Annotated in this window: 49 protein-coding genes (1 of these 49 only partly in view); 29 read left to right on the plus strand and 20 right to left on the minus strand. The window is 70.3% G+C overall.

Translation table 11 applies throughout. The annotated features are described in order from the left end of the window. The 4 genes in view from AUL35_RS07570 to AUL35_RS07585 are tightly spaced (at most 7 nt apart) and all read left to right on the plus strand, a layout consistent with a single transcriptional unit that may run on beyond the window. A protein-coding gene (locus tag AUL35_RS07570) for an ABC transporter ATP-binding protein (RefSeq protein ID WP_062013633.1) crosses the window boundary here: on the plus strand, positions 1–34 show its end. It extends 1,067 nt beyond the left edge of the window; the window shows 34 of its 1,101 coding nt (coding positions 1,068–1,101); its start codon lies beyond the left edge, outside the window; its stop codon occupies positions 32–34. Further along, entirely contained in the window at positions 31–945 is a 915-nt protein-coding gene (locus AUL35_RS07575; protein WP_062013635.1) for an ABC transporter permease, read from the plus strand. Before AUL35_RS07570 ends, AUL35_RS07575 begins: the two co-directional genes overlap by 4 nt. 4 nt (positions 946–949) lie before the next feature. Further along, positions 950–1,795 carry an ABC transporter permease gene (locus tag AUL35_RS07580; protein WP_062013637.1) on the plus strand — a complete coding sequence of 282 codons (846 nt, stop codon included), beginning with the start codon at positions 950–952 and terminating at the stop codon, positions 1,793–1,795. Between the two features lie 7 nt (positions 1,796–1,802). Beyond that, positions 1,803–3,269 (plus strand): mannitol dehydrogenase family protein, encoded by a 1,467-nt coding sequence (locus AUL35_RS07585; RefSeq protein ID WP_062013639.1) that lies wholly within the window; start codon positions 1,803–1,805, stop codon positions 3,267–3,269. Between the two features lie 39 nt (positions 3,270–3,308). Here AUL35_RS07585 and AUL35_RS07590 read toward each other — a convergent pair whose 3' ends face one another. The 5 genes from AUL35_RS07590 to AUL35_RS07610 are packed head-to-tail and all read right to left on the minus strand — an operon-like array spanning position 3,309 to position 10,292. After that, a complete protein-coding gene (locus tag AUL35_RS07590) occupies positions 3,309–5,315 on the minus strand; it encodes a CocE/NonD family hydrolase (protein ID WP_062013736.1) in 2,007 nt (668 codons plus the stop codon). A 44-nt stretch (positions 5,316–5,359) separates the two neighbouring features. Continuing rightward, the gene (locus tag AUL35_RS07595) at positions 5,360–6,964 is read right to left on the minus strand and encodes an ABC transporter ATP-binding protein (RefSeq protein WP_062013641.1); all 1,605 of its coding nucleotides are present in this window, start codon (positions 6,962–6,964) and stop codon (positions 5,360–5,362) included. Continuing rightward, the gene (locus AUL35_RS07600) at positions 6,961–7,776 is read right to left on the minus strand and encodes an ABC transporter permease (protein ID WP_062013643.1); all 816 of its coding nucleotides are present in this window, start codon (positions 7,774–7,776) and stop codon (positions 6,961–6,963) included. Before AUL35_RS07600 ends, AUL35_RS07595 begins: the two co-directional genes overlap by 4 nt. Positions 7,777–7,779: 3 nt before the next feature. Further along, positions 7,780–8,727, minus strand: a complete 948-nt coding sequence (locus AUL35_RS07605) for an ABC transporter permease (RefSeq protein ID WP_062013644.1) — start codon at positions 8,725–8,727, stop codon at positions 7,780–7,782. Then, a complete protein-coding gene (locus tag AUL35_RS07610) occupies positions 8,727–10,292 on the minus strand; it encodes an ABC transporter substrate-binding protein (RefSeq protein WP_062013645.1) in 1,566 nt (521 codons plus the stop codon). The genes AUL35_RS07605 and AUL35_RS07610 overlap by 1 nt, the downstream gene beginning before the upstream one ends. Before the next feature lie 172 nt (positions 10,293–10,464). Here AUL35_RS07610 and AUL35_RS07615 point away from each other — a divergent pair, with 172 nt between their 5' ends. After that, entirely contained in the window at positions 10,465–10,713 is a 249-nt protein-coding gene (locus AUL35_RS07615; protein WP_062013646.1) for a hypothetical protein, read from the plus strand. Positions 10,714–10,738: 25 nt separating this feature from the next. Here the strand turns inward: AUL35_RS07615 and AUL35_RS07620 are convergent, their stop codons facing one another. Beyond that, on the minus strand, positions 10,739–11,617 hold the full coding sequence (locus AUL35_RS07620) for a LysR substrate-binding domain-containing protein (RefSeq protein WP_062013647.1): 879 nt from the start codon (positions 11,615–11,617) through the stop codon (positions 10,739–10,741). Between the two features lie 306 nt (positions 11,618–11,923). On the opposite strand from AUL35_RS07620, the gene AUL35_RS07625 reads away from it, so the two are divergent. Continuing rightward, a complete protein-coding gene (locus AUL35_RS07625; RefSeq protein ID WP_156417882.1) occupies positions 11,924–12,268 on the plus strand; it encodes a hypothetical protein in 345 nt (114 codons plus the stop codon). Between the two features lie 26 nt (positions 12,269–12,294). Here the strand turns inward: AUL35_RS07625 and AUL35_RS07630 are convergent, their stop codons facing one another. After that, a complete protein-coding gene (locus AUL35_RS07630) occupies positions 12,295–13,311 on the minus strand; it encodes a YeiH family protein (protein ID WP_062013649.1) in 1,017 nt (338 codons plus the stop codon). Between the two features lie 129 nt (positions 13,312–13,440). On the opposite strand from AUL35_RS07630, the gene AUL35_RS07635 reads away from it, so the two are divergent. Further along, on the plus strand, positions 13,441–14,319 hold the full coding sequence (locus tag AUL35_RS07635) for a LysR substrate-binding domain-containing protein (protein ID WP_062013651.1): 879 nt from the start codon (positions 13,441–13,443) through the stop codon (positions 14,317–14,319). Positions 14,320–14,331: 12 nt separating this feature from the next. On the opposite strand, the gene AUL35_RS07640 is transcribed toward AUL35_RS07635, so the two are convergent. Continuing rightward, on the minus strand, positions 14,332–15,246 hold the full coding sequence (locus AUL35_RS07640) for a LysR family transcriptional regulator (protein WP_062013653.1): 915 nt from the start codon (positions 15,244–15,246) through the stop codon (positions 14,332–14,334). Positions 15,247–15,363: 117 nt separating this feature from the next. Here AUL35_RS07640 and AUL35_RS07645 point away from each other — a divergent pair, with 117 nt between their 5' ends. The 11 genes from AUL35_RS07645 (at position 15,364) to AUL35_RS07695 (ending at position 27,724) form a co-directional block, all read left to right on the plus strand. Beyond that, the gene (locus AUL35_RS07645) at positions 15,364–16,386 is read left to right on the plus strand and encodes a D-cysteine desulfhydrase (protein ID WP_062013655.1); all 1,023 of its coding nucleotides are present in this window, start codon (positions 15,364–15,366) and stop codon (positions 16,384–16,386) included. Positions 16,387–16,394: 8 nt separating this feature from the next. Next, positions 16,395–17,126, plus strand: a complete 732-nt coding sequence (locus tag AUL35_RS07650; RefSeq protein ID WP_244493696.1) for an aspartate/glutamate racemase family protein — start codon at positions 16,395–16,397, stop codon at positions 17,124–17,126. Next, complete coding sequence (locus AUL35_RS07655) at positions 17,123–18,040, plus strand: polysaccharide deacetylase (protein WP_062013659.1); 918 nt, start codon at positions 17,123–17,125, stop codon at positions 18,038–18,040. The genes AUL35_RS07650 and AUL35_RS07655 overlap by 4 nt, the downstream gene beginning before the upstream one ends. Positions 18,041–18,122: 82 nt before the next feature. Then, the gene (locus tag AUL35_RS07660) at positions 18,123–19,625 is read left to right on the plus strand and encodes an ABC transporter substrate-binding protein (RefSeq protein ID WP_156417883.1); all 1,503 of its coding nucleotides are present in this window, start codon (positions 18,123–18,125) and stop codon (positions 19,623–19,625) included. Positions 19,626–19,641: 16 nt separating this feature from the next. Beyond that, a complete protein-coding gene (locus tag AUL35_RS07665) occupies positions 19,642–20,562 on the plus strand; it encodes an ABC transporter permease (protein WP_062013663.1) in 921 nt (306 codons plus the stop codon). Positions 20,563–20,570: 8 nt separating this feature from the next. Beyond that, positions 20,571–21,434, plus strand: a complete 864-nt coding sequence (locus tag AUL35_RS07670; RefSeq protein ID WP_062013665.1) for an ABC transporter permease — start codon at positions 20,571–20,573, stop codon at positions 21,432–21,434. Between the two features lie 10 nt (positions 21,435–21,444). After that, entirely contained in the window at positions 21,445–22,224 is a 780-nt protein-coding gene (locus tag AUL35_RS07675) for an SDR family NAD(P)-dependent oxidoreductase (protein ID WP_062013667.1), read from the plus strand. Beyond that, a complete protein-coding gene (locus AUL35_RS07680; RefSeq protein WP_062013669.1) occupies positions 22,224–23,231 on the plus strand; it encodes an ABC transporter ATP-binding protein in 1,008 nt (335 codons plus the stop codon). The genes AUL35_RS07675 and AUL35_RS07680 overlap by 1 nt, the downstream gene beginning before the upstream one ends. Further along, complete coding sequence (locus AUL35_RS07685; RefSeq protein WP_062013671.1) at positions 23,228–24,205, plus strand: ABC transporter ATP-binding protein; 978 nt, start codon at positions 23,228–23,230, stop codon at positions 24,203–24,205. The genes AUL35_RS07680 and AUL35_RS07685 overlap by 4 nt, the downstream gene beginning before the upstream one ends. 13 nt (positions 24,206–24,218) lie before the next feature. After that, complete coding sequence (locus tag AUL35_RS07690; RefSeq protein WP_244493697.1) at positions 24,219–26,576, plus strand: penicillin acylase family protein; 2,358 nt, start codon at positions 24,219–24,221, stop codon at positions 26,574–26,576. Next, positions 26,573–27,724, plus strand: a complete 1,152-nt coding sequence (locus AUL35_RS07695; protein WP_062013675.1) for a M20 family metallopeptidase — start codon at positions 26,573–26,575, stop codon at positions 27,722–27,724. The genes AUL35_RS07690 and AUL35_RS07695 overlap by 4 nt, the downstream gene beginning before the upstream one ends. 20 nt (positions 27,725–27,744) lie before the next feature. Here the strand turns inward: AUL35_RS07695 and AUL35_RS07700 are convergent, their stop codons facing one another. Further along, complete coding sequence (locus AUL35_RS07700; RefSeq protein WP_062013676.1) at positions 27,745–28,287, minus strand: sterol desaturase family protein; 543 nt, start codon at positions 28,285–28,287, stop codon at positions 27,745–27,747. A 320-nt stretch (positions 28,288–28,607) separates the two neighbouring features. Here AUL35_RS07700 and AUL35_RS07705 point away from each other — a divergent pair, with 320 nt between their 5' ends. Continuing rightward, complete coding sequence (locus AUL35_RS07705; protein WP_062013678.1) at positions 28,608–29,930, plus strand: glycosyltransferase; 1,323 nt, start codon at positions 28,608–28,610, stop codon at positions 29,928–29,930. Between the two features lie 23 nt (positions 29,931–29,953). Then, positions 29,954–30,784, plus strand: a complete 831-nt coding sequence (locus AUL35_RS07710; RefSeq protein WP_082666185.1) for a fatty acid desaturase — start codon at positions 29,954–29,956, stop codon at positions 30,782–30,784. A 51-nt stretch (positions 30,785–30,835) separates the two neighbouring features. Here AUL35_RS07710 and AUL35_RS07715 read toward each other — a convergent pair whose 3' ends face one another. The 10 genes from AUL35_RS07715 to AUL35_RS07760 form a co-directional block, all read right to left on the minus strand. After that, positions 30,836–31,636, minus strand: a complete 801-nt coding sequence (locus tag AUL35_RS07715) for a 3-methyl-2-oxobutanoate hydroxymethyltransferase (protein ID WP_062013680.1) — start codon at positions 31,634–31,636, stop codon at positions 30,836–30,838. Positions 31,637–31,647: 11 nt separating this feature from the next. Further along, on the minus strand, positions 31,648–32,883 hold the full coding sequence (locus tag AUL35_RS07720) for an NAD(P)/FAD-dependent oxidoreductase (RefSeq protein ID WP_062013682.1): 1,236 nt from the start codon (positions 32,881–32,883) through the stop codon (positions 31,648–31,650). A 5-nt stretch (positions 32,884–32,888) separates the two neighbouring features. Further along, positions 32,889–33,203: a MocE family 2Fe-2S type ferredoxin gene (locus AUL35_RS07725; RefSeq protein ID WP_062013685.1), complete on the minus strand. Its 315-nt coding sequence runs from the start codon at positions 33,201–33,203 to the stop codon at positions 32,889–32,891. Positions 33,204–33,230: 27 nt separating this feature from the next. Then, the gene (locus tag AUL35_RS07730) at positions 33,231–34,325 is read right to left on the minus strand and encodes a fatty acid desaturase family protein (RefSeq protein WP_062013690.1); all 1,095 of its coding nucleotides are present in this window, start codon (positions 34,323–34,325) and stop codon (positions 33,231–33,233) included. Between the two features lie 9 nt (positions 34,326–34,334). After that, positions 34,335–35,522: an aldose 1-epimerase family protein gene (locus AUL35_RS07735; protein WP_062013692.1), complete on the minus strand. Its 1,188-nt coding sequence runs from the start codon at positions 35,520–35,522 to the stop codon at positions 34,335–34,337. Positions 35,523–35,527: 5 nt separating this feature from the next. Continuing rightward, positions 35,528–36,352, minus strand: coding sequence for an ATP-binding cassette domain-containing protein (locus tag AUL35_RS07740; RefSeq protein WP_062013694.1), 825 nt, complete (start codon positions 36,350–36,352; stop codon positions 35,528–35,530). 3 nt (positions 36,353–36,355) lie between these two features. Continuing rightward, positions 36,356–37,327, minus strand: a complete 972-nt coding sequence (locus AUL35_RS07745) for an ABC transporter permease (protein WP_062013696.1) — start codon at positions 37,325–37,327, stop codon at positions 36,356–36,358. Positions 37,328–37,399: 72 nt separating this feature from the next. Beyond that, the gene (locus AUL35_RS07750) at positions 37,400–38,332 is read right to left on the minus strand and encodes a substrate-binding domain-containing protein (RefSeq protein WP_062013698.1); all 933 of its coding nucleotides are present in this window, start codon (positions 38,330–38,332) and stop codon (positions 37,400–37,402) included. An 81-nt stretch (positions 38,333–38,413) separates the two neighbouring features. After that, positions 38,414–39,328 (minus strand): sugar phosphate isomerase/epimerase, encoded by a 915-nt coding sequence (locus AUL35_RS07755; RefSeq protein WP_062013700.1) that lies wholly within the window; start codon positions 39,326–39,328, stop codon positions 38,414–38,416. Next, entirely contained in the window at positions 39,325–40,455 is a 1,131-nt protein-coding gene (locus tag AUL35_RS07760; RefSeq protein WP_062013702.1) for a Gfo/Idh/MocA family protein, read from the minus strand. Before AUL35_RS07760 ends, AUL35_RS07755 begins: the two co-directional genes overlap by 4 nt. Positions 40,456–40,600: 145 nt before the next feature. Here AUL35_RS07760 and AUL35_RS07765 point away from each other — a divergent pair, with 145 nt between their 5' ends. Continuing rightward, the gene (locus AUL35_RS07765; protein WP_062013704.1) at positions 40,601–41,659 is read left to right on the plus strand and encodes a LacI family DNA-binding transcriptional regulator; all 1,059 of its coding nucleotides are present in this window, start codon (positions 40,601–40,603) and stop codon (positions 41,657–41,659) included. A 21-nt stretch (positions 41,660–41,680) separates the two neighbouring features. Here the strand turns inward: AUL35_RS07765 and AUL35_RS07770 are convergent, their stop codons facing one another. Beyond that, complete coding sequence (locus AUL35_RS07770; RefSeq protein WP_062013706.1) at positions 41,681–42,871, minus strand: Gfo/Idh/MocA family protein; 1,191 nt, start codon at positions 42,869–42,871, stop codon at positions 41,681–41,683. A gap of 111 nt (positions 42,872–42,982) precedes the next feature. Here AUL35_RS07770 and AUL35_RS07775 point away from each other — a divergent pair, with 111 nt between their 5' ends. From AUL35_RS07775 to AUL35_RS07810, 8 genes are all read left to right on the plus strand, one after another. Further along, positions 42,983–44,056: a Gfo/Idh/MocA family protein gene (locus tag AUL35_RS07775; RefSeq protein ID WP_062013708.1), complete on the plus strand. Its 1,074-nt coding sequence runs from the start codon at positions 42,983–42,985 to the stop codon at positions 44,054–44,056. Positions 44,057–44,073: 17 nt separating this feature from the next. Further along, positions 44,074–44,946 (plus strand): MurR/RpiR family transcriptional regulator, encoded by an 873-nt coding sequence (locus tag AUL35_RS07780; RefSeq protein ID WP_062013710.1) that lies wholly within the window; start codon positions 44,074–44,076, stop codon positions 44,944–44,946. 135 nt (positions 44,947–45,081) lie between these two features. Further along, entirely contained in the window at positions 45,082–46,584 is a 1,503-nt protein-coding gene (locus AUL35_RS07785; protein WP_062013712.1) for a mannitol dehydrogenase family protein, read from the plus strand. Positions 46,585–46,597: 13 nt separating this feature from the next. Beyond that, entirely contained in the window at positions 46,598–47,512 is a 915-nt protein-coding gene (locus AUL35_RS07790; RefSeq protein ID WP_062013714.1) for a sugar phosphate isomerase/epimerase, read from the plus strand. Positions 47,513–47,609: 97 nt separating this feature from the next. Then, positions 47,610–48,653 carry an ABC transporter substrate-binding protein gene (locus tag AUL35_RS07795; protein WP_062013716.1) on the plus strand — a complete coding sequence of 348 codons (1,044 nt, stop codon included), beginning with the start codon at positions 47,610–47,612 and terminating at the stop codon, positions 48,651–48,653. 88 nt (positions 48,654–48,741) lie between these two features. Beyond that, positions 48,742–50,265 (plus strand): sugar ABC transporter ATP-binding protein, encoded by a 1,524-nt coding sequence (locus AUL35_RS07800; RefSeq protein WP_062013718.1) that lies wholly within the window; start codon positions 48,742–48,744, stop codon positions 50,263–50,265. Continuing rightward, positions 50,262–51,236 (plus strand): ABC transporter permease, encoded by a 975-nt coding sequence (locus tag AUL35_RS07805; RefSeq protein ID WP_062013720.1) that lies wholly within the window; start codon positions 50,262–50,264, stop codon positions 51,234–51,236. Before AUL35_RS07800 ends, AUL35_RS07805 begins: the two co-directional genes overlap by 4 nt. After that, positions 51,233–52,216 (plus strand): ABC transporter permease, encoded by a 984-nt coding sequence (locus AUL35_RS07810; protein ID WP_062013722.1) that lies wholly within the window; start codon positions 51,233–51,235, stop codon positions 52,214–52,216. Before AUL35_RS07805 ends, AUL35_RS07810 begins: the two co-directional genes overlap by 4 nt. Positions 52,217–52,486: the final 270 nt, after the last annotated feature.

The following is a 52,486-nucleotide window of genomic DNA, read 5'->3' on the forward strand; positions in this document are numbered from 1 at the left end:
GCGCACGCTCGTCTTTCCCGCCGAGGCCGCATGAGCCGCGCAGCCCTCGCCCCCCCTTCCGCGCGCGCCGCGCGTCCCTCGCTGCGGCTGCGCCTGGCGGCCCGGGGCATCGACGGCACGACGCTTCTCGTCCTGCCGGGTCTTGCGGCGGTGCTCGCGCTCTTCGTCTATCCCTTCCTCTACGGCCTCGTGGACTCGCTCACGCCCCTCGAGGGCGCCTGGTACGAGAACTACCGACGCTTCTTCTCCGACCCGTTTCTCTACGACACGATCGGCGCGACGCTCTGGCTGGCCCTGCCGGTCACGATCGTGAACCTCGCGCTCGCCGTGCCGATCGCCTTCCGCGTCCGGCTGATGCGGCGCCAGCGCCTTCTCACCACGCTCCTCGTCCTGCCGATCACGCTCGGCACGGTGCTGGTGGCCGAAGGGCTCCTGAACTTCCTCGGGCCGCGCGGCTGGTTCAACCAGTCCCTGATGCTGATCGGGCTGATCGACGCCCCGCTGCGCCTCACCAACAACTACTGGGGCGTCTTCGCCTCGCTGCTGATCACCGGCTTTCCCTTCGCCTTCCTGCTGACGCTCTCCTACGTCTCGGGCATCGATCCCGCGATCGAGCAGGCCGCCGCCACGCTCGGCGCCAACGCGCGCCGGCGCTTCACGCGCATCTTCCTGCCGCTTCTCGTGCCGGGGCTCGCCGTCACCTTCTGCCTCGCCTTCGTGCAGGCCTTCGCCGTGTTCCCGTCGGCGGTGCTTCTCGGCGCGCCGGCGGGCCCGACGCGCGTCATCTCGATCGCCGCCTATTCGGCGGCCTTCGAGCAGTACGACCATTCGCTGGGCTCGGCGATCGCCATCATCATGGGCCTCGTGCAGCTCGCCGTGGTTCTCCTGGTGCTGGGCGTGCGCGGCCTGTTCTATCGCGGCCCGGCCGGCGGAACGAAGGGGTGACACCATGATCCGCGATCAAGGCATCGGCTCGAAGCTGTGGCGCACCGCCGTCTGGGCGGTCGTCGTCCTCTTCGTCCTCAACCTTCTCGGCGTCATCGCGACCGTGGTGACGAACTCGTTCGCCACGCGGTGGCTCGGCACCTGGCTGCCGGTGGACTGGACGACGCGCTGGTACGTCTCGGCCTGGCGCGAGTTCCAGCTGACGGAGGTCCTGTCGGTCACCTTCCGGATCGTCTTCCTGGTCACGCTCCTGTCGGGCCTCATCGGCATCACCACGGCCTACGCGCTGGCGCGGCGCGACTTTCCCGGCAAGCGCTTCGCGATCCTCCTGTTCCTCCTGCCGCTGCTCGTGCCCCCGCTCACATACGGCATCCCGCTCGCCACACTTCTCTACCAGGTGGGTCTCGGCGGAACGTTCTGGGGCGTCGTGATCATCAACCTCGTGCCCTCGATCCCCTTCGTGGTGCTGGTGATGATCCCCTTCATCGAGCAGATCGACCCGCGCATCGAGGCGGCCGCCCGCGTCTTCGGCGCGGGCACCACCAGCCTCTTCACCCGCATCCTCCTGCCGCTTCTCCTGCCCGGCATGCTGGCGGCGCTGCTTCTCGTGCTGGTGCGCACGATCGCCATGTTCGAGCTGACCTTCCTGGTCGCCGGCCCGACCAGCCAAACGCTGGTGGTCTCGCTCTACTACGCGGTCTTCGCCTCGGGCGTGCGCGCCTCGCAGTCGATCGACGCCATGGCGGTGGTGTACATGATCACGACCCTGTTCTGGCTCGTCCTGGCCCTTCGATTCGTCAACCCGACGCAGATCGTGGCGCGCGCCAAGCAGTCCCAGCCCGCACACTGAGGCCCCGATGACCCGCCTGTCGAATACGACGCTCGACCGTCTCCCCGCCAAGGTGGCGCGGCCCGCCTTCGACCGCGCCGGCGCCCGGACCGGCATCGTGCATCTCGGCCTCGGCGCGTTCCACCGCGCCCATCAGGCGGCCTATACGGACGCGGTGCTGGCGGGTGGCGACTTGGGCTGGGGCATCTGCGGCGTGTCGCTCCGTTCGCCCGAGACGCGCGACGCGCTCCAGCCGCAGGACGGGCTCTACACGCTCGCCGTCCGCGACGGCTCGGGCGACCGGTTCCACGTGATCGGCGCGATCCTCGAGTCGCTGGTCGCGCCCGAGGACCCGGAAGCCGTGCTCGCCCGCCTGTGCGCGGCGGACACGCGCATCGTCTCCCTCACGGTCACCGAGAAGGGCTACTGCCACCTTCCCGCCACCGGCGAGCTCGACGAGGCGCATCCCGACATCCGGCACGACCTCGCCCATCCCGGCCGCCCGAAAAGCGCGGTCGGCTTCCTGGTCGAGGCGATCGCGCGCCGCCGGGCCGCCGGCATTCCGCCCTTCACGGTCCTGTCCTGCGACAACCTTCCCGCCAACGGGCAAACGGCGGGGCGCGTCGTGGCGCGCTTCGCGGCGCTGCGCGATCCCGAGCTCGGCCGCTTCGTCCAATCCGAGGTCTCGTTCCCCTCCTCCATGGTGGACCGCATCGTGCCCGCCACCACGGACGCCGACCGGGCGCTGGTGGCCGGTGCGCTCGAACAGGAGGACCGCTGGCCCGTCATGGCCGAGCCCTTCACGCAATGGGTGATCGAGGACCGCTTTCCGGCGGGCCGTCCGGCCTGGGACGCCACCTTCGTGCGGGAGGTCGAACCCTTCGAGCTGATGAAGCTGCGCCTTCTCAACGGCTCGCACTCGACGCTCAGCTATCTCGGCTACCTCGCCGGCCACGAGACGGTGGCGGAGACGATGGGCGCCCCCGGCTTCGAGGCGCTCCTGCGGGGCCTGATGCGCGAGGAAGCCTCGCCGACGCTCGCTCCCCTGCCCGGCTTCGATCTGGCCGCCTATCGCGACCAGCTCCTCGCCCGCTTCCGGAACCCGGCGCTGCGCCACCGCACCTGGCAGATCGCCATGGACGGCTCGCAGAAGCTGCCGCAACGCCTGCTCGGCACGATCCGCGACCGGCTGGCTGCCGGCGAGGCCTTCGATCGCCTGGCGCTCGGCGTCGCGGCCTGGATGGTCTATGTGCGCGGCACGGACGAGCGCGGCGGGCCGATCGACGTGCGCGACCCCCTTGCCAAGGATCTGGCCGAGGCGACGCACGGGCACACCGATGCGGCCGGTCTCATGGCGGCGTGCCTCGGCTTCGAGACCGTCTTCGGCCGCGACCTGCCGGCCTCGGCCACGTTCCGTGACGCCGTGGAGCGGGCGCTCTCGGAGCTCCTGCGGGAGGGCGCGGCGCGAACCGTCGCCCGCTTCGGAACGGCCTGAACGGTCGGTTCGGGCGGGACCGCGCGACGGCGCCTCGGCTCAAAGGTTGTCGCGCTCGATCGTCTCGTTCCAGCGGCGGCTCCAGACGGGCTTGTCGCCCTCGAAGGCCGCGTGCTCCACGGTGAGATGGAAGCGCTCGCGGTCGCCGGTCAGGACGCAGCGCGTCTGCGTCCGCGTGCGCCAGCCCTCGCGCCCCATCTCGTAGCTTTGCTCAAGGACGTAGCGCGCCGAGAGCGGATCGTCGTCGCGGATCCGCAGCTCTCGCCGCAGCGAGTGCGACAGCTCCGTGCCGGTCTCGTCGAAGCGCAGGACGCCCTCGCCGAACAGGCCGCCGACGCCCTCCGTCACGTAGGTCGTCTCGCCCGTCACGTGGTCCTGCGTCGACCAGCGGCGCACGGAGCCGGGATCGAGCTGCGTCACCGGGGTCGCGGGTCCCCGAGCCGGCGGCGGGAAGACCGGGGAGGCATCGTCGTTGCGCCGGCGCATCGGCAGCTCCAAACGGCTGGCGCCCGTGTCCAGCGTCAGCGTCGCGGCGTGAGGCGCCGGCCAGACCAGCGGCCAGTAGCTGGTGGCGACCGCCAGGCGCACGCGGCTTCCCGCCGCAAAGCGATGGCCGCAGTCGCCGAGCGTGACACGCACGTCCACCCATTCGCCGGGCACCAGCGCCTCGGGGCTCTCGTGTCCGTCGCGGTGGGACAGGTTCAGGACCTGGTAGGAGACGCGCGTGACGGCGCCGTCCGGCAGGACCTCCGACAGCCGCACGGCGATCTGCGCCTGCGGGGCGTCGGACCGCAGCCGGACGTGAAGCACGGGTGCGCCCAGCACCGGCAGCGGCTCGGCCAGGACCGGCGTCTCGAACACGAGCGCGCCGCCGTCGTCGAGCCGCTGGTCCACCGGCATCTCGCCGACGCAGCCCGTTCCCATCCACTCGCCGCCCGCGCGCCCGTGGCTCTGCGGCGAGCGGATCGAGCGCTCGCCGCCCCCGGCGGCTTCATCCAGCCGAAGCGAGCCGTCCGCGCCGAGCCCGAGCGGGCGCATCGCGATGCCGGGCGATGGGATAGCGGGCTCGCCCACCCAGCGCCCGGGCGTTTGGGTCCGCGTGCCGGCCGGCGCGTAGCTGTCCGACAGCCAGGCACGCAGCATGGGCTCGCGCATGATGCCGCGGTCCTCGCCCTTCAGCCAATGGTCCCACCAGCGCACCGCCTCCTGGAGGAAGCCGATGGCCGGGCCGGGCACGCCGTCCTGCGGATAGATGTGGCCCCAGGGGCCGATGATGCCGAGGCGCGGCACCTGGAGGTTGGCGAGAAGGCGGGGCACCGCGTTGGTGTAGCTGTCGGCCCACCCGCCCACCGCGAGCACCGGACATTCGATCGCCGACCAGTCCTCCTGAACCGAGCCGTGCTTCCAGTAGTCGTCGTAGCGCTGGTGACGCATCCACAGGGCGGGAAAGAGCGGCAGATGCTCGAGCCGCTCGATCCAGCGCTCGCGCCAGGTCTCGCCGACGATCGCGGGGTCCAATGGGCGCGACTGGTAGGCGAGCATGATCGCGCCCCACCAGAGATTGTCGTTGAGGAGGCATCCGCCCATGAAGTGGATGTCGTCGCGGAAGCGGTCGTCGGTGGAGTAGGCCGAGATGATCGCCTTGAGGGCGGGCGGGCGGCGGGCGGCGACCTGGAGAGCGTTGAAGCCGCCCCAGCTCTTGCCCATCATGCCGACCGAGCCCGTGCACCAGCCTTGCGCGGCGATCCAGGCGATGACGTCGAGCGCGTCCTCCTGCTCCTGGAGGAGGTACTCGTCGTCCATCAGGCCGTCGGACTCGCCCGTGCCGCGCATGTCGACGCGCAGCGCCGCATAGCCGTTCTCGGCGAAGAAGCCGTGCATGGGCTCGTCGCGCCCGCGCGTTCCGTCGTGCTTACGATAGGGAATGTATTCGAGGATCGCGGGGACCGGTGCCTCGCTCGCCCCTGCCGGCAGCCAGAGCCGCGCGCCGAGGCGCGTGCCGTCGCGCAGGGGGACCCAAAGGTGCTCGGTGATCTCGACGGTCATGGCCATGGTCTCGGGAATGGATGTCGGGGCGCGGTCCCGCGCGGTCAGGCGAGCGCGCGGCGGGCCGTGATCTCGTCGAGCCAGTCGGTGCGCAGCTCGGGGATCGAGGCGACGAGGCGTTCGGTATAGGGCTCGAAGGGCGGCCGGAAGATATCCGCCGTCGGCCCCGTCTCGACCACGGCGCCGCGCTGCATCACCATGGTGCGGTCGGCCAGGCGCCTGACGACGCCGAGATCGTGGGTGATGAAGAGGTAGGCGACGCCGAGCTCGTCCTGCAGCCGGCGCAGAAGGCGCAGGATCTCCTCGGCCACCAGCGGATCGAGCGCCGAGGTCACCTCGTCGCAGATGATGAGGTCGGGCCTGGCGGCCAGCGCGCGGGCAAGGCAGACGCGCTGCTTCTGGCCGCCCGACAAGGCTCCGGGCAGGCGATCCGCGAAGTCGGCGGGCAGCCCGATCTGGTCGAGAAGGCGGTCCGTCTCCGCCCGGAGCGCGGCACCCTTCAGGCCGAAGTAGAAGCGCGCGGGGCGGCCGATGATCTCGCCGACCGTCTGGCGCGGGTTGAGCGCGACGTCGGGCAGCTGGTAGACGAGCTGGATCCGCCGCAGCTGATCCTTCGTGCGGCGGCGGTAGCCGGGCGCCAGCCGCTCGCCGGCAAAGCGCACCTCGCCCGATGCGGGGGTCAGAAGCCCCGTGACGACCCGGGCGAGCGTGGACTTGCCCGACCCCGACTCGCCAACCACCGCCAGCGTCTCGCCGCGCGCGAGGCGGCAGCCGACGCCGCCGAGCACCGTCGTGCGCCCGTAGGCGGCGGTCACGTCCGACACCTCGAGGAGCGGCGCGCCGGCCTGGTGATGGGCGCCGTCGCCGCCGAGCGACGCCTCGCGCTCGGCCACCAGCCGGCGCGTGTAGTCGGCCTTCGGCGCGCCGATGATCCCAGCCGTCTCGCCGGTCTCGACCGCTTGCCCGTGCCGCAGGACGAGGAGCCTGTCGGCCACCTGCGCGACCACCGCGAGGTCGTGGGTGATGTAGAGCGCGGCCGTGCCGTAGCGCGCGATCAGGCGCTTCAGGAGGGCCAGGACCTCGATCTGCACGGTGACGTCGAGCGCGGTGGTCGGCTCGTCCAGAACGATCACCGCCGGTCGGCAGGACATGGCCATGGCGATCATCGCGCGCTGGAGCTGGCCGCCGGAGACCTGATGGGGAAAGCGATCGCCGAACGTGTCGGGCGACGGAAGCTCCAGGGCGGTGAAGAGCTCCACCATCCAGGCTTGCGCCTCGCGGCGCGTCATGACGCCGTGGCGCACGGGCGCCTCGATGACCTGCGCCCCGATCCGGATGGCGGGATTGAAGGCGTCCGCCGCGCTCTGGGCGACATAGGCGACCGTCACGCCCCGGATGCGCTCGCGCGCGGCCCGGCCGCCCGAGACGAGCTCGGTGCCGAGCACGCGGACCTCGCCGCCCGTGATGCGGCAGCCGCCGCGCCCGTAGCCCAGCGCCGCGAGCCCGACCGTCGACTTGCCCGCGCCCGACTCGCCGATGAGGCCGAGCACCTCGCCGCGCCGGAGATCGAGATCGATGCCGTCGACGAGAACCGCGCCGCCGGGCGCCTCGACGCGCAGGCCCCGCATGGAGAGAACGGTGTCGCTCATCGTCCCTCTCCCTGGACCAGCGTGCGGCCGGCGAGCAGCCAGTCCACTACGAGGTTGACGCCCACCGTCAGGAGCGCGATCGCGGCGGCGGGAAAGAGCGGGGCGTAGAGCCCGTAGAGGATGCCCTGCTGGTTGTCGCGCACCATGCCGCCCCAGTCCGCGAAGGGGGGCTGGACGCCGAGGCCGAGGAAGGAGAGGCCCGCGACGAACAGGAAGGTGAAGCAGAAGCGCAGGCCGAACTCGGCGACCAGCGGCGCGAAGGCGTTGGGCAGGATCTCGCGGCGGATCATCCACCAGAAGCCCTCGCCGCGTAGGCGCGCGCTCTCGGCATATTCCATCACGGCGATGCCCTCGGCCAGGACGCGCGACAGGCGGAAGACGCGCGTGGAATCGAGAAGCGCGATCGTGACGATCAGAACGGGCAGCGACGAGCCGAGCGCCTGCAGGACGACCAGCGCCGAGATCAGCACCGGCACGCACATCACCGTGTCCACGAAGCGTGACAGCACCGTGTCGAACCAGCCGCCGACGAGCGCGGCGAGGAAGCCGAGCGGAATGCCGATCGAGAAGGACAGGAGCGAGGCGGCGAGCGAGACGCCGATCGACATCTGGGCGCCCGCGAGCACGCGCGAGAGCATGTCGCGCCCGTTCTGGTCGAGGCCGAGCCAGTGCTCAGCCGAGGGCGGATCGAAGGGCATGCCGACCATCTGCTCCTCGCCGAAGGGGGCGAGCGCGGGTCCGAACAGGAAGGCGACGAGGTTGGCGGCCACGATGAAGAGGCCGATCCAGGCGGTCAGGGGAAGCTTCTTCATGGCTCAGCGAGGATGGCGCAGGCGCGGGTTGAGGGCGATCGCCGCGATGTCGGCCACCATGTTGAGAAGGACGTAGACGGCGGCGAACACCATGGCCGCGGCCTGCACGAGCGGAAAGTCGCGCTTGGCGACGGCGTCCACCAGGAAGCGGCCGAGGCCGTTGTAGTTGAAGACCGCCTCCACCAGGACGACGCCGGTGATGAGGTAGGCGACGTTGAAGGCGACGACGTTGACGATCGGGGCGGCGGCGTTGGGCGTGGCGTGGCGCAGGACGACGCGCGCCGTCGACAGGCCCTTCAGGTAGCCCGTCTCGACATAGGGCCGGTCCATCACCGCCAGAACCGCCGTTCGCGTCATGCGCATCATCTGCGCGACGGTGACGAGGAGCAGCGTCAGCATGGGCAGCGTCGTCGCCTGGAGCCAGGCGGAGAAGCCCATCCCGGGATAGGTGTCGGCCAAGCTCGGCAGCCAGTTGGTCTGAACCGAGAAGACGAGGATCAGGAGAAGGCCGAGGAAGTATTCGGGCAGCGACACGGCGGTCAGCGCCAGGACGTTGGCGGCGCGATCGAACAGCCCTCCCCGCCGCACCGCCGTCAGGATGCCGAGCCCGACCGCCAGCGGCACGCCGATCACGGCGGCATAGGCGGCAAGCGCCATGGTCGCGCCGAAGCGCGGCCAGAGCAGCTCGCTCACCGGCTGGCCGCTGGCGAGACTCTTGCCGAGATCGCCGGTCGCAAAGCCCTGCAGCCACGCGAGGTAGCGGGCGACGGCGGGCTGGTCGAGCCCGAGCTCGGTGCGCAGGCGCGCCAGCGACTGGGGCGTCGCGTTCTGCCCGAGGATGGTCGAGGCGATGTCGCCGGGCAGGATCTGCGTCCCGGCGAAGATCAGCACCGAGACGAGCCAGAGCGTGACGAGGCCGAGGCCCAGCCGCTTGAGGATCAGCGCGGCCATCAGGCGTCCAGCCAGACCTTCTCGGCGAGCCGCGCGCCCATGAAGTTGAACATCGGATGGGGCGTCACGCCCTTCACCTGCGTCGAGACGGCGTCGAGATAGTCGCCGAACATCGGGATCACGGCGCCGCCGTCGTTGGAGACGAGCTCCTGCAGATGGGCGTAGATCTCGGCGCGCTTCCCTTGGTCCAGCATGGCGCGGGCCTCGACCAGGAGCTTGTCGAACTCCGCGTTCTTCCAGTGCGTGTCGTTCTGCGAGGAGGTCGACTGGTAGGCGATCGACAGCATCTGGTCGGCCGTCGGGCGTCCGCCCCAGTAGGACATGCAGAAGGGCGCCTTCATCCAGACGCTGTCCCAGTAGCCGTCGGCGGGCTCGCGCTTGATGGCGATGTCGATGCCCGCTCCTTGCGCCGCCGTGCGATAAACGGCGGCCGCGTCCACGGCGCCGGCGAAGGCGGCGTCGGAGGCCGAGAGCGTGACGGAAAGCTGGTCGAGCCCCGCCTGTTTCAGGTGGTAGCGCGCCTTGTCGGGATCAAAGGTCCGCTGCGCGAGGTCCTTGGCGAAGAACGGGTCCGTCGAGGGGATGGGATGGTCGTTGCCGATCCGGCCGTAGCCGCGCAGCGCCGTCTGGAGAAGCTGCTCGCGGTTCACGCCGTACTTCAGAGCCAGGCGCACGTTGTTGTCGGTGAAGGGGGCCTGCGTGCAGTCCATCAGGAAGGTGAAGTGCTGGCCGCCCGCCGACTGGACGATCTGGAGGCGCGGGCTGCGCTTCAGGAGATCCACCGTCTTGAAGTCGACGCGGTTGATCGCGTGGACCTGGCCCGACATCATCGCGTTGGTGCGCGCGGCGATGTCGTTGATGACGATCACCTCGACGGCGTCGACATTGGCGCAGTTCGCCTTCCAGTAGGACGGGTTGCGCGTGAAGCGCGAGCGTACGCCCGGATCGTAGCTCTCGAAGACGAAGGGGCCGGTTCCCACCGGCTTCGACCAGTCCGTGAAACCGTCGGGCACCACCAGGAAATGGTAGTCCGACAGGACATAGGGCAGGTCCGCGTTGCCCTCGGCGAGCGTGACGGCGATCTGGGTGTCGGACAGCTTGCGGACGTCGGTGAGCTGGGCGGCGACGGCGCGCGCGGCGGACGAGGTGTCGCCGCGATGAAGGTTGATCGAATAGATCACGTCCTCGACGGTCAGCGGCTTGCCGTCGTGGAAGGTCACGCCCCCGCGCAGGTTGAACACCCACTCCGTCGCGCCGGGCTTGGCCTCCCAGCTTTCCAGGAGCTCGGGGACGGCCTTGTTGTCCTTGTCGATCTCGACCAGCCCGTTCATCAGCATGAAGGCCTGGTTGACCGGGACCCAGTCGGTGAGCTTGCGCGGGTCGAGCGTGTCCGAGGTCGAGCCGCCGCCGATGCCGAGCTTCAGGACCCCGCCGCGCTTGGGCGACGCGTCCTCGGCGCGCGCTCCGCGCAGGCCGGGCGGCAGCAGGAGACCCGCGCCGAGGGCCGTGGCGGAAGCCAGGAACGCGCGACGATCGAGGGACAGACCATGGACATGCTGGCTCATGAAAGACTCCTGACGGCCACGCGCGACCCCGGCGCGTTCTGCATCGAGTTAAAGCAATGCGCAAAACGAGGGCAATGCTTTGTGTGCATACCCCCATGCGGAGAATGCGGCTCCCGCGATGCGGGGCGGACGGCCTATGGGGCTGGCCTCGCAGTCGAGGAAGGCTTGTTTCATGACCCTTGCGGATCTTATCGGCCTGACCGGCGTGGTGGCCTACCTCACGGCCTACGCGCTTCTGCAGCTGCGCATGCTGGACGTCGAGGATCGTCGCTACCTCGGCCTCAACGCCTATGGCGGCGTGTCCCTCCTCTACTCGCTCGCCTTCAACTTCAACCTCGCCGCCTTCGTCACGCAGACGCTCTGGCTCGCCTTCACGCTCATCGGCTACGCAAGAAGCCGCCGCGCGCGACGCATGGCCTGAGACGGGCCGCGTCCCGCCGCCCGTCTCAGCGGTTGGAGGCGACGAGCCAGTCCTCGATCTCGCGGACGATGCGGCGCGCATGCCGATGCGTCGAGCGCATGACGTAGAAGCCGCCGCCCGAGCGGAAGCGATAGGGATGGGCGGCGACGAGGCGGCCCTCGTCGAGCTGCTGCCGGATGATCCACGTCCAGCCGAGCGCGATGCCGATGCCTTCGGCGGCGGCCTCGACCGCGAGGCGGTAGTCGCCGAGGCGCCAGTGCCGCGCGGACTCGGGCAGCGTGACCGAGCCGCCGCGGCACCAGTCGTTCCACCCCATCCATTCCCGGCGCGGGTCCTCGATCGAGAGAAGCGTCGGCTGCCGGAGATCGGAGAGCATCGCGCCGCCGGGACAGGTGACGGGCACGATCTCCTCCTCGCCCAGCCGCACCGCATGGACGCCGGTCGGCGCCTCGCGGCGGTAGAAGATGGCGAGGTCGAACTCGTCGAGGCGCAGGTGGTCGAAGTCGTCGGTGACGCGCAGGCGCAGCTCGAGACCGGGAAGCTCGGCGTTCATGGCGCCGAGCCGCGGCATCAGCCAGAGGTCGCCGATCCCGCGCGAGCAGGCGATCGTCACCTGGCGCGGTCCGCTCCAGGCGCGCACGCTGTCGGTCACGCCCGCCACTTCGTTGAGAAGGCGCGCGATCTCGCTCGCATAGGTCTCGCCCGACGAGGTCAACTGCACGCCCGAGGGCAGGCGCAGGAACAGGCTTGTGCCGATAAAGGTCTCGAGCTTGGCGATCTGGCGGCTGACGGCGCTTTGCGTGAGCCCGAGCTCCCGGCCCGCACCGGAAAAGCTGCCGACCCTCACCGCCGTTTCGAAGACGACGAGGGAATCGAACGGCGGTAGGCGGCGCCCCAGACTCATGTTGGAAGAGAATTCCCGCTCCGATCCCAGGCGCCGACCGGAGCCGATACGGATTTTCGCGACCGGCCTCAACCGAAACGACGTCGCGGATGAGGCGAGGACGGGTCCGGTGGACCCTTGCGGCGCTCGCAAGGCCCGCCGGCGCGCAGCCGATCGCCTCGCCGCCTTCCGTTCGGCCGCCGGGGCCTCGAGGGAGCGAACGCAATCCTGGGTTGCGATAGGTCGGCGAGCTGCTGTAACGATCGGACGGACGACCTCGGCGGAACGCGTTCGCGACGGTCTTCAACCGGGTTCTGGAGTTCGCGCATGCCGCGTGACGAGATGTCGAATCGTGCGCCCCGAACCGCTGCGCGATCGTTGGCCCTGGCCACGGCGCTCGTTTCGCTGCCGGCAGAGGCGAGCTGCCTCGCGGTTCTTCCGCCGGCCTGCTCAGCCCGGGAGGCGGAGTTCGCGGAGCAGTTCGAAATCGACAACTGCCGAACGGAGATGGCGGCCTTCCAGACCGCCACCACGGCCCTGGCGGATTGCCTCGAGGCCACGGCCAACGAGGCCATCGCGACCGCGAACCGGGCAACCGACACGTACAACCTGACGGTCCGCGCCTTCAACGAGCGCCTGCAGCGCAGCCGCGCTGTCCGCAAGGCGGACTGAGCAAGCCGCCGTCCGGAGCCGCCGTCTCAGAGCGCCAGGACGCCGACGAGTGCGAAGAGCGTGATAAAGATCCAGCCGACGGCACCGAGCGCGAGCGGCCGAAGGCCCTTGGCGCGCAGCTTGCCGATGTCGGTGGTGAGGCCCATGGCGGCGAGTGCCATGGCGAGCAGGAACGAGGTCGCCGGCACGATCACCTCGCGCGCGCCCCCCGGCAGCGCGAGGACGCTGTTGAGCAGCACCATCGCGATGAAGCCGAAGACGAACCAGGGCATAGGCGCCCGCCCGGCGCTCGTCCCCCGCCCGCGCGCGGCGATGGTCCCGATCAGCAGGATCATCGGGGCGAGAAGCAGGACGCGGCTGAGCTTGGCGACGGTTCCGAACTGGCCGGCCTCCGGGCCGCCCTGGAAGGCGGCGCCCACGACCTGCGCCACCTCGTGCACCGAGGCGCCGACCCAGAGCCCGTAATGGGCCGCGTCCAGCCCCAGCGCCGAGCCGGCGACCGGCAGAAGCAGCATGGACAGCGTTCCGAACACGGTCACGCAGGCGATCGCGTAGGCGACGTCCTCGTCGCGCGCCCGCGTCACGGTGTTGGTGGCGATCACGGCGGATGCCCCGCAGATCGAGGTGCCGGCCGCGATCAGCTCCGTGAGCCCCCGCTCGACGCCGAGCAGCCGCCCCGCGAGCTTGATCGCGAAGAAGGTCGAGACCAGCGAGGCGGCGACCAGCGCCAGCGCACCCCATCCGAGATCGCCGATCTGCCGGACGGTGAGCTGCAGGCCGAGAAGCACGATCGCGAAGCGCAGGATGCGCCGCATCGAGAAGGCGACCCCTTCCGCGCTGCCCGCGATCGGGCCGACGAGGTTGCGCAGCGTGATCCCGATCACCATCGCCACCACCAGCGGGCTGAGCGCCGGCATTTGGAGAAGGCGGGGAACGAGGATCGCGACGGCCGCGATCGTGCCGGTGAGCGCGATGCCGGGAAGCACGCGGGAAGCGGATGCGAAGGCGTCGCCGGTCTGTCCGGCATGGGTCTGGATCGACATGGAACCTGCCACCGATGGGGATGCTTCGGGGTCAGGGCCCGAGCGGATGGCCGACTATCGGCTTGTCCAGCACGTTTGATCCAATTAGTTCTCCTTGTCGGAACGATTTGTTCTCCCGATCGAAGCTTCATGACATTCGAGCAGCTCCGCATCTTCGTGGCCGTGGCCGAGCGCCTCCACGTGACCCAGGCCGCCAGCCATCTCAACCTGACCCAGTCGGCCGTCAGCGCCTCGATCGCCCAGCTCGAAACGCAGCACGGTGTCCGCCTCTTCGACCGGATCGGGCGCCGCATCGAGCTGACGGAGGCGGGCCGGCTGTTTCTCCACGAGGCGCGCGAGCTTCTGGCCCGCGCGGCGCAGACGCGGCACGTCCTCGACGAGCTCGCCGACGAGCTGCGCGGGCAGATCCGCATCCATGCCAGCCAGACGGTCGCGAGCTACTGGCTGCCGCCGCACCTCCTCGCCCTTCGCACCGCCCACCCATCCATCGACATCGCGCTGACGCTCGCCAACACGACGACCGTCGCGGCCGCCGTCTCTGACGGATCGGCCGATATCGGCTTCGTGGAAGGGGCCGTGCGGCAGGACGATCTTCTCCAGCGCGTCGTCGCGCGCGACGAGCTCGTGCTGGTGGTCGGCCGCGAACACCCCTGGTCGAAGGTTTCGGCGGTCGAGCCGTCGCGCTACGCCACGCAGGGCTGGATCCTGCGCGAGCCCGGCTCGGGAACGCGGGCGGAGTTCGAGGCGCATGCGCGCGGCGCGGCGGTCGCGCCGGAAGCCTTGCGCGTCCTGCTCGAGCTTCCCTCCAACGAGGCGGTGCTCAGCGCGGTGGCGACGGGGCTCGGCGTCAGCGTCCTGTCGCGGCGGGCGGTGGCGAGCGCGGTCGCGGCCGGCGAGGTCGCCGCGCTTCCAGTGGACCACCCGCCCCGCCCCTTCACGGTTCTGACCCATCCCGAGCGCCACCGCACCCGGGCCGTCGCGGCGCTTCTGGAACTCGCCTCGGCCTGAGACGACGCACCCTCAGACGACGCCCGGGGCGACGGACCGATCCGCGAGCTGCCGCCAGATCTGCTGCTCCAGACCGCCCGGCGTGCCGAGGAGACGGATCACGGTCACCTCGAGATCGCAGGCGGGCAGATGCGCCGAAAGGTCCGCAAGGCGCCCCTCCTCGATCGCGCGGCGCGCCAGCGACATCGGCACCCAGGCCGGCGCGACGCCGGCCAGCGCCATCTCGCACGAGGCGAAGGTCAGCGCCGTCTCGACACGCGCGTCGAGCTGGAAGTCGCGCCGCAGCCGTGCCAGCACCGTCCGCTCCATGGCCTGCCCGAGGAACACGTCGGCAGGATAGGCGATATAGGGCAGCTCGCCGCTCTTGAGGCGTGCCAGAAGCCAGTCGACGCGGCCGGCGGCGAGCACCGGCACGAGCTGCTCGGTGCCGATCACGGCCGACTCCACGAAGTCCGTGCGCACGGGATGGCGTGTGCCGGGAAGCCGATAGACGACCGCGATGTCCGCCTGGCGCGAGAAGAGCTGCGTCAGGCATTCGTCGAGATTGGCGGAGCGGATGCGGAAGAAGGCGTCGGGCGCGGTGCGCTGCGCGCGCTCGATGATCAGCGAGGTCATGGTAGCGGTCAGCGCGTGCTGGCTGACGATCATGATCCGGTTGGCCGAGACCTTCGCGCCCTGCTTCAGGTCGCCGACGAGCCGGCGCAGCGCCTCGGCCAGCTCCTCGATCCGCGCGCGCTGCGCTTCCGTCGTGGGGCGCAGCTGCACCGGCTTGCGCGTGCGGTCGAAGAGCTCGACGCCCACGTGGTCCTCGATCTGCTGGATGCGCCGCGAGAAGGCCGACTGCGTCACGAAGCGACGGTCCGCCGCCTCGCTGAAGGAGCCGGTCTGGGCGACTGCCAGGATGTCTTCCAGCCACTCCAGTCGCATCGCAGCCCAATCCCTATGCAACATGCAGGATGTGCATCTTTCGATCGGAATTTCGCATTTGTCGAGGCGCGGATGATCTGAAACAGTCCAAGCATTCAAGTTTGGGAAGATCGTCGCATGAACCTTGCTCGTTTTCCTCGCATATTCCTGGCGCACCTCCCGACGCCGCTGGAGCGCCTGGAGCGCCTGGGCCGGGAGCTCGGCGGCCCGGACATCTGGATCAAGCGCGACGACTGCACGGGCCTGTCGACCGGCGGCAACAAGACGCGCAAGCTCGAGTTCCTGATGGCCGAGGCGGTCGACCAGGGCGCGGACCTCGTGATCACGCAGGGCGCCACCCAGTCCAACCACGCCCGCCAGACCGCCGCCTTCGCGGCCAAGCTCGGAATACGCTGCCACATCCTCCTGGAGGACCGCACGGGCTCGAAGGACCCGAACTACAACCGCAACGGCAACGTGCTCCTCGACCACCTGCACGGCGCGACCACCGAGATGCGTCCCGGCGGCGCCGACATGGCAGCCGAGATGGACGCCGTCGCCGCGCGAATGCGCGCCGAGGGCCGCCGCGTCTACGTCATCCCGGGCGGCGGCTCGAACCCGACCGGCGCGCTCGGCTACGTCAACTGCGCCTTCGAGCTCGTCGGCCAGCTCAACGACCGCGCGCTGCCGATCGATCACCTCGTGACGGCGACCGGAAGCGCCGGCACCCATGCCGGCCTCGTCGTCGGGCTCAAGGCCATCAACGCGCAAATCCCGCTCCTCGGCTTCGGCGTTCGCGCCCCCAAGGACCGCCAGGAGGCCAACGTCTTCGACCTCGCCTGCCGCACGGCCGAGAAGCTCGGCTGCCCCGGCGTGGTGGCGCGCGAGGACGTGGTCGCCGACTGCGACTACGTGGGCGCGGGCTACGGCGTGCCGCGCGAGGACACGATCGAGGCGATCGCGATGTTCGCGCAGATGGAAGGCATCCTTCTCGACCCCGTCTATTCCGCCAAGGCGGCCGCCGGGCTCATCGACTACTGCCGCAAAGGGCGCTTCAAGAAGGGCGAGCGCGTGGTCTTCCTCCATACCGGCGGCTCGGCCGCGCTGTTCGGCTACGACGCGGCGCTGGAAGGCGTACGCCCGTCCGCCCCGGCCGCCTGAGGGCGCCGGTGACCGCATCCGTCCGTCGACCCGTCGGCATCCTGGGGGGCATGGGCCCCGAGGCGACGGTGCTCCTGATGCAGCGGGTGATCGCGGCCGTTCCGGCGCGCGACGACGCGGACCACGTTCCGCTCCTTGTCGACCAGAACCCGCAGGTCCCCTCGCGCATCCGCCACCTGATCGAGGGTGTGGGCGAGGATCCCGGCCCGGTGCTGGCCGCCATGGCCGCGCGGCTGGAGGCGGCAGGGGCGCAGGCCATCGCCATGCCCTGCAACACGGCCCATCACTACGCGCCCGCGATCCAGCGGGCGATCGGCGTGCCGTTCATCGACATGGTGGCGGAGGCGACGCGCGTGGCCCGCGAGATGGCGGGCGCGGGCGGGCGCATCGGCCTCCTCGCCTCGCCGGCGGTGCGGCGCACGAAGCTGTTCGAGCCGGCCTTCGCCGAGGCCGGGCTCGTGCCCGTGTATCTCGAGGAGGACGACGCGCTTCTGGCCGTGATCCGCCGCGTGAAGTCGGACGGTCCGAGCCGGGCGGCGCGGGACGGGCTGGCCGAGGCGTCCGCGCGGCTCGAGGGCGCTGGGGCGGCCGTCCAGATGATCGCCTGCACCGAGTTCTCGCTGATCGCCGACGCGGTCGCGCCGAGCGTGCGAGCCTTCGACACATTGGACTGCCTGGTGAGGGCGATCGTCGCCTTCGCCGCGCCGGATGCAGGCACCCCGAGGGGAGAGCGCACATGACGACCGAGGGAACACCCAAGACCGCGCCCTGGCTCTGGGACGAGCCGACCTGGCGCCAGAAGGTCGACAAGGTGCGCGCCGGCCGCTCGCTCAAGCCTGAGCGCTGGCCGAACGGGGCGCGCATGGCGTTCGCGGTCTCGTTCGATTCCGACCACGAGACCTTCGAGCTGAAGAACGGCGGCCAGTCGATCGGCCGCATGAGCCAGGGACAGTACGGCGCGCGCCGGGGCGTGTGGCGCATCCTGAAGCTCCTCGAACGATACGAGGTGCCCGCCTCCTTCTTCGTTCCCGCCGTCTCGGCCCTGATCAACCCGGACGAGATCCGCGCCGCGCGCGACGGGGGCCACGAGATCGGGATCCACAGCTGGATCCACGAGATGAACTCGGGGCTCGACCATGCGACCGAGCGCGACCTCGCGCTGCGCGCGGCCGACGTCCTGGAGCGGCTGTCGGGCGTGCGGCCGGTCGGGATGCGCACGGCGTCCTGGGACTTCAGCCCCCATACGCTCGCCATCGCGCGCGAGATGGAGCTTCTCTACGACTCCTCCCTGATGGCCGACGACGAGCCCTACGAGCTCCTGGAGAACGGCGAGCCGACCGGCGTCGTCGAGATTCCCGTGGAATGGATCCGCGACGACGCCCCCTACATGGCGATGGACCGCGGCGGCGGCGCGCGCCCCTACGGCGGCCCCGCCATGGTGGCCGACATCCTGCGCCGCGAGCTGGACGTCGCCCATGCCGAAGGCGGCCTGTTCCAGATGACGCTCCATCCGCATCACGTCGGCCATCGCTCCCGGATCTTCATTCTGGAGGAAACCATTCTCCAGGCCCGCTCGAAAGGCGACGTCTGGTTCTGCACCCACGCGGAGCTCGCGCGCTACTGTGCGCAAGAAGGTGGACTCGCCCTTCCCTGACGGATCACCGGGCCGGCGCTGCGATGCGACGGCTCACCGGCACTTCCCCCTGCCTCCCGCGCCAAGAGAAAGGTCGCACCGCATGAGACGCATGACACGAGGACTGACATCCGCGGCCGTGGCCGTCATGGCGCTTGTGGCGACCGGGGCGCTCGCGCAGACCAAGGACACGCTGACGATCGACCTGCCCGGCGAGGCCGCGACGCTCGATCCGCACCTCCAGTGGAACACCGAGAGCTACACGATCTACCGCAACATCTTCGACAACCTCCTGACGCGCGATGCCTCGGGCGAGATCGTGCCGCAGATCGCGACGAAGTGGACCTACGACGACGACACGACGCTGACGTTCACGATCCGCGACGACGTCACGTTCCAGGACGGATCCAAGCTCACGGCCGAGGACGTCGCCTTCTCGGTGAACCGGATCATCGATCCGGCCCTCAAGAGCCCGCAGCTCTCCCAGTTCGACCAGATCGTATCCGCCGAGGTGGTGGACCCGACCACCGTCCGCCTGAAGACGAAGACGGCCTATCCCGCGCTTCTCGCCCAGCTCGTGAAGCTGTCGATCGTGCCCAAGAGCTATGTCGAGAAGGTGGGGGACGCGGAATTCAACCTGAAGCCGCTGGGCAGCGGGCCTTACAAGCTCACGGAGTGGAAGAAGGGCGTCGAGACCGACCTTGCGGCCTACGACAACTACTGGCGCGGCAAGCCCCCCTTCCCGCGCGTCGTGTTCCGCGCGGTGCCCGACGTGTCGACGCGCATCGCCGATCTTCAGACCGGCAAGGCCGACCTCGCGCGCGAGGTGCCGCCCGATCAGGCCGCCACGCTCAAGGACGGCACCGACACGCAGCTTCTCTCCGCGCCGACCGAGCGTGTCGGCTATCTCTACCTGAACGCCCAGGCCGGCCCGACCAAGGACGTGCGCGTGCGCCAGGCCATCGCCTACGCCATCGACCGGCAGGGCCTGGTGGACGCGCTGCTCGAGGGCTACGGCAAGCCGGTCAACATCGTCGGCGCCGAGCCGATCTTCGGCTACACGGCCGAGGTCGAGGGCTATCCCTACGACCCGGACAAGGCGGCGGCGCTGATCAAGGAAGCCGGCGCCGAGGGCGCCACCGTCGAGTTCCTGACCTCGCCCTCCTACAGCCGGGCGCTGGTCGAGGCGATCCAGCAGATGCTGACCGAGGTCGGCCTCAACGTCCAGATCTCCTCCAGCGACCAGGCGACCTTCCTGAAGCGCCGGCAGGGCGAGGCCGGAAACGCGGGCAGCATGGCGCTCGGCCAGTGGTCCTGCGCCTGCCAGGACGCCGACGGCATCATCTTCCCCTTGTTCCGCAGCGGCGGCATCTGGGCGAAGTACGAGAACACGAGCTACAACGCCCTGGTCGACGAGGCCCGCAGCATCCTCGACAAGGACAAGCGCCTTGCCCTCTACAAGCAGGCCTACGAGATCCTGCGCGAGGACGTGCCGGGCATCGGCCTCTATCAGGTCTACGCGCTCTACGGCGCCTCCAAGAAGCTCGAGTGGCAGCCTACCGCCAACGAGGCCATGTTCGTCATGGACATGAGCTGGAAGCCGTAAGGCGCGGGGGCCGGTCATGCTGAGCTACGCCATCCGGCGATTGATACAGGCGGTCGTCGCGATCTTCGGCGTGCTCACGATCGTCTTCGTCGTGATGCACCTGTCGGGCGATCCGACGCTGCTCCTGGTGCCTCAGGACGCCTCGGCCGAGATGATCGCCGAGCTGCGCCGCCAGCTCGGCTTCGACCGGCCGATCCCGGTCCAGTATCTCGACTATCTGGCCGGGCTCGCCCGGCTGGATTTCGGCCTGTCGGTGGTGCAGCGCGTGCCGGCCCTCGACATCGTCCTGTCGCGCCTGCCCTATACGATCCAGCTGGCGGCGGGCGCGCTTTGCATCGCGGTCGGCGTCGGCATTCCGGCGGGCATCGTCATGGCGACCCGGCGCGGCACAGCGATCGAGCGGCTCCTCACCGCGATCGTGGTGACGGGTCAGAGCGTGCCGACCTTCCTGTCGGGCATCCTCCTGATCTTCGTCTTCGGCGTCACCTTGCGCTGGCTGCCGACGTCGGGCTCGGGCGAGTGGTCGGCCATGATCATGCCCTCCGTCGCGCTGGGCGCCCTCTCCATGTCGACGTTTGCGCGCATGACCCGCATCTCGATCGTCGACGAACTTTCCAAGGACTACGTGCGCGCCGGCCGCGCGCGCGGCCTGTCGCAGTCGCAGGTCGTCTTGCGCCACGTCCTGCGCAACGCCGCGATCCCTGTGATCACGATCGCGGCGCTCGAGATCGGCAACCTCCTGGCCGGCGCGGTGATCGTCGAGACCGTGTTCGCCTGGCCGGGCATCGGGCAGCTCGCCATCCAGTCCATCCAGTCGCGCGACTTCCTCGTGGTGCAGGTGATCGTGCTTCTCATCTCCTTCGTCTACGTCATGACCAGCGTGCTCGCGGACCTCGTCTATGTCGCGGTCGACCCGCGCATCCGGCTGGCGAGGTAGGAGGCTCCATGAACGCCCCGACGCTCGCCCTTCGCCGCTCCGCGCGCCGCATCCCCCTCTCCGTCGTCCTGGTGCTCGCGATCCTGGCCGTGATCGTCGCCCTGACGGTGCTCTCGCCCTATGTCGCGCCCTTCGACCCCAACCGACAGACGCTTCTCGCCCGTTTGAAGCCGCCCGGCTTCAGCTATCGCGGCGCCACATACTGGCTGGGCACCGACGACCTCGGCCGCGACCTCCTGTCGAGAACGCTGTACGGCGCCGGCGTGTCGCTCGGCGTCGCCCTGCTGTCGGTCGTGGTCTCGACCCTTGTCGGCGTGACGCTCGGCATGCTGGCCGGATGGTTCCGCGGATGGACCGAGACCGTGATCATGCGCCTCGTCGACATCATGATGTCGATCCCCGCGATCCTGCTCGCCGTCCTGACCGTGGCGGTGCTCGGGCCCGGCTTCCTGAAGCTCGTGCTGGTGCTCGGCCTCACGCGCTGGCCGCGCTACACCCGCGTCGCCTACGCGCAGACCCTGCAGGTGGCGAATCTTCCCTTCATCAAGGCCTCGGAACTGGCGGGCGCGGGCGCGGCGCGCATCCTCTTCCACCATGTCCTGCCCAACATCGCGGGACCGATCCTGATCGTCATGACCGCCGAGTTCGGCCTGATGATCCTCATGGAATCGGGCCTCTCCTTCCTCGGCCTCGGCATCCAGCCCCCCTCGGCCAGCTGGGGCTCGATCATGAGCGTCGGGCGCCAGTACATCGAGCGCGCGCCTTGGATCGTGGCGGTTCCCGGCATCTGCCTCTTCCTGCTCGTCTTTTCCGTCAACGTCGTGGGCGACTGGCTGCGTGACCAGCTCGACCCGCGCTCGCGAACCCGCTGAAGGATCCCCGATGGAGTTCGAGAACAAGACGATGGTCGTGACCGGCGCCGCCGGCATCTTCGGCGGATGGATCGCGGACTACTTCGCGCGGCGCGGCGCGGCGCTCTGCCTCAGCGACATCCACATGGACGCGCTGGAGCGGCGCGCCGCCGACCTCAAGCTCGACGCCGCCACGACGCTGCTGCACGCGACCGAGCTCACCGACGACGCCTCCATGCTGTCGCTGGTCGACCTCGTGCGGACGCGGTGGGGCGCCCCCGACATTCTCGTCAACAACGCGGGCATCTACACGCGCTTCGACCTTCTCGACATGGCGTTCGAGGACTGGGACCGGGTGATGGGCATCAACCTGCGCGCGCCCTTCGTCCTGTCGCGCGAGATGGCCAGGCTCATGATCGCCGAAAAGCGCCCCGGCTCGATCGTCAACATCTCGTCGGGCGCGGCGCGCAAGATGAACCAGGGCTCGGTGCCCTACTGCCTGTCGAAGACCGCGCTGGAGCGCCTGTCCAAGGGCTTCGCGCTGGAGCTCGCCCACCACGGCATCCGCGTGAACGTGGTCGAGCCGGGCTTTGCGCCGGGCAGCGAGGTCTCCGCCTTGAGCGATGCCTACGTCGCCAACATGCTCGCCAACATCCCGCTCGGCCGCGCGAGCGGGCCGGAGGATGCGCCGGCCGCGATCGCCTATCTCTGCTCGGACGCCGCCGCCTTCGTCACCGGCGCGGTGATCAGCGTCGACGGCGGCAACTCGATCGGCACCTACCGCCGGCCCGAGCCGGCCGCGGTGGGCTGATGGACGCGGTCGCGCCAGCGCTGCGGGAGCCGCTTCTGCGGGTCGAGGACCTCACCGTCGAGATCGGCGGCGCGAGCGTCGTGGACGGCGTGAGCTTCGCGGTGGAGGGCGGGCGGGTGCTCGCGCTCGTCGGCGAGTCCGGCTGCGGCAAGTCCCTCACCTCCTACGCCATGCTCGGCCTGCTCCCGCCCGCCGCGCGCCGAACCAGAGGCCGCATCCGGCTCGAGGAGACCGACCTATCGGCCCTGTCGGAGCGCCAGTTCCGCCGCATCCGCGGGCGCGACATCTCGATCATCTTCCAGGAGCCCAGCGCCTCGCTCGACCCGTTGAGCACGGTGGGCTCGCAGGTCGCGGAAGCCTACCGGGCCCATCACAAGGTGTCGCTCAAGGATGCCATGGCGGCGGCCCGCAGCATGCTCGCCGATGTCGGCATCCCCGATCCCGACCGGCGCCTCCACCAGTATCCGTTCGAGCTGTCGGGCGGCATGTGCCAGCGCATCATGATCTCGATCGCCCTGATCTGCGCCCCGCGCGTCCTCGTCGCGGACGAGCCGACCACCGCGCTCGACGTGACGATCCAGGCCCAGATCCTCGATCTCATGAAGCGGCTTGTCACCGAGCGCGGAACGGCGGTCGTCATCATCACGCACGACATGGGCGTGGTGGCCGACATCGCCGACGACGTGGCCGTCATGTATGCCGGACGCGTCGCCGAGATCGCGCCGGTGGATCAGCTCTTCGCGGCGCCCCAGCATCCCTATACGGCGCTGCTTCTGGCCAGCGTCCCCAAGCCCGGACACCCGCCCAAGGCGGATCTCGCCACGATCGAGGGCATGGTGCCGGCCCCGCACGAGTTCGGCGCGGGCTGCCGCTTCGGGGACCGCTGCCCGCTCGCGAGCGCGCGGTGCCGTGAGGAGCAGCCTCCCCTCTTCGAGCGCGGGGCGCGCCACCGCTCGGCCTGCTGGCATGCCGACCGCGTCGCCGAGCTTCGGGACGTCGCCGCATGAGCGCCCCCGGCTACGTTCTCGAGATGCAGGGCGTCGAGGTCCACTTCGGCGGACGCGCGTCGCTTTTGGGATCGGCCGGCCCCGTGGTGCGGGCGGTGAACGGCGTCGACCTCGCCATCCGCCGGGGCGAGACGGTCGCGCTGGTCGGCGAGTCGGGTTGCGGCAAGTCGACCCTGTCCAACGCCATCGTCGGCCTCCAGCCCGCGCAGGCCGGCACGATCCGGGTCGGCGGCGAGGAGGTGATCGGGGCGAGCGCCCGCAAGCTCCACGCCATCCGCCGCCACGTCCAGATGATCTTCCAGGACCCCGCGCTCTCGCTCGACCCGCGCTCCACGATCGGCGCGACCGTGGGCGAACCCTTGCGCGTTCGCGGGATCGCCAGGGGACAGGCGCTGCGCGAGCGCGTCGGCGCGCTTCTCTCCCAGGTCGGCCTTCGGCCCGAGCACGCCGACCGCTATCCCCACCAGTTCTCCGGCGGCCAGCGCCAGCGCGTCGTGATCGCCCGGGCGCTGGCGCTCGAGCCCGACCTCGTGATCTGCGACGAGCCGGTCTCGGCGCTCGACGTTTCGGTGCGCGCGCAGATCCTCAACCTCCTCGCCGCGCTGCAGGCGAGGACCGGCGTCTCCTATCTCTTCGTCTCGCACGACCTCAGCGTCGTCCGGCACATCTGCGATCGCGTCGTGGTCATGTATCTCGGGCGCTTCGTCGAGATCGCCGAGCGCGACACGTTCTTCGCCGCCCCCAAGCACCCCTATACGCGGGCGCTGATGGCGGCGGTTCCCGAGGCCGATCCCGCCGTGCAACGCGCCAAGCCGCGCTTCACGCTCACCGGCGAGTTGCCGAGCCCTGCCAACATCCCGTCGGGCTGCGCCTTTCGCACGCGATGCCCGCTGGCCAGCGAGATCTGCGCCAGCGTGCGTCCCGAACTGACGCCGCGCCCCGACGGCGCGCTCGTCGCCTGCCACCATGCCTGAGACCCGGACAGCCGTGACCCGCACCACGACGGAAACCATCGCCCTTCCCGGCCTCTTGGCACCTGCCGAGATCCGCGTCGACCGCTGGGGCATTCCCCATATCCGCGCTTCCGGCGAGGCCGACCTCTTCTTCCTGCAGGGCTTCAACGCGGCGCGCGACCGGCTCTGGCAGATCGACCTGTGGCGCAAGCGCGGCCTCGGGCTGCTCGCCGCCGACTTCGGCCCGGGCTACCTCGCGCAGGACCACGCCGCCCGCCATTTTCTCTACCGGGGCGACATGGACGCGGAGTGGCGCAGCTATGCCGACGACACGAAGGTCATCTGCACGGCCTTCGCCGCCGGCGTGAACGCCTTCGTCGCCTTGTGCGAGCGCGAGCCCCATCGCCTGCCCCCAGAATTCGCGTTGTTCGGCACGAAGCCGTTGCGCTGGGAGCCGGCAGACGTCGTGCGCATCCGCTCGCACGCGCTGACGCGCAACGGCGTGTCCGAGATCCTGCGCGCCAACGTGATGGCGGCGGCGGATGCCGAGACCGACCTCATGCGGTTCGAGATCGATCCGCCGGTGAGCCCCCGATTTTCAGGCGGCGTCACGGCCGCCGACGTGCCGCTCGAATGCATCAGCCTGTTCAAGCTGGCGACCGCGCCCGTCACCTTCGAGCGCGAGCGCCTCGAGGCCACGCTCGCCGATGCCTGGGTCTGGACCGAGGTGACGGATCTCGGCGACATCGTCCGCCGCGCCGCCGAGGAGGGGTCCAACAACTGGGCCGTCCACCCGTCCCGCACGCGCAGCGGCCGGCCGATCCTCGCCAGCGACCCGCACCGCGCCCATGCCGTACCTTCCTTGCGCTATCTCGCCCACCTGGAAGCCCCGGGGCTGAACGTGATCGGCGCCGGCGAGCCGAGCGCACCCGGCCTCTCGATCGGCCACAACGAGACGCTGGCCTTCGGCCTGACGATCTTCGGCGCCGACCAGGAAGACGTCTGCGTCTACGAGACCCGGGAGGGAGATCCCAGGTTCTACCGCTATGGCGAGGGCTGGGAGGCGATCCGACGGATCGAGGAGCGCTTTGCCGTGCGCGGCTGCGACGACCAGCACCTCACCTTGTCCTTCACGCGCCATGGGCCGGTTCTGCACGAGGACACGGCGCGCCGCCGCGCGGTGGCGCTGCGCACCGTCTGGCTCCTGCCGGGCTCGGCCGCCTATCTCGGCAGCCTCTCCTACATGCGCGAGCCGACGACCCGAGGCTTCGCCGCCTCGCTCGGCCATTGGGGCACGCCTTCGGTCAACCACGTCGCGGCCGACACGGGCGGCGACATCGGCTGGTTCACCGCCGGCTTCACGCCGCGCCGCCGCAACTGGCACGGGCTCCTGCCGGTGCCGGGCGACGGCACGCACGAGTGGGACGGCTTCCTCGAGCCCGGGGAGCTGCCCCGCGCGCTCAACCCGGAGCGCGGCTTCGTGTTCTCGGCCAACGAGATGAACCTGCCGCCGGATCGCCCACGGGATGCGCCGACCATCGGCCACGAATGGGCCGACGCGAGCCGGGCGCGGCGGATCGAGAGCGTGCTGGAACAGGACGCGAGCCACACGGTCGAAGCCTCCATGGCGCTGCAGACCGACGTTCACTCGCGCCCCGCCGCGGTCCTTGTCCCGCTTCTCGAAGGGCTCCGACCAGCCGCGGGCGAGACGGCGCGCGCGATCGCGCTCCTTGCGGACTGGGACCATCAGCTGGAGGCGGACAGCGCGGCGGCCGCCCTGTTCGAGGTCTGGTGGATGAAGCACCTGCGGCCCGCCGTCCTCTCGCGCGCCGCCCCCGACCCCAAGGTGCGCAAGCTCCTTCTGCCGGGCGACTTCGACCGCATCCTGTCCAGCCTCGGGCGCGCCGGGCCGCTCTGGACGGTGCCCGAGCGCGATGCCCTTCTCCTTTCGACCCTTGCGGACGCCGTCGCGGAATGCGCGCGGCGCCTCGGGTCCGAGCCGGCCGAATGGCGCTGGGGCGCGCTGCACCGCGCCCTGTTCGAGCATGAGGCGAGCGGCGTGAAGGCCAGGCCCGACACGGCCTGGGACGTCGGCCCCCTGCCCGTCGGCGGCAGCCGCTCGACGCCCATGCATGCCGCCTACCGGCTCGACGACTTCGTGGTGACCGCAGGCGCCTCCGTGCGGCTCGTCATGGATGTCGGCGAGTGGGACGCCTCGGTCTGCATCAATGCGCCGGGCCAGTCGGGCGACCCCGCCTCGCCCCATTACGGCGACCTCGCCCCGCTCTGGTCGACGGGCGCCTTCGTGCCGCTTCTCTACAGCCGGACGCGGGTCGACGAGGCGACGCGGCACCTCATCCGCCTGGTGCCGGGCGAAGGAACGGTCGCATGAGCCTTGCCATCGATCCTTCGAGGGTCGACGAGGCGGGCCTCCTGCGGGAGTTGCGCGCCTTCGTCGAGATCGAGACGCCCAGCCGGAACGGCGAAGCCGTGAACCGGCTGGCCGACCACGTCGAAGCCCACGCACGGCGCGTCGGCCTCGATGTCGAGCGACGCGCGGGCACGTTGGGTTTCGGCGACATCCTCGTCCTGCGCACGCCGCGCCCGGTCGGCGGCAGCGTTCCGCGCATCCTGATCCTCGCCCATATCGACACCGTGCATGCGGTCGGCACGCTGGCCGGACGGCTGCCGCTCCGGCGCGAGGGCGACCGGCTCTACGGCCCCGGCGTCTACGACATGAAGAGCGGCGTCGCGATGGCGATCGAGGCGATGCGCTTGTGCCTGGCGCACGGCCCCTCGCACCCGGTCGACCTTCTGATCGTGCCCGACGAGGAGGTCGGCTCGCCGAGCTCGCGTCCTGCGATCGAGGCGCTGGCGCAAGGGGCGCTCGCCGCGCTGGTCGTCGAGCCGGCACGCGACGGCGGGAAGATCGTGACCGCGCGCAAGGGCGTCGGTCTTTGCGACATCACCGTGCGGGGCCGGGCCGCGCATGCGGGCGTCAGGCCGGCCGACGGACGCTCCGCCATCCGCGCCGCCGCCCGCCTCGTCCTGGAGCTGGAGGCGCTGAACGACACGGAGCGCGGCATCACGGTGACGGTCGGGACGATTGGGGGCGGCACGGGACGCAACACGGTTCCCGACGAGTGCCGGCTCCAGGTCGACCTCCGGCTGCCCGACATGACATCGGCAGAAGAGATTCTCAAGCGCATCCGGGCCCTGAGGCCCGTCGATCCCGACATCCGCTACGAGATCGCGGCCGCGCTCAACCGCCCGCCCTTCGCCAGCAGTGCCGCCGGCCTCGAAGTGTTCGACGAGGCCGCCCGCATCGCGGACGCGCTCGGCTTCCGTCTCGAGGGCGTCGCGACCGGTGGGGGATCGGACGGCAACTTCACCGCCGCCCTCGGCATCCCGACGCTCGACGGCCTCGGGGCCGACGGCGCGGGCGCCCATACGCTGGACGAGCATATCCTGCTTTCCAGCCTCGTGCCGCGAACCGCGCTCCTCGCCAATCTTCTCCTGCGGTTGCCCGGCGCGGTCTGATCGCGCGGCGCTCGCCGGATTCAGTCGCGGACCGGTGCGTGCGCGGAACCTTGCGCCGTCACGGAACGCTCGATGCGCTCGCGGTCCAGAACGCCCGAGCGGCGCAACTCGGCCTTCAGCTTGTCGATCGGCGGCGCGTAGAGGAAGCCGAACGACACGCAATGGTCGCGGCCCTCCACCGCATGGTGCAGCCGGTGCGCTTGGACGAGCCGCTTCGCATAGCCCTTGTGGGGGACGTATCGGAACGGCCAGCGCTGATGCACCAGCCCGTCGTGGGCGACGAAGTAGAGAAGCCCGTAGAGGGTGATGCCCCAGGCGATGGCCAGCAGCACCGGCGACAGGTAGTGGCCGAGAAAGAAGAGGCCGATCGCGAACACGCTGAACACCACGGCGTAGAGATCGTTCTTCTCGAACAGGCCCTCGGTCTCCTCGTGGTGGGACTGGTGCCAGCCCCATCCGCTTTGCCCGTGCATGACGAACTTGTGCATGCCCCAGGCGAACCCTTCCATGGCGACCACGGTCGCCAGAACGATCAGGGCGTAGAGAAGCATGTCGAGGGTCATGGCAGCTCTGATGGTTGGGTCGTCGGTCGGGACGCATCCCGCCGCGCCACGATATGGCAAGGCTGGACGCCCATGCCAAGCATAGCCCGCGCGCCCGATCCGCGCATGCCTCGAGTGGGCAACATCGCCCTGTCGTGAACGCAAGGGGTTGCCCGGCGCCTCGAACACCGGTGCAGGCGACGCTGGCGCCTTCCCGGCTCGAGCGGCGCCATGCGTAGCCGGGTGCGTTTGATCCGCATTCCCAACAGGGCCGGTGTCCCCTATTGCCTTGGTCCGGAGTCGCCGGCCTTCTCTCGGTCGAGGCGCAGGAACGTCGCCCATTGGCTCGCATCGCCGTCGTCTGCCCCGCCTTCTACAGTCATCTGCGCGTCTTCGAGGCGTTCGGCGAGCAGCTTCGGACCCTGGGACACCAGATGGTCTTCATGCTGCCCGAAGGCATGGAGACCATGGTTCACGGGCCCGGTTTCGAGGTGGTGGGCGTGCCGCTCCTGCCGGGCTACGATCCCGAAGCGGCCACCCGACGCGCCGCGCGCCCCCGGGGCATCATCGGTATCCTGCGGACCGTCGCCGACAGCGCGACCGTCACCGACGGGCTGTGCCGCAGCGGGCCGCGCATCCTGCGCGAGCTGGGGATCGACGCCATCGTCGGCGACGAGCTGGAGCCGGCGGCGGGTCTCCTCGCCCGTCACCTGCGCCTTCCCTTCGCCTCGATGGCGGTGGCCCTGCCGATCGAGCGAGACCCGTCCATGCCGCTTCCCTTCCTGGGCTGGCCCTACGACGCCACCGAGCGCGGCCTCAAACGCAATCGCGGCGGGGAACTCGTCGGCGGACTGCTGCTCGGACGCCAGCGACGGGTGATCCGTCGCTGGGCGCAGCAGTTCGGGCTTTCCGCGCTTCGCACAGACATCGACTGCCTGTCGGACAGGCTGCGAATCGCCCAGACGGTCGCCAGCTTCGACTTCCCGCGCCGGGCGGACACGCTGCTGCGGCCGGTCGGCCCGATCCGCTCGCAGACGCCACGTCCGGGTTCGGTCGCCTGCGTTCCCGACAAGGGTGCACGGCCCCTCGTCTTTGCGTCCCTCGGCACGCTCCAGGGCCATCGCTTCGAACTCTTCCGCATGATCGCGGAGGCCTGCCGGGATCTCGGCACGCAGCTTCTCATCGCCCATTGCGGCGGGCTCGACCCCTTGCAGGCCGCGCGTCTCGACGCCGAGCACGTCGTCGACTTCACGGACCAGCCGGCGATGCTGGAGAATGCCGACGTCTGCGTCACCCACGGGGGCCTGAACACCGTTCTCGACGCGCTGGCGACGCGGACACCCATGCTCGCGCTGCCGATCGCCTTCGACCAGCCGGGTGTGGGCGCGCGTATCCGCCATCACCGCGTCGGCGAGACCTTGGCAGCCGGACGGGCAACTCGAGCGGGCATTCGCCTGCGGCTCGAGCGGATTCTCGAAGGGCGGGACGCCTATCTTGCCGCGGCAGAGCCCATGCGCCACGACATCGCCCGCTCGAACGGCGCCCGAACCGCCGCCGGTCTCGTGGACGCCTTTCTGGCGCGGCGCGGCGACACGGTCGCGGTCCCTGCGCGGCCAGCCCTTGCGCCCACCGGCATAACGCCGCATGGCGCTGCTCCCGGCTAGGTCTTGGCGTAAGGTCGATCCCCATGGCAGATGTCACCGCCGCGCGCGGCCTCGATCCGACAATGGTTCCCGAACGCCGCAAACCGGGACAACCGAGGTTGCGCCCCTTTCAGTCCCTGATCGGACTGACGCTCGCGATCCTCGTGCTCGTCTCGTGGATCGCGATCCATGTCGGCGCGGTCTTCTTTCTCGACCTCGCCGCGTCCACCGCGCCGCTGGTTCCGGTCATCGTCGCGGTTCAGTGCTGGCTGACGGTCGGGCTCTTCATCGTCGCGCACGACGCCATGCACGGTTCGCTCGTTCCCGGCCGGCCGCGTGTGAACGCGGGCATCGGTACGTTCATCCTGACGATCTATGCCGGCTTCGCGTGGCGAAAGGTGCGCAACGCGCACATGGCCCATCACGACGCGCCGGGCACCGCCGCCGATCCCGACTTCTTCGCGGACGAGCCGGACCGGTTCTGGCCGTGGTACCGCACCTTCTTCGCGCGCTACTTCGGGCGACGTTCGATCCTGTTCGTCAGTACGGTGGTGACGATCTACATCCTGGTGCTCGGTGCCTCGGTCGCCAACGTCGTCCTGTTCTACGGCCTGCCCTCGCTCCTGTCCTCGCTGCAGCTCTTCTATTTCGGAACGTTCCGCCCCCATCGGCACGAGGAGAACGGCTTCAAGGATCGCCACAACGCCCGTTCCAACGAGTTCGGCTACCTCGCATCCCTCTTCACCTGCTTCCACTTCGGCTATCACCACGAGCATCACGACCAGCCCTGGGTTCCCTGGTGGGGACTTCCGGCGCAGTGGCGCCTGAACCGGACGTTCGCGGCGGCCGGGCGGTCGGCGTCCCGCATTTCGTGAGCCCTCGTCGGCGCGCCCCCGGCCCGCGCGACCGGGGCGCTTCGGCAGCGCTCAGCGGGAATCGATGAGACGCAGGAACTCCGTCAGCTCGGCTTCGTCCATGCGCACGAGATGCCGCTCCTCCGGAAAGGCCCCGCTGCGGACGTCGGCGGCGAATTCGCGGAAGGCTGCGACGCGCTCGGATTGCAGGCGCTCGTACTCGGTGGCGAAGTCGCGATAGACCTTGGAATGACGGGGCACGCGGCTGCGGTTTTCGCCGAGCACGTCCTCGGCGAAGAGATACTGCGCGTCGCATCCCGTGCCGGCCCCCATGGAAAGAAGGAGAAGCGAGGTGCGCTGCGAGATGGCACCCGCGACCTCGGCCGGCACGACCTCGATCTCGGCGCCGACGGCGCCGGCCGCTTCCAGCTCGCGCACGGCTTGCAGGATCGCGCTCGCGCTCTCGGCCGTCTTGCCGACCGCGCGCCAGCCGCCGGTCCAGGTCCGGCGCGACGGAATGAGGCCGACATGGCCGATCACGGGCACGGCCTCGTCGGCCATGCGCCGGATGGTGGCGACGCTGGCGCTGCAGTAGACGGCGTCGGCAGTGGCCTTGAGCATGCGGAACGACCAGCGCACGAAGTCGTCGGCGGTGCCGATCTCGAAGAAGTTCTCGCCGGGCATGGTGAAGAGGCCGGGGGCGGCGTCGCGATAGCGGGGGTCGAGAAGAAGGTCAGGCGGCACCGACACGATGTCGATCTCCGCCCGCTCGGCGGCCTCCGCCTCCTCGAGCGTGACGACGCGCAGCATGGTGAGCTGGCGCCGGCCCTTCAGGGCCCGCAGGTCGGCGACGGTCGGTCTCGTGCGGCTCATGCGGGGGATCCTCAGGCGGCCAGAAGCGTCTTGAGCTTGGTCTCGGGCGCCGCCAGCGCGGCGGGCGGGGGCGCGGCACGCCGCGCGATCAGCATCTCGGCCAGGCGGATGTCACGGGCCACTACGTTGCCGACGCCGATGCCGCTGGCGGCGACCAGGCGCCCGTCGCCGTCCAGATGGAACAAGATGAAGCCGTCCTCACCCACCGGCCGGCGCACGGTCTCGCTCGCCTCGTCGGACAGCCCGGCGATCTGGAGCGTCGCGTCGAACTGGTCCGACCAGAACCAGGGCACGAAGGCATGAGCCTCGCGGCGGCCCAGCATGTTGCGGGCGGCGAGCGCGCCCTGCTCCTGCGCGTTGCGCCAGGCCTCCAGGCGCACGCGGCGGCCGCCGTAGAGCGCGAGCGGGAAGCTGCAGCAGTCGCCCGCCGCGAGGATCGCGGGATCGTCGGTGCGCAAATGATCGTCCACGAGGATGCCGTTGTCGCAAGCCAGGCCCGCAGCCTCTGCGAGTTCGGTATGGGGCACGGCACCGACGCCGATCACCGCAAGGCCGCATTCGAGCCGCGTGCCGTCGCCGAGCTCCAGCGCGACGCCGTCCGGCGTATCCGCCACCGCGGCGATCGTCGCGCCCGTCAGCACCCGCACGCCGTGCCGGCGATGCAGCGCAAGGACGTGTTCGGACATATCCTGCGGAACGGCGCGCGCCAGAAGCCGGGACTGGGCCTCGATCACGGTGACGTCGAGGCCACGCCCGCGCGCGGCCGCCGCCAGCTCCAGGCCGACGAAGCCACCTCCCACGATCGCGACCGACGAGACGGCGCCGAGCCGCGAGGCGAGCTTCGTCGCGTCGTCGTGGGTGCGCAGGTAAAGGGCGTGGGCGATCCCGTCCGCGAGCGGCAGGCGACGGGGCCGCGCGCCGGTTGCCAGAAGCAGGGTCTCGTAGGAGAGGCGGGTGCCGTCCGCGAGGCACACGCGGCGGGCGGCACGATCGATCGAGGCGACGGGCTGCGACAACAGGAGATGGATGCCGGCCTCGCGGAAGCGCGCGGGCTCGGCGATCGGCTTGGGCGCCGCGGCCATGCCGCCCGGCGCCAGGCGCTCCTTCGACAAGGGCGGTCGTTCGTAGGGCGGATGCGGCTCGTCGCCGACCAGCGTCACCGGGCCGTCGTACCCCTCCTCGCGCAACGCGAAGGCGGCCCGCGCTCCGCACTCTCCCGCCCCCACGATCACCATCCCGGCCGACATCGCGTTCAGCCCAGGTCGATCAGGACGCGGCCGCCCTCGACGCGTACCGGGTAGGTCTTGAGATCGACGCAGATCGGCGCGCCCCGGCCCTGCCCCGTCTTGTAGTTGAAGCGGCCGTTGTGCTTGGGGCACTCGATCACGTCGTCCATGACGAGCCCGTCGGCCAGATGCACGCGCTCGTGCGTGCAGAGCCCGTCGGTCGCGAAATACTGGTCGTCCGGCGACCGGTAGATCGCAAAGGTCCGCCCGTCGTGGTCGAAGCGGATCACGTCCTCCTCGTCCACGTCGTCGGTGGCGCAGGCGTCGACCCAGGTGGTCATGCGTGGGGTTCCTTTCGAGCCGGGCGGCTATTCGGCGGCGGCAAGCGTCGGCATGTCGTGGAACTCGCCGCGATAGGGGCGCGCGGAGGCAGGCAGGTCGCGCCGGAGGAAGTGGTCCTCGTAGCGCAGCTGCCGGAGCACCACGGGCCAGACCTCCCGGTAGGCGTGCCACATGGACGGGTTGGGCTCGGGCAGGTCGTGCCGGATCAGCGCATGCAGCTCGGGCAGCGCGTGGTAGGGCACCATCGGGAACATGTGGTGCTCCACGTGGTAGTTCATGTTCCAGTAGATGAACCGGCTGACCGGGTTCATGTAGACCGTGCGGGTGTTCAGCCGGTGGTCGGTCACGTCGTCGGCGAGGCCGATGTGCTGGAGAAGGCCCGTCAGCACCATGTGCCAGCTGCCGTAGAGGCGCGGCAGGCCGACCAGCACCAGCGGCAACCAGGATCGAAGGGCGATCGCGAGCGCGAGCGTGGCCGCGTAGATCGCGACGTGCCAGCGGGCCGCCACGACGGCGCGACGGTGCTCGCTTTCGGGCACGTAGCTCCGCTCCTCGGCGTCGAGGCCCCGGAACGCCTGCCGCACGAGGCCCGGCAGGGCGTAGCGGAAGTCGAGCAAGCCCGTGAACATCAGCGCCGCACGCAGAAGATCCGGCGGGCGCATGATGGCGATCTCGGCGTCGCGGCCGACGATGATCGTGTCGGTGTGGTGGCGCGCGTGGCTCCAGCGCCAGGTCACGGGGTTTCGCATCAGCATGAAGGACGCGATCTGGTAGACCCAGTCGTTCATCCAGCGCGTGCGGAAGGCCGTGCCGTGGCCGCACTCGTGCCAGCGCGAGTCCGAGGCCGAACCGTAGAGGACGCCGTAGACAAGGAGAAACGGCACGCACCACCACGTGCCCCAGAGCGCTATGATGCCGGCCGCCGAGGCCAGGAGCAGGCCCAGCCAGAGAACCGTGTCGCGGATCGCCGGTCCGTCGCGGCGCTGCATCAGCGCCTTCATGGTCTTGCGCGGCACGTCGGTGTGGTACCACTCGGCCGAGGCGAGACCCGTCTCGACCGCCCGTCGTCCGCTCTCGCCCGTCAGGCTGTAGTCGCGCTTTCTCAGCGTTTCGCCGGTCATGGCGTCCTCCTATCTCCTGCCCTTTTCGCGCAGCGGCGCGAAGCGGCTTGAGGGTTCCGCGAAGCCGTCCTGCGGCGCCTTCGCGATCGCATCGATGCGCGCCTCGGCGCTCCCGATCGCTTCCGGCCCGTCGAGCACGCGGAAGGCGGCATCGTAGCGCCGCTCCTCGCCGTGCTCGAGCCAGATCATCTCGCCGCGCTCGCGCGCCGCGAGGTCGCCAAGCACATGGTGGGTCGAGGGCTCGATCCCGACCGCGTACATGCCCGACTGGAAGTTCTGCCACTCGTAGAAGCAGGGCAGCTGGTTCTTGCGCGTCACGACCTCGAAGCCGAGGCCGAGGCGGTCGTTGACGAGCGCGACCGGCACCTCGCCTTCGTCGTCGACACCCAGCTCGTGCTGCCAGACCTGCTCGCGGAACGGGGCGGCCGGCGCCCCCATCCGGTTCCAGCCGACCCCTTGCGCCCGGTAGCGCTCGCCCGCATGCGAGGCCCACACGACGTCCCGCACCGGCGCCAGATAGCGCGCTCCCTCGTCGAGCAGCGGATAGCCGAGATTGACGTGGTAGAAGAACATGTGCGGCGTCGGGTTGAAGCCGTGGTTCACGACGCGGTCGCGGATGCGGATCTCGATGCCGCCGAGATCGGCCTCGATGCGGCGGTGGAGGTGAAGGTCCTCGCCGAAGTTGGTGGACTGGCGCACCACGCCTTCCGCCCAGAGAACGCAGTGCTCCCCGTCCCAGGTCTCGCCGTAGCCCGACAGCGTCGCGGGGATCGTGCCGACGCGCCCGTGCAGCGAGTGGCGCACGGTCCGCCGGCCGGGATAGTTGTAGTTCGAGGCGTCCACCGTCTGCGGCACGCCGGTATGGTCGAGGCCGCAGGTGACGAGGAGCCCCGAGAAGGAGCGCGTGAAGGCGAGCCCCTCCTCTCCCTCGTAGTCGTGCAGGGCCGGATGGCGGAAGCCGGAGGGCGAATGCCAGGCGATGCCCTGCCCCTTGTACTCGCAGTCCGCGATGTCGAGCGCGCGGTCGATGAGGGCCGTGAAGCGGAGCCCCGAGCCGGTGCGGAACTCCAGGATGCGGATGCCGCGCTCGGTTCCGTCGGCGAGCTCCATCAGCCGCACGCCCGCGACCTGCGAGAGCAGGCCCATGCGCTCGCGCAGGTCGCGGCGGGTGAGCCGGGTGCCGTAGAGCTCGGCCATGGCCGTCAGGCTCCCTCGTGCCCGGCGAGGGCCGGCACGGGATCGACGGCGCCGGGACGCTCGATCGCGGCGCGCAGCTCGTGGTCCGACATGCCGGTGATGACCTCCTCGACCTTCTCGACCGTGGTGGTGCGCGGGTCGATGTCGTCGGCCACCACCCGCCCCTGGCGCATCACGACGATCCGGTCGACGACCTGGAAGACGTGGTGGATGTTGTGGGCGATGAAGATGCAGGAGTGTCCGGTGTCGCGGGCGTTGCGCACGAAGCGCAGGACCCCTTGCGTCTCGGCGACGCCCAGGTTGTTGGTGGGCTCGTCGAGGATGATCAGGTCGCTGTGGAAGTGCATGGCGCGCGCGATCGCCACGGCCTGGCGCTCGCCGCCCGACAACGAGCCGATGGGCGTGCTCGGCGGGATGTTCTTGGTGATGCCGACGCGCCGCAGGAGGTCGCGCGCCACCGTCTCCATCGCCTCGTGGTCCATGCGGTTGAGGAAGCGCGGGCCCCGGATCGGCTCGCGCCCCAGAAACAGGTTGCGGGTGATCGAGAGTTGGGGAACGAGCGCCGAGTCCTGGTAGATCGTCTCGATGCCGTTGCGGATGGCGTCGCGCGTCGAGCGGATGTCCACCTTCTCGCCGCGGATCGAGATGTCGCCGGACGTCGGGCGCACGGCGCCCGACAGGATCTTGATGAGCGTCGACTTGCCCGCGCCGTTGTCGCCGAGAAGCCCGACGATCTCGTTGGGGAAGACCCGGAACGTCACGCCGTCGAGCGCGCGCACGCGCCCGTAGGACTTGGCGATCCGATCCATGAGGACGAGTTCGCGCGCCATGGGTCAGGTTCCCGTCTGGTGGCGGCGCTCCAGGCCCGCGTGGAGGGCCATCATGGCCAGGATGATGGCGCCGATGAAGATGTTGTAGGCAAGGCCCGGCACGCCCACCATGACGATGCCGTTGCGCATGATGCGCAGGATGAAGATGCCGATGACGGTGCCCAGGATCGTGCCGCGCCCCCCGGTCAGCGCGGTGCCGCCGATCACCACCATCGCGATCACCTCCAGCTCGTAGCCGGTGCCGCTGTTGGGGTTGGCGGCCGAAGTGCGGATCGAGCTGATGATGCCGGCGAGCGCGGCGAGCCCCGAGGACAGGACGAAGAGCGCGACCTTGGTGCGGTCGACGTCGACGCCGCGCGCGCGCGCAGCATTCGGGTTGCCGCCCGAGGCCTGGATCCAGTTGCCGGCCTTCGTGCGGTTCAGCGTGTAGCCGAGGATGAGCGCGGCGGCCGCGAACCACAGGAGCGACATGTAGATGCGGAACGGCCCGACGTAGAAGTCGCCGACGAGAACCTGCGCCAGCCACAGGTCGCCCGCGTTCCAGGTGCGCTGGGGAAAGCCGTCGGTGATGAACAGCGCGGTGCCGCGCGCCACCAGGAGCATGCCGAGCGTCACCAGGAAGGACGGAATCTTGATGCGCGTGACGAAGAGCCCGTTCACGAGGCCGATCGCGGCGGCCAGCGCCATGGCCGCCACGAAGGACACTTCGAGCGGCAGCGAGCCGGCATTGTAGAGCGTCCACATCACGACGGGCGAAAGGCCGAAGACCGAGCCGACCGACAGGTCGAACTCGCCCGACGTCATCAGGAGCGTCATGCCGAGCGCCACCAGTCCGAGCTCCACCGAGAAGGCGAGAGTGTTGGAGATGTTGAGCGGCGACAGGAACTGCGGGTTGATCGCGGTGAAGACGACGAGCTCCACCAGGAGCAGGACGAGCGGTCCGAATTCGGGCTTGGCGGTCAGGCGCTGGAGCATGGTCGACCTTGGCGCGGAGGGCGGGGACTTCGGGCGGCCGCGGGACAGGCGCCCCGCGGCCGCTGGTGGCGGCTAGTTGCCTTCCATGACCTTGGCGTAGACGCCGGCTCCGTCCTTCTCGTAGAGGGCGCCGGTCGTGACGTTGAAGGCGGGCGGGATGCCGTCGGAGGCCATCAGGGCCAGGCTCAGCGCGACGAAGCTCGTCGCCTGCGGGTCCTGCCACTGGGCGGCGTTGACGTAGCCCTCCTGAACCTCGGCCGTCGTGTCGAGCGAGTTGCCCCAGCCGACCGCCGGGATTTCGCCGGCCTTGACGCCGACCTGGTCGAAGACGCGCTTGATCGAGGCGGTGGCGAGGTCGCCGAGGCCGATGATGCCCTTGATGCGCTCGCGGTTGGCCGAGAGGTAGTCGCTCATGCGGGTGATCACCTCGGCCTGGTCGAGCGTCGTCTCGGTGATCTCGTATGTGATGCCGAGCGGCTCGAAGACCTGCTTGATGCCCTTCTCCTCTTCGACGCCGTAGCTCGCGCCCGGCACCTCGACGGGCATCCAGACGAAGTCGCCCTTCTTCACGAGGCCCTTGTCCACCAGATACTGCGCCCAGCCGCGACCGACCGAGACGAGGTCGGTGCCGACATAGGCCTGGAAGTTGGCGGCGGGGTCGGGCGTGTTGAAGTTGATGAGCGGGATGCCCGCGGCCTTGGCCTCCTTGACGATCTCGACGAGGCTGCCGGGATCGGGGCTGGTGGTGACGATGGCGTCGGCCTTGGCGGCGATGGCGGTGCGCAGCGCCTCCTGCTGCGAGGGCACGTCGCCGTTGTGGAACGACGTGTTGACCGTGTTGCCGGTGGACTTCGCCCAGGTCTCGGCGCCCTGCAGGAAGTAGGTCCAGACCGGATCGGCCGGGCCGCCGTGCGAGATCCAGTAGAGCGTCTTGGCATGGGCCAGCGCGGGGCTGGCCAGCGCGAGCAGGATCGCGCCAAGCATGAGTTGCAGTCTCTTGAGCATCGCTCTCACCTCCCTTGAGGCCCTTTTCGGTTTTCGTGCCACCGGCCGGGCCCGGTCCGGCGGCTTATGGGATGCGTCGTCTCAGAGCCCGTGCGCGACGAACTTCTCGTCCAGGAAGCGCTTGGCGCGCGGCACGTCCGCCTCGTCGAGATGCTCGATGATGACGGGGATGTTGGGGTGCTTCTCGGACAGGCGCCTGAGGTAGAGGTCGTAGTTGAGCGCACCCGTTCCCGGCGCGTTGAGCACGATCTCGCCGACGCCCCGGAACGTGTGCGAGGCGAGCGCGTCGTCGTCGCCGATGTCGGCGTGCTTTTCCGACTTGTCGTCGCCCGCGCGCGCCACGTCCTTGGCGTGGGCAATGTGGATCTTGTCGCCCAGCGTGTCGAAGACCTGGTTCAGGACCCGGTCCATGTCGTCGATGTTGTGGCTCTCGAAGTAGTTGGTCGGGTCCATCAGGAGCCCGAGGCCTGGATGGTCGACCTGCGCGAACATGCGCACCGTCTCCTCGACCGAGCCCACCACGTTGTTGACGTAGGTCTCGAGCAGGAACATCGCGCCGTGGTCGTAGGCCTCGCGCGCCAACTCGGCGATCACGGCGCGGCAGGTCTCGAAGCCCTCCTCGGTGCGGTTCTTCGGGTCGCTCATCCACTCGGATTCGGTGTTGTAGGTCCCGGTCTCGGAGATGACGTAGCGGCTGCCCAGAGCCCGCGCGTTGCGGATGATCTCCTTCAGCCGCTCCACGTTGGCGCGCCTGTGGTCGGGGTCGGGATGGATGATGTTGGTGTAGCCCGAGATCGCTGAGATCGGCAGGTCGTGGGCGCGGAACGTGTCGCGCACCCGCTTGCAGTTGTCCTTGCCGAGCTTGCCCGCCCCGAGGTCGACGTCCTTGAAGTGGAGGTCGAGCTGCACGGTGTTGAAGCCGTGGCCGCGGATCCGGCTCGCCGTCTCCTCCAGGCCATAGGGAAAATAGGCGGTGAAGATGCCGCTCTGCATCATGGTCTGTGGTCTCCCCCCTCGGGCCTCGCGCCCGCTTCGATCTCGGACAGGCGCACGGTCCGCCGCTCGCTCATGGAGCGGTAGCCGGCCTCCACCAGCGCCATGGTTCGCACGTTGTCCTCCACCGGCAGGGCGAGCGGCGCGCCGGTGGCGACCGCGTGCTGGACCTGCTCCATCACGCCCGCGAAGGCCTGTGGGAACCACATCGTGTTCCAGCTCGGCTCCACCCACTCGCCGCCGGTGGCGTGCACTGAAGCGTAGGCGAGCGTCGAGGGCGCGCCCGTCGGCCAGCCGATCGTGCCGCGCGCCGTGCCCGCCGTTCCCTCGACGCGCCAGCGAATGTGCTGGTCGTCGCGGTAGCCCTCTTGGCGGGGCCCCGACCAGACGTCCTCCAGCGACACCGCGAGCAGCCCCGAAGGAAAGCGCAGCGTCGAGACGGTGATGCCGTCGGTGTGCTCGAAGCGCGTGCGCGGGTCGCGCCGCGCCTGCGTCGTGATCTCGTCGGGGTCGCCGAACAGGAAGCGCAGCGCATCGAGATGATGGACGCTCATGTTGGCGAGCGTCAGCCGGTCGTAGTCCTCGAGGAACGGCTGCCAGTGCGGGATCGCATGCATGTCGATCTGCGCGAAGACGACCTCGCCGAGGTCGCCCCGGTCGAGGATCTGCTTGAGCACGCGCATCGACTGGTCGTAGCGCATATTCTGGTTGACCGAGAGGAGCTTGCCGGCCGCCCTCGCCTCGTCGGCCAGGCGCCGCGCTTCATCCAGCGAAAGCGCCAGCGGCTTCTGCGCCAGGATCGCCCGCACGTGCGGCTGGCGCAGCGCGTGGCGGATCAGGTCGGGCTGTCGGTCGGGCGGAAAGGCGAGGTCGACGATCTCGACGTCCTGATCCTCGATCAGGGCCTCCGGCGTGTCGTGGACGCGGCCGATCCCCCAGCGCTCGGCCACGGCCTCGGCCCGCGAGCGGGTGCGCGAGGCGATGGCGACCACGGGAAAGCCGGCCTCGGCATAGGCGGCGAGGTGGCATTCCGCCATGATCATGCCGGCGCCGATGCAGCCGATGCGCCGGTCGCGCGTGCGTATCTCGACGTCCGGCTCGAAGCCCCTCGCGCCTGCGCCCTGCGCCATCCGATCCTCCCAGCCGGACCCTTGCGCCCGCGCCGTCTTCGCGGCGTCTGGGCGGAGATCCGTTTCAGCCGCGACTATCGGCGAGGCGCCTTGATGAAGTCAACATCATTTCGTAACATCAAAAACCATCACTTCCGGATAACCGATGCCCCAGTCTTCCTTCCCCTCCCCGCCGGGCGCCGCGCGACCGACGCTCGCCGACGTCGCGCGCGAGGGGGGCGTCTCGACGGCCACGGCGGACCGGGTGCTGAACGGGCGACCGGGCGTGCGGGAGCGGACGCGCGAAAGGGTCGTCGAGGCTGCGCGGCGCCTCGGCTACATCGCCGGCGCCGAGGCGGCGGGCCCCACGGTTCGTCTCGACTTCATCCTGCCGGTCGGCACCAACAGCTTCGTGCGGATGTTGCACGACCAGCTCCGCCTCCAGGCGGACCGGCGGTCCGCGCTCGAGGTCCGCATCACGGCGCTCGAGGACTTCAACCCGGAACGCCTCGCCGAAACGCTCCACGCGCTTGGCGACGACACGGACGGGGTAGGCCTCATCGCCCTCGACCATCCGGCCGTGCGCGAGGCGGTGCGCGACCTCGCGCGGCGCGGCATCCGGGTCGTAACCCTCGTCAGCGACATCCTGCACGTTCCGCGCGTCGCCTATGTCGGGATCGACAACCGGCAGGCCGGGCGGCTGGCGGGCTATGTTCTCGGCCGACTGCTGGGCGCCGATGCGTCCGGCCGCGCACCGACCAAGAAGGTCGCGCTTCTGGCGGGTTCGCTCTCCTATCGCGGCCACCAGGAGCGCGAGATGGGCTTCCGGCATGTTCTGGCCGAGGAGTTTCCGGGTCTCGAGATCGTGGGGCTGGCGGAGATGGAGGACGACCGCGAGCGCGCCTATCGCGAAGCGCGCGACCTCCTGGAGCGGCACGGGGATCTCGCCGGCATCTACAATATCGGGGCGGGCAACGCGGGCCTCGCGCAGGCGCTGGCCGAGCGGGCGCTGCAGCACCGGGTCGTCCTGATCGGGCACGAGCTCACCGACGACACGCGCCGCCTGCTTCTCGACGGCACGCTCGACGCCGTGCTCGACCAGAACCCGCGCGTCGAGGCCCGCGAGGCCCTCGACCTTCTGACAAACGCGGTGCGCGGCACGCGATACGAGGCGCACCCGCCCCGCCTCCACCTCATCCTGCGGGAGAACATTCCCGAGGAGTGAGCGGGCGGGGCCGCGCCCGGATCAGGGCTGGCCGAGGCCCGCCTTCTCCCACCCGCCGCCGCGCGCATGCGAGGCGACGGCGGCGGCCACGAAGCGCACGCCCCGCGCGCCGTCGAGGACGTCCGGCACGAGCGCGGGGTCGATGCCCTCCGCCACCGTGCGCGAGCGATGGGCGCGGATCAGCGCGGCGGCGTCGTTGTAGAGATTGGCGAAGGCCTCGATATAGCCCTCCGGATGGGCGGCCGGCATGCGCGACACGCGCCGGCTCTCGCCGCGCGAGCCGTGGCCGCCGCGAACCAGTGTGCGCGTTTCCTCGCCATAGGGCGTGAAGCGCAGTTCCTCGGGCCGGCTCGCGTGCCATTCGAGCCCCGCCCGGTCGCCGTAGAGCCGCACGGAAAGATCGCCGTAGTGGCCGGGCGAGGTCTGGCTGGCCAGAAGCGTTCCGCGCGCACCGTTGGACCAGCGCACGAGCACGTTGGCGTTGTCGTCGAGGCGACGGCCGGGCACGGCGGTGAAGAGGTCGGCCGACACCTCGTCGGCCTCGCAGCCGCCCGTGAAGCAGGCGAGGTTGTAGGCATGGACGCCGATGTCGGCGAGAACGGCGGACTGCCCGGCGCGCGCCGGGTCGGTGCGCCATTCGGCCTGCTTGTGGCCTTGCGCGTCGATGGGCTGGGTCAGCCATTCCTGGATGAAGGCGGTGTGGATGGCGTTGACGCGGCCGAGCTCGCCCGCCGCCACCATCTCGCGCGCCTGGCGCACCATGGCGTGACCCGTGATGTTGAGCGTGACGAAGAGCTTGCGGTCCGCCTCGCGCGCCAGGCGCACCAGCGCCTCGGCATCCTCTACCGTGGTGGCGAGCGGCTTGTCGCAGATCACGTCGATGCCCGCTTCCAGAAAGGCGCTCGCGACCGGGGCGTGGAGGTGGTTGGGCGTGACGATCGCCACCGCCTCGATGCCGTCCGGCCGCGCGGCTTCCGCGCGGGCCATCTCGCGGTAGTCGGCATAGGTGCGGTCGGGCGCGATGCCGAGCTCGGCGGCCGAGACGCGGGCGTTCTCGGGATCGGCCGACAGGGCGCCGGCCACGAGGTCGATGCGGTTGTCGAGCCGCATGGCGAGCCGATGCACCGCGCCGATGAAGGCGTTGCGCCCGCCCCCCACCATGCCGACGCGAAGCCGCCCGCCCCCTGCCGCATCGGATGTCGCATAGACCATGGAACCGTTCCTCTCCCCGGTTGGAGGTGCGAGTATCGTTCCATTTTACGGATTGTGAAATGGACGCGCTGCGATAGGCTCGGCAAAAAGCATCGCGAACGGGAGAGCGGGATGGGCGTCGGGGTTCTCGGGATCAGCTTCGACCACATGCACATGGGCGACCTCCTGCGCCAGGTGCACGAGCACCCGGACGCGGAGATCGCAGGCCTCTACGACCCCGACCCGGAGCGCATGCGGGGGGCCGCCGAGACCTTCGGCGTGCCCGAGGCGCGCCTCTTCACCGATCTCGAGACATGCCTGCGCGAGACCGAGGCGGAGCTTGCGATCGTCTGCTCCTCCACGGCGAGCCATGCAGAGATCGTGGAGCGCATCGCGCCGCATGGGCTCAGCGTCATGATCGAGAAGCCCTTCGCCACCAACGCCGGAGAAGCGCGCCGCATCATCGCGGCGATGGAGCGGGGCGGCGGGCGCCTCGCGGTCAACTGGCCGCTCGCCTGGTCGCCCGAGCACAACACCGCCAAGCGCCTCGTCGAGGAGGGCGCGGTCGGCACGCTCGCTGAGGTCCGCTTCTACGGCGGCAATCGCGGTCCCCTCTTCCACCTCGCCGACAAGGTCGAGGTGACGCCAGAAGAGGTCGAGCGTCAGAAGCCGGCCTCGTGGTGGTACCGGCGCACCAGCGGCGGGGGCAGCCTTCTCGACTATCTCGGCTACGGCACGACGCTCGGCACCTGGTTCCTCGATGGCGAGGCGCCGCTGGAGGTGACCTCGGTCGTCGACGAGACGCCCGGCATCGAGGTCGATCAGCACTCGGTCACGGTCTGTCGCTACGCGCACGGCCTGTCGCACATGGAAACGCGCTGGGGCACGATCTCAGATCCCTGGATCCAGCAGCCCCAGCCCAAATGCGGCTTCGTCCTGACCGGGACGGAGGGGAGCATCGCCTCCTACGACTACGAGGGCTTCGTCACGCTTCAGACGCGCACGAACATCACGCCGCGCCGCATCGAGGCCGACGCGCCGCCGCCCGGCGCGCGGGGGGCGGTGGACTACATGCTCGCGCGCCTCGCCGACGGCGCGCCGATCGCGGGCCCGCTCGACCCCGCGCTCTCGCTCGTCGGCCAGCGCATCATCGACACGGCGGTGCTCTCGGTGCGCGAGAAGCGCACCGTGGCGCTCGTCCCCTGACCGGCGCGGTCGACCCCATGGGAACGCCCGAGCCCGAGGACGCCGCGCCCGAGCGGAGCCGCGCCGACCTCGGCCACGCCCGTCCCCGAACCTACGAGGAACTGCGCGCGGTCCTGGCCTCGGGCACGGTGCATTTTCCCAAGCGCCTGCGGCAGGTCGCGATCTTCCTGTGGCAGCACCCGCGCGAGGTGGCGCTGAGCACGGTCGGCCAGATCGCGGACGGGGCGGGCGTGCCGCCGTCCGCTCTGGTCCGCTTCGCGCAGAGCCTTGGCTTCAGCGGCTTCTCGGAGCTGCAGGCCCTCTTCAAGGACCACGTGAAGGGGATGCGCGCCGAGGCGCCTCGCCCCGCACACGGCGAGGCCGGCCGGGAAGCGCGCGTCGTCAGCGGGCTGGTGGCGGCTGCCCGCCACTCGCTCGACCGGCTGGAGGAAGGCGGTCCCGCGAGCGCGCTCGGCGACATGGCGGCGCGACTCGCCGAGGCCGACCTCGTCCACCTCGTCGGCAGCAAGCGCGCCTTTCCGGTCGCGGCCTACCTTTCGCTCACCTTCTCGCAGGTCGGCGTGCGCAACGTCCTCGTCGACAATGTCGGCTCGGGCGCGCTCGACCACGTCGGGTGCCTGGGCGGGCGCGACGCGGTGCTCGCCGTGAGCTTCAGTCCCTACAACTCGATCACGCCCGACCTCGTGGCGGTGGCGCGCGAGCGAGGCGCCGCGGTCGTCGCGATCACCGACAGCGCGCTCAGCCCGCTCGTGCCGCTCAGCGACGCCTGGATCGAGGTCGTGGAGTCGGACTTTGCGGGCGTGCGCTCGCTCGCCGCCTCGCTGGTCGTGGGCATGGCGCTCGTGCAGGGCGTCGCCGCGCGGCGCCGGGACGTCGGGCGACACGATTGACGCCCCCCTCGATCTGTTCCATCCTCAGCAAATAGAACATCTGTTCCGGGAGGGGCGGTTGAGGACTCCGCTGAAGAGCAGGGTCGCACGGGCCTGCATGCCGATCGGCCGGACGCGACGGGACGCGAGACCGCGATGAGCGGCCTCGTCCCGCGCCTGTCGCCCCAAACTCTCGCCGGCCTGCCGTCCTCGGTCCGCCGCCCCGGCTTCGACCGCGCGCGGCTCGAGGCGGGCATGGCCCATATCGGGGTCGGCGCCTTTCACCGCGCCCACCAGGGCGACTTCACCGACGACATGCTGGAGCAGCGCCTCGAGCGCTGGGGCGTGGTGGGCATCAACATCCGATCGCCCCGGATCGAGCCGGCGCTCGCCCCCCAGGACGGCCTCTACACGCGGCTCCTGCGACACGGCGAAACGAGCGAGGCGCGCGTCATCGGCAGCCTCCTGCGCGTCGTCGACGCCGTCGAGGCGCCGGGGGCCGCGCTCGATGTCCTCGCCTCGGATGCCGTCGAGGTCGTGACCGTCACGGTCACCGAGAAGGGCTACTGCCACCATCCGGCCACGGGCGAGCTTGACTGGAACTCTCCCGACATCCGCCACGACCTCGCCGATCCCGGGCGCCCGGTCAGCCTTCCCGGGCTTCTGGCCCGCGCCCTCGACCTTCGCCGGGAGACCCACGGCCGCCCGCTCACGGTCCTCAGCTGCGACAACATCCCCTCGAACGGCCGCATCCTCGGCGACGCCGTGCGGGCGCTGGCCGGGTGGCGCTCGCCGGCGCTCGGCGACTGGATCGCGCGTCACGCCGCCTTTCCCTCCACGATGGTGGACCGCATCGCGCCCGCCGTCACCGAGGCCGACCGGCAGGCGGTGGCCGACGCGTTCGGCTATCGCGACGAGGCGCTGGCGGTGGGCGAGCCCTTCCGGCAGTGGGTGATCGAGGACCGCTTCGCCGGCCGCCGGCCCGACTGGGACCTGGCGGGCGCGAGCTTCGTCGGGGATGTCGAGCCCTTCGAGCACCTGAAGATGCGCGTCCTCAACGGCGCGCAGACGACGCTGAGCTATCTCGGCGTCCTGGCGGGCCACGAGCATACGTCGGACGACATGGCCGATCCGCTTCTCGCCGGCTTCGTGCACCGCATGCTGGTGGAGGAGACCCTGCCGACGCTCGAGCCCGTGCCCGGCATGGATTCGGCCGCCTATGTCGAGGAGAGCCTGGCGCGCCTGCGCAACCGCACGATCCGCCACCGCAACCACCAGATCGCGACGGACGGCTCGCAGAAGATCGTCCAGCGCCTTCTCCAGCCCGTGCGCGAGCGGCTTGGGCGCGGCGAGAGCGTCGCGTTCTTGTCGGTCGCGGTGGCCGGCTGGATGGCCTACCTCCTGCGCGCCTCGCCGCGCTTCGGACGGCAATGGGAGGCGAGCGATCCCTTTCGCGATCAGCTTGCCGTGATCGCGGAGCGCGCGGGCGACGATCCTGGGGAACTGAGTGGCGCGATTCTGGCGATCCCCGCCATCTTCGGCCATGATCTGAGGCACAGCGACAAGTTCCGCGCATCGACGCGGGACGCGCTGGCCGGTTTTCTTTCGGGCGATCCGCTCGCCGTGGTGCGGCGGGCGCTCGAACCGGGACCGGCATAGGGAGGACGAACGCATGAAGCTGGGCATCCTGACCGCGCCCTTTCCGGACCGGTCGCTGGACGAGGTGGCGCGCTACGCGGCGGGCGCCGGCTTCGAGGCGCTGGAGATCGCCTGCTGGCCGCGCTCGGGCGGGCCGAGCCGGCGCTACGCCGGAACGAGCCATATCGACGTCGCGGCGCTGTCCGCGAGCGAGGGGCGCGAGATCGTGGCCCGCCTTGCCGAACAGGGCCTCGCGGTGTCGGCGCTCGCCTACTATCCCAACCCGCTCCATCCCGACGCGGGGCATCGCGAGGCGGTGTTCGGACACCTGAAGACGGTGGTGGAAGCGGCCTCGCGCATGGGCGTCGGCCTCGTCAACACGTTCTGCGGCGGCGACGCCGCCCGTTCGCCCGACGAGAACTGGCGCGAGGCGGAGCGGGTCTGGCCGGAGGTGGTCGCCTTCGCGAAGGGCCACGGCGTCAAGCTCTCTTTCGAGAACTGCCCGATGATCTTCTCGCGCGACGAGTGGCCGGGCGGGCACAACATCGCCTATTCGCCCCGCATGTGGCGCCGCATTCTCGAGCGGTTCGGGGGCGATGTCGGCATGAACTTCGACCCCTCGCACCTCGTCTGGCAGATGATCGACCAGGGCCGCTTCATCCGCGAGTTCGGGCCGAGCATCCTCCACGTCCACGCCAAGGACCTGATGATCGACCGCGAGGGGCTCTACGAGAACGGCATCCTGTCGGCGGGCATCGGCTGGCAGGTGCCGCGCATGCCGGGCATCGGCGAGGTCGACTGGAGCGTGTTCTTCTCCGGCCTCTACGCCGCCGGATACGACGGCCCCGTGATCATCGAGCACGAGGACCGCGGGTTCGAGGGATCGGACGAGAAGGTGGAGCGGGGCTTCGCCTTAGCGCGCGACGTCCTGCGCCCCTTCGTGGTCTGACGGCTTCCATGCCCCCGGGGCGGCGCGACAAGCGGCGATCAGGCCGCGCGCCGCTCCTTGAAAGAACTCATCGCAACGACGGATCGGGAGGAATGTCATGACGAAGGCGAAACGGAAGGCGGCGGCGCGCGCGCTGCTCGCGGGCGGCGCGCTCCTGGCGGCGACGGGCCTGGCGAACGCGCAAGGGTCCTACGTGATCGGCGTGTCCAACACGGTGCAGGGCAACGGCTGGCGCGAGGAGATGATCTGCGCGATCAAGGCGCAGGCGCTCGCCTCGGGCAAGGTGTCCAAGCTCAACATCGCCCACCGCAACACCGACGCCGCCGGCCAGCTCGAGGACATCCGCAACCTCGTCAGCGCGGGCGTCAACGCCATCGTGGTCAACCCGGTCGATCCCGCCGGCATCCAGTCGGCGCTCGCCGAGGCCACCAAGGCCGGCATCACGGTGGTCGCGGTCGACCAGGCCGTCACCGAGCCCTCGGCCTACATGATCTCCAACAACCAGGAGGAATACGCCTATCTCGGCGCCAAGTGGCTGTTCGGGCAGATGGGCGGCAAGGGCGACGTCGTCTACATGCGCGGCGCGGCCGGCGCCTCGGCCGACAGCGACCGCGACAAGGGCTTCAAGCGCGCGCTCGCCGAGTTCCCGGACGTGAAGGTCGGCCACGAGGTCTTCACCGGCTGGCAGCAGGACCAGGGCAAGCAGCAGATGCTCGACTACATCGCGACGGGCGTGCCCTTCGACGGCGTGTGGACGTCGGGCATCGACAACGTGATCGTGGACGCCCTCACCGAGTCCGGCGCGACCATGGTGCCGGTGGTGGGCGCCGACAACGCAGGCTTCGTCGGCCAGCTCAACAGCGTCGAGGGCCTGAAGGGCGCGGCCGTCACCAATCCCGGCTCGATCGGCGGCGCGGGCGTCACGCTGGCGCTCCAGATCCTCGACGGAAAGAAGCCCGCCGAGCGCACGGTGCTGGTCGAGCCCGAGCTCTGGGAGAACGTGACCGACGCCGGCAAGGCCAAGCTGAAGACGGTCGCCGACCCCTCGCTCAGCCCGGAATGGCCGGTCTCGATCTCGATCCCGAACTGGACCACCTACACCAAGGACCAGATCGTGGCCTGCAAGGGACCGGGCGAGTAGCCGCTCAAGGGTCACCTCGGCGAAGGCCGGCGGTTCGCGCCGGCCTTCGCCCCTTCGCCTTCCGCATCCTTCGAGGTTCGCCCTTCCCTTGGTCCCCGACCCGATCCTTCACGCCACCGGCATCGCCAAGACCTACGGCGCCGTTTCGGCGCTGCGCAACGCGTCGCTGGAGCTGCGACGCGGCGAGGTCCACGCGCTGATGGGCGCCAACGGGGCGGGCAAGTCGACCTTCGTCAAGATCCTGACGGGCGCGATCCGCCCGAGTGCGGGCCGCATCCTCGTGCGCGGGCGAGAGACCAGCGTCCGCTCTCCCGCCGAGGCGCGCCGGGCCGGGCTCGTCTCGGTCTACCAGGAACCCTCGCTGATCCCCGACCTCGACATCCGCTCCAACCTGCGCCTCACCGCGACGCCGGAAGAGCCGTTCCGCCGCTTCATCGAGGAACTCGGCCTCGGCCGGCTCGATCTCGGCACGGCCGCGCGCGACGTGCCGCTCGCGCATCTGCGCGTCCTCGACCTTGCGCGCGCGCTCGCCATCGAGCCCGACGTCCTCATCCTCGACGAGATGACCGCGGCGCTTCCCGCCGACCTCGCCGAGCGCGTGCTCGCGACGGTGCGCCAGCAGAGCCGCGCGGGGCGGTCCGTTATCTTCATCTCGCACCGCTTCGTGGAGATCGCCGCGCTCTGCGATCGGGCGACGGTTCTGCGCGACGGCGAGACGGTCGGCGTCCTTGCGATCGAGCCGCAGGTCGAGGAGCGCATCGTCGAGCTGATGCTGGGCGCGCGCATCGAGAAGCGCCGGCCGGAAGCGAGGGCGCGCGCCGTGCCGACGGCCGAAAACGCGCGCGTCGCAGTGCGCGACCTCGGCGTCGGCCAGCGCCTGTCCGGGGTCTCGTTCGACCTTCGGCCCGGCGAGGTGCTCGGCGTCGTGGCGCTGGAAGGTCAGGGCCAGGACGAGCTCTTCGACGCGCTGTCCGGCCTGCGCGCGCCCACCGCCGGCACGATCGCGGTGGACGGCGAGCCGGTGCGCTTCCGCCACCCCGCCGACGCGATCGGAAAGGGCATCGCACTCGTGCCGGGCGACCGGTCCGAAGCCCTCCTGTCGCAGCGCTCCGTGAGCGAGAACGTCGCCCTGCCCTTCAGCGCGCGGCTGCGCGACTGGGGACCGCTTCGCCGGCAGCGCGAGCAGCGCGACGTGTCGGGTGCCATCGAGCGCCTGCAGATCGACACGCGCGCCCAGCGCGAGGTGCGCCGCCTGTCGGGCGGCAACCAGCAGAAGGTGACGATCGCGCGCTGGATCGCGGCCGGCGCCCGGACGCTCCTGTGCTTCGACCCGACGCGCGGCATCGACGTGCGCACCAAGAACCAGATCTACGGCCTGATGCGCGAGCTGGCCGAACAAGGACATTCGGTGCTCTTCTACACATCCGAACTCGACGAGATCCCGAGGGCCTGCGACCGTGTCGTCGTGATCTTCAACGGCCGGCTGGTGGACACGATGCCGGCCGGGATCGCCGACGAGGCGGTGCTGACGCGCGCCGCCTACGGGCTGCCGCGCGGGACGCAAGCGCCCGTCGGCATCCTGGCCGGCGAGCCGGCGGCGCCCGCGCCATGACCGCGATGCTGCGCCGTCAGGGCTGGGCGCTCGGCCTCCTTCTTCTCCTCGTCGCCCTGTTCGCGGCCGCCCGCCTCGTCCAGCCCGGCTACGGCGCGGGCGACGTCGGCTCGCTGGTGCGCGCGGCCCTCCCTTACGCCTTCGCCGTCGCTGCACAGACCGTGGTGGTGATCGCGGGCGGCATCGACCTGTCGGTCGCCGCCACGATGGCGCTGACGAGCGTCACCGCCGCCGCGCTGATGAGCGGGGCGGACGAGAGCTTCGCGCTCGTCGCCGTGCCGCTCGTGCTTCTTCTGGGCTTCGCCCTCGGCGCGCTGAACGGCGTCCTGATCGTCGCGACGCGCGTGCCCGACATCATCGTGACGCTCGCGACCCTCTTCATGTTCGGGGGCGCGGCGCTCCTCGTCCTGGAATCGCCGGGGGGCGGCGCGGCCGAGTGGCTGAAAGCCCTGATCGTCGGCACGCTGCCCGTGCCCGGCCTGCCGGACGCGGCGACGGCGTGGATGCCGAAGGCGCTGATCGTGCTGCTCGTCTGCCTCTGCGCGGTGTGGATCCCGCTGCGCCGCTCGCGCCTCGGCCTGTCGCTCTACGCCATCGGCTCGAACGAGCTGGCGGCGTTTCGCAGCGGGGTGGCGGTCGCGTGCACGCGCATCCTCGCCTATGCGATCGGAGGCCTGTTCTCGGCGATGGGCGGCCTGTCGCTCACCATGAGCACAGGCATCGGCTCGCCCATTCCCGGCCCCTATCTTCTCGCGAGCGTCGCGGCCGTGGTGCTGGGCGGCGTCACGCTCGGCGGCGGGCGCGGCGGCCTTCTGGGGCCGATCCTCGCCGTCTTCGTGCTGCGCCTCGTGCGAACGCTCCTGACGCTGCTCGCCGTCGACCCCAACGCCACCACCATCGTCGAGGGCGCGATCATGGTGGGCGTCGTGATGCTGGGCGCCTTCGTCGCCATGCGGAGCCAGAGAGCATGACCGTCCTCCCGAACTCCGCCGTCTCCTCGCGCGGCGCGCAGCTACGTCGATGGCTCAGCGACCATCCGCTGGTGCCGCTTCTCGTCCTCCTGGTGCTTCTCGTGGTCGTGCTGCAGGTGCTGCGGCCCGGCATCGTGAACGAGCGCTGGATCGGCAACACGGTGAAGTTCGCGATTCCGCTGGCCATGCTCGCCGCCTGCCAGACCCTCACCATGCTGACGGGCGGCATCGACCTGTCGGTCGGCACGGTGGCGACCGTCGCCGCCTTCGTGCTGGCGACGCAGGCCGTCTCGCTCGACCCCGCCCTCGCCGCGCTGGTGGCCGTCCTGCCCGCGCTCGCCGTCGGCGTCGTGAACGGCATCGGCGTCGGGGTCTTCCGCGTCCACCCCCTGATCATGACGCTGGGCACCAGCCTGATCGCGACCGGCTGCCTCCAGGTCTACCAGCGCACCGTGATCGCGACCGGCGCGAAGGTGCCCCCCGGCCTCTCGTGGCTGGCGACCGGCGTCACCTATGGCGTGCCCAACGCGCTTCTCCTGTTCGTCCCGGTCGCGGCCCTCGTTCTCTTTCTCCTGAACCGGACGGGCTTCGGCCGTCTCCTCTATGCGGTCGGCGACAACGAGCGCGCGGCGCGTCTGTCGGGCGTCCACTACTGGCAGGTGATCCTTGCGCTCTACGTCCTGTCGGCGCTGATCGCCTCGGTGATGGGCCTTCTCTACATCGGCCTGATCCGGGCGCCCTCGCTCTCGCTCGCCGAGCCGCTCGTCCTCCCCTCGGTCGCGGCCGCGGTGATCGGCGGCACCTCGATCTTCGGCGGCCGGGGCGGCTACGCCGGCACGATCGTCGGCGCCCTGATCCTCACCGTGCTGACGACCCTGCTCACCATTCTCCAGATGCCGGAAGGCGTGCGGCGCATCCTCTACGGCGCCATCATCCTCTTCGTCACGGCGGCCTATCTCAAGCTGGTCGAGGAGCGCTGACGCCTCTTCGAACGGCTCGGAAAGATCCTCGCGTCCTGACGACGGGGCCTCCGCGCCGATCAATGGGATACCACGAGCGGTCCGCCGTATTCAGACCCGGCCTTCAGGGCCTTTCACGCCTGCGCCCGATCCTTGTATCGCAGGCCTTTTTGGTCAGGAAAGCGCGCGGAGGTCGAGCGACGACCCATGGCTAGCCCTGAAAACCGGCGATCGCCCCCTGCCACGCCCGCGCCAAGCTGCCGCGAGCGATCGGCTCCGACGCCGACAGAC

This window comes from Aureimonas sp. AU4 (genome assembly GCF_001463765.1).
Lineage (GTDB): Bacteria > Pseudomonadota > Alphaproteobacteria > Rhizobiales > Rhizobiaceae > Aureimonas.

Coding starts and splice junctions, on each gene's coding strand:
- AUL35_RS07575 (WP_062013635.1), top strand. CDS start 31: ATGAGCCGCGCAGCCCTCGCCCCCCCTTCCGCGCGCGCCGCGCGTCCC.
- AUL35_RS07580 (WP_062013637.1), top strand. CDS start 950: ATGATCCGCGATCAAGGCATCGGCTCGAAGCTGTGGCGCACCGCCGTC.
- AUL35_RS07585 (WP_062013639.1), top strand. CDS start 1,803: ATGACCCGCCTGTCGAATACGACGCTCGACCGTCTCCCCGCCAAGGTG.
- AUL35_RS07590 (WP_062013736.1), bottom strand. CDS start 5,315: ATGACCGTCGAGATCACCGAGCACCTTTGGGTCCCCCTGCGCGACGGC.
- AUL35_RS07595 (WP_062013641.1), bottom strand. CDS start 6,964: ATGAGCGACACCGTTCTCTCCATGCGGGGCCTGCGCGTCGAGGCGCCC.
- AUL35_RS07600 (WP_062013643.1), bottom strand. CDS start 7,776: ATGAAGAAGCTTCCCCTGACCGCCTGGATCGGCCTCTTCATCGTGGCC.
- AUL35_RS07605 (WP_062013644.1), bottom strand. CDS start 8,727: ATGGCCGCGCTGATCCTCAAGCGGCTGGGCCTCGGCCTCGTCACGCTC.
- AUL35_RS07610 (WP_062013645.1), bottom strand. CDS start 10,292: ATGAGCCAGCATGTCCATGGTCTGTCCCTCGATCGTCGCGCGTTCCTG.
- AUL35_RS07615 (WP_062013646.1), top strand. CDS start 10,465: ATGACCCTTGCGGATCTTATCGGCCTGACCGGCGTGGTGGCCTACCTC.
- AUL35_RS07620 (WP_062013647.1), bottom strand. CDS start 11,617: ATGAGTCTGGGGCGCCGCCTACCGCCGTTCGATTCCCTCGTCGTCTTC.
- AUL35_RS07625 (WP_156417882.1), top strand. CDS start 11,924: ATGCCGCGTGACGAGATGTCGAATCGTGCGCCCCGAACCGCTGCGCGA.
- AUL35_RS07630 (WP_062013649.1), bottom strand. CDS start 13,311: ATGTCGATCCAGACCCATGCCGGACAGACCGGCGACGCCTTCGCATCC.
- AUL35_RS07635 (WP_062013651.1), top strand. CDS start 13,441: ATGACATTCGAGCAGCTCCGCATCTTCGTGGCCGTGGCCGAGCGCCTC.
- AUL35_RS07640 (WP_062013653.1), bottom strand. CDS start 15,246: ATGCGACTGGAGTGGCTGGAAGACATCCTGGCAGTCGCCCAGACCGGC.
- AUL35_RS07645 (WP_062013655.1), top strand. CDS start 15,364: ATGAACCTTGCTCGTTTTCCTCGCATATTCCTGGCGCACCTCCCGACG.
- AUL35_RS07655 (WP_062013659.1), top strand. CDS start 17,123: ATGACGACCGAGGGAACACCCAAGACCGCGCCCTGGCTCTGGGACGAG.
- AUL35_RS07660 (WP_156417883.1), top strand. CDS start 18,123: ATGAGACGCATGACACGAGGACTGACATCCGCGGCCGTGGCCGTCATG.
- AUL35_RS07665 (WP_062013663.1), top strand. CDS start 19,642: ATGCTGAGCTACGCCATCCGGCGATTGATACAGGCGGTCGTCGCGATC.
- AUL35_RS07670 (WP_062013665.1), top strand. CDS start 20,571: ATGAACGCCCCGACGCTCGCCCTTCGCCGCTCCGCGCGCCGCATCCCC.
- AUL35_RS07675 (WP_062013667.1), top strand. CDS start 21,445: ATGGAGTTCGAGAACAAGACGATGGTCGTGACCGGCGCCGCCGGCATC.
- AUL35_RS07680 (WP_062013669.1), top strand. CDS start 22,224: ATGGACGCGGTCGCGCCAGCGCTGCGGGAGCCGCTTCTGCGGGTCGAG.
- AUL35_RS07685 (WP_062013671.1), top strand. CDS start 23,228: ATGAGCGCCCCCGGCTACGTTCTCGAGATGCAGGGCGTCGAGGTCCAC.
- AUL35_RS07695 (WP_062013675.1), top strand. CDS start 26,573: ATGAGCCTTGCCATCGATCCTTCGAGGGTCGACGAGGCGGGCCTCCTG.
- AUL35_RS07700 (WP_062013676.1), bottom strand. CDS start 28,287: ATGACCCTCGACATGCTTCTCTACGCCCTGATCGTTCTGGCGACCGTG.
- AUL35_RS07710 (WP_082666185.1), top strand. CDS start 29,954: ATGGCAGATGTCACCGCCGCGCGCGGCCTCGATCCGACAATGGTTCCC.
- AUL35_RS07715 (WP_062013680.1), bottom strand. CDS start 31,636: ATGAGCCGCACGAGACCGACCGTCGCCGACCTGCGGGCCCTGAAGGGC.
- AUL35_RS07720 (WP_062013682.1), bottom strand. CDS start 32,883: ATGTCGGCCGGGATGGTGATCGTGGGGGCGGGAGAGTGCGGAGCGCGG.
- AUL35_RS07725 (WP_062013685.1), bottom strand. CDS start 33,203: ATGACCACCTGGGTCGACGCCTGCGCCACCGACGACGTGGACGAGGAG.
- AUL35_RS07730 (WP_062013690.1), bottom strand. CDS start 34,325: ATGACCGGCGAAACGCTGAGAAAGCGCGACTACAGCCTGACGGGCGAG.
- AUL35_RS07735 (WP_062013692.1), bottom strand. CDS start 35,522: ATGGCCGAGCTCTACGGCACCCGGCTCACCCGCCGCGACCTGCGCGAG.
- AUL35_RS07740 (WP_062013694.1), bottom strand. CDS start 36,352: ATGGCGCGCGAACTCGTCCTCATGGATCGGATCGCCAAGTCCTACGGG.
- AUL35_RS07745 (WP_062013696.1), bottom strand. CDS start 37,327: ATGCTCCAGCGCCTGACCGCCAAGCCCGAATTCGGACCGCTCGTCCTG.
- AUL35_RS07750 (WP_062013698.1), bottom strand. CDS start 38,332: ATGCTCAAGAGACTGCAACTCATGCTTGGCGCGATCCTGCTCGCGCTG.
- AUL35_RS07755 (WP_062013700.1), bottom strand. CDS start 39,328: ATGATGCAGAGCGGCATCTTCACCGCCTATTTTCCCTATGGCCTGGAG.
- AUL35_RS07760 (WP_062013702.1), bottom strand. CDS start 40,455: ATGGCGCAGGGCGCAGGCGCGAGGGGCTTCGAGCCGGACGTCGAGATA.
- AUL35_RS07765 (WP_062013704.1), top strand. CDS start 40,601: ATGCCCCAGTCTTCCTTCCCCTCCCCGCCGGGCGCCGCGCGACCGACG.
- AUL35_RS07770 (WP_062013706.1), bottom strand. CDS start 42,871: ATGGTCTATGCGACATCCGATGCGGCAGGGGGCGGGCGGCTTCGCGTC.
- AUL35_RS07775 (WP_062013708.1), top strand. CDS start 42,983: ATGGGCGTCGGGGTTCTCGGGATCAGCTTCGACCACATGCACATGGGC.
- AUL35_RS07780 (WP_062013710.1), top strand. CDS start 44,074: ATGGGAACGCCCGAGCCCGAGGACGCCGCGCCCGAGCGGAGCCGCGCC.
- AUL35_RS07785 (WP_062013712.1), top strand. CDS start 45,082: ATGAGCGGCCTCGTCCCGCGCCTGTCGCCCCAAACTCTCGCCGGCCTG.
- AUL35_RS07790 (WP_062013714.1), top strand. CDS start 46,598: ATGAAGCTGGGCATCCTGACCGCGCCCTTTCCGGACCGGTCGCTGGAC.
- AUL35_RS07795 (WP_062013716.1), top strand. CDS start 47,610: ATGACGAAGGCGAAACGGAAGGCGGCGGCGCGCGCGCTGCTCGCGGGC.
- AUL35_RS07805 (WP_062013720.1), top strand. CDS start 50,262: ATGACCGCGATGCTGCGCCGTCAGGGCTGGGCGCTCGGCCTCCTTCTT.
- AUL35_RS07810 (WP_062013722.1), top strand. CDS start 51,233: ATGACCGTCCTCCCGAACTCCGCCGTCTCCTCGCGCGGCGCGCAGCTA.